This is a genomic window from Actinophytocola sp., assembly GCF_050699935.1.
GTDB lineage: Bacteria > Actinomycetota > Actinomycetes > Mycobacteriales > Pseudonocardiaceae > Actinophytocola.
In genome coordinates, this window is sequence record NZ_JBOHGB010000034.1 from 1 (window position 1) to 52212 (window position 52212).

48 protein-coding genes are annotated in these 52212 nt (G+C 72.0%); 17 read left to right on the forward strand and 31 right to left on the reverse strand.

The features are described 5' to 3' along the window. The coding region (locus ACRDTB_RS14015; protein ID WP_431430647.1) for an MMPL family transporter at positions 1-833 on the forward strand (833 nt) is incomplete at its 5' end. Positions 834-983: 150 nt separating this feature from the next. On the opposite strand, the gene pafA is transcribed toward ACRDTB_RS14015, so the two are convergent. The 8 genes from pafA to arc all read right to left on the reverse strand — a co-directional run bounded on the left by pafA (position 984) and on the right by arc (position 10133). Next, complete coding sequence (gene pafA, locus ACRDTB_RS14020; protein ID WP_431430648.1) at positions 984-2342, reverse strand: Pup--protein ligase; 1359 nt, start codon at positions 2340-2342, stop codon at positions 984-986. Positions 2343-2434: 92 nt separating this feature from the next. Next, a complete protein-coding gene (prcA, locus tag ACRDTB_RS14025) occupies positions 2435-3220 on the reverse strand; it encodes a proteasome subunit alpha (RefSeq protein WP_431430649.1) in 786 nt (261 codons plus the stop codon). A gap of 75 nt (positions 3221-3295) precedes the next feature. Beyond that, positions 3296-4177 (reverse strand): proteasome subunit beta, encoded by an 882-nt coding sequence (prcB, locus tag ACRDTB_RS14030; RefSeq protein WP_431430651.1) that lies wholly within the window; start codon positions 4175-4177, stop codon positions 3296-3298. Between the two features lie 49 nt (positions 4178-4226). Further along, complete coding sequence (locus tag ACRDTB_RS14035; RefSeq protein ID WP_331077889.1) at positions 4227-4421, reverse strand: ubiquitin-like protein Pup; 195 nt, start codon at positions 4419-4421, stop codon at positions 4227-4229. A 100-nt stretch (positions 4422-4521) separates the two neighbouring features. Further along, positions 4522-5802 (reverse strand): flavin monoamine oxidase family protein, encoded by a 1281-nt coding sequence (locus ACRDTB_RS14040; RefSeq protein WP_431430653.1) that lies wholly within the window; start codon positions 5800-5802, stop codon positions 4522-4524. A gap of 32 nt (positions 5803-5834) precedes the next feature. Next, the gene (gene dop, locus ACRDTB_RS14045) at positions 5835-7343 is read right to left on the reverse strand and encodes a depupylase/deamidase Dop (RefSeq protein ID WP_431430654.1); all 1509 of its coding nucleotides are present in this window, start codon (positions 7341-7343) and stop codon (positions 5835-5837) included. A 24-nt stretch (positions 7344-7367) separates the two neighbouring features. Next, the gene (locus ACRDTB_RS14050) at positions 7368-8306 is read right to left on the reverse strand and encodes an aldo/keto reductase (protein WP_431430655.1); all 939 of its coding nucleotides are present in this window, start codon (positions 8304-8306) and stop codon (positions 7368-7370) included. 9 nt (positions 8307-8315) lie between these two features. Further along, positions 8316-10133, reverse strand: coding sequence for a proteasome ATPase (arc, locus tag ACRDTB_RS14055; protein ID WP_431430657.1), 1818 nt, complete (start codon positions 10131-10133; stop codon positions 8316-8318). Between the two features lie 517 nt (positions 10134-10650). On the opposite strand from arc, the gene ACRDTB_RS14060 reads away from it, so the two are divergent. The 4 genes from ACRDTB_RS14060 (at position 10651) to ACRDTB_RS14075 (ending at position 13015) form a co-directional block, all read left to right on the forward strand. Beyond that, a complete protein-coding gene (locus ACRDTB_RS14060; protein ID WP_431430658.1) occupies positions 10651-11082 on the forward strand; it encodes a hypothetical protein in 432 nt (143 codons plus the stop codon). 157 nt (positions 11083-11239) lie between these two features. Further along, on the forward strand, positions 11240-11890 hold the full coding sequence (locus ACRDTB_RS14065) for a hypothetical protein (protein ID WP_431430659.1): 651 nt from the start codon (positions 11240-11242) through the stop codon (positions 11888-11890). A gap of 32 nt (positions 11891-11922) precedes the next feature. Continuing rightward, positions 11923-12387: a hypothetical protein gene (locus ACRDTB_RS14070; RefSeq protein WP_431430660.1), complete on the forward strand. Its 465-nt coding sequence runs from the start codon at positions 11923-11925 to the stop codon at positions 12385-12387. Between the two features lie 10 nt (positions 12388-12397). Continuing rightward, entirely contained in the window at positions 12398-13015 is a 618-nt protein-coding gene (locus ACRDTB_RS14075) for a hypothetical protein (protein WP_431430661.1), read from the forward strand. A gap of 4 nt (positions 13016-13019) precedes the next feature. On the opposite strand, the gene ACRDTB_RS14080 is transcribed toward ACRDTB_RS14075, so the two are convergent. Then, positions 13020-13883, reverse strand: a complete 864-nt coding sequence (locus ACRDTB_RS14080; protein WP_431430662.1) for a tRNA (adenine-N1)-methyltransferase — start codon at positions 13881-13883, stop codon at positions 13020-13022. A 116-nt stretch (positions 13884-13999) separates the two neighbouring features. On the opposite strand from ACRDTB_RS14080, the gene ACRDTB_RS14085 reads away from it, so the two are divergent. Continuing rightward, positions 14000-14770 (forward strand): hypothetical protein, encoded by a 771-nt coding sequence (locus ACRDTB_RS14085; protein ID WP_431430663.1) that lies wholly within the window; start codon positions 14000-14002, stop codon positions 14768-14770. A 40-nt stretch (positions 14771-14810) separates the two neighbouring features. On the opposite strand, the gene ACRDTB_RS14090 is transcribed toward ACRDTB_RS14085, so the two are convergent. Continuing rightward, a complete protein-coding gene (locus ACRDTB_RS14090; RefSeq protein WP_431430664.1) occupies positions 14811-15932 on the reverse strand; it encodes a site-2 protease family protein in 1122 nt (373 codons plus the stop codon). Between the two features lie 121 nt (positions 15933-16053). Between ACRDTB_RS14090 and ACRDTB_RS14095 the strand changes: the two genes are divergently transcribed. Beyond that, on the forward strand, positions 16054-16932 hold the full coding sequence (locus ACRDTB_RS14095) for a RecB family exonuclease (protein ID WP_431430665.1): 879 nt from the start codon (positions 16054-16056) through the stop codon (positions 16930-16932). 60 nt (positions 16933-16992) lie between these two features. Then, positions 16993-17772 carry a thioesterase family protein gene (locus ACRDTB_RS14100; RefSeq protein ID WP_431430666.1) on the forward strand — a complete coding sequence of 260 codons (780 nt, stop codon included), beginning with the start codon at positions 16993-16995 and terminating at the stop codon, positions 17770-17772. On the opposite strand, the gene hisG is transcribed toward ACRDTB_RS14100, so the two are convergent. Further along, on the reverse strand, positions 17769-18614 hold the full coding sequence (gene hisG / locus ACRDTB_RS14105; protein WP_431430667.1) for an ATP phosphoribosyltransferase: 846 nt from the start codon (positions 18612-18614) through the stop codon (positions 17769-17771). The genes ACRDTB_RS14100 and hisG overlap by 4 nt on opposite strands. Before the next feature lie 32 nt (positions 18615-18646). Continuing rightward, entirely contained in the window at positions 18647-18910 is a 264-nt protein-coding gene (locus ACRDTB_RS14110) for a phosphoribosyl-ATP diphosphatase (RefSeq protein ID WP_431430668.1), read from the reverse strand. 99 nt (positions 18911-19009) lie between these two features. Between ACRDTB_RS14110 and ACRDTB_RS14115 the strand changes: the two genes are divergently transcribed. Then, positions 19010-19279 (forward strand): type II toxin-antitoxin system Phd/YefM family antitoxin, encoded by a 270-nt coding sequence (locus ACRDTB_RS14115; RefSeq protein ID WP_431430669.1) that lies wholly within the window; start codon positions 19010-19012, stop codon positions 19277-19279. 22 nt (positions 19280-19301) lie between these two features. Here the strand turns inward: ACRDTB_RS14115 and ACRDTB_RS14120 are convergent, their stop codons facing one another. Further along, a complete protein-coding gene (locus ACRDTB_RS14120; RefSeq protein ID WP_431430671.1) occupies positions 19302-19973 on the reverse strand; it encodes an HAD family hydrolase in 672 nt (223 codons plus the stop codon). After that, positions 19970-23533: a methionine synthase gene (metH, locus tag ACRDTB_RS14125; RefSeq protein ID WP_431430673.1), complete on the reverse strand. Its 3564-nt coding sequence runs from the start codon at positions 23531-23533 to the stop codon at positions 19970-19972. The genes ACRDTB_RS14120 and metH overlap by 4 nt, the downstream gene beginning before the upstream one ends. Before the next feature lie 136 nt (positions 23534-23669). Between metH and ACRDTB_RS14130 the strand changes: the two genes are divergently transcribed. The 3 genes from ACRDTB_RS14130 to ACRDTB_RS14140 are packed head-to-tail and all read left to right on the forward strand — an operon-like array spanning position 23670 to position 26076. Next, complete coding sequence (locus ACRDTB_RS14130) at positions 23670-24509, forward strand: PAC2 family protein (RefSeq protein WP_431430698.1); 840 nt, start codon at positions 23670-23672, stop codon at positions 24507-24509. Between the two features lie 22 nt (positions 24510-24531). Beyond that, on the forward strand, positions 24532-25662 hold the full coding sequence (locus tag ACRDTB_RS14135; protein ID WP_431430674.1) for an MFS transporter: 1131 nt from the start codon (positions 24532-24534) through the stop codon (positions 25660-25662). A 12-nt stretch (positions 25663-25674) separates the two neighbouring features. Next, the gene (locus ACRDTB_RS14140) at positions 25675-26076 is read left to right on the forward strand and encodes a VOC family protein (RefSeq protein ID WP_431430675.1); all 402 of its coding nucleotides are present in this window, start codon (positions 25675-25677) and stop codon (positions 26074-26076) included. On the opposite strand, the gene ACRDTB_RS14145 is transcribed toward ACRDTB_RS14140, so the two are convergent. Next, on the reverse strand, positions 26067-26804 hold the full coding sequence (locus tag ACRDTB_RS14145; RefSeq protein WP_431430676.1) for a hypothetical protein: 738 nt from the start codon (positions 26802-26804) through the stop codon (positions 26067-26069). The two genes, ACRDTB_RS14140 and ACRDTB_RS14145, sit on opposite strands and share 10 nt — an antisense overlap. A gap of 20 nt (positions 26805-26824) precedes the next feature. Continuing rightward, positions 26825-28063: a cysteine--1-D-myo-inosityl 2-amino-2-deoxy-alpha-D-glucopyranoside ligase gene (mshC, locus tag ACRDTB_RS14150; protein ID WP_431430677.1), complete on the reverse strand. Its 1239-nt coding sequence runs from the start codon at positions 28061-28063 to the stop codon at positions 26825-26827. 101 nt (positions 28064-28164) lie between these two features. Between mshC and ACRDTB_RS14155 the strand changes: the two genes are divergently transcribed. Both ACRDTB_RS14155 and ACRDTB_RS14160 read left to right on the forward strand, forming a co-directional pair. Further along, a complete protein-coding gene (locus ACRDTB_RS14155; protein WP_431430678.1) occupies positions 28165-29331 on the forward strand; it encodes a S8 family serine peptidase in 1167 nt (388 codons plus the stop codon). A gap of 110 nt (positions 29332-29441) precedes the next feature. Continuing rightward, positions 29442-29687, forward strand: a complete 246-nt coding sequence (locus tag ACRDTB_RS14160; protein WP_431430679.1) for a hypothetical protein — start codon at positions 29442-29444, stop codon at positions 29685-29687. 21 nt (positions 29688-29708) lie between these two features. Here the strand turns inward: ACRDTB_RS14160 and ACRDTB_RS14165 are convergent, their stop codons facing one another. After that, a complete protein-coding gene (locus ACRDTB_RS14165; protein ID WP_431430680.1) occupies positions 29709-30698 on the reverse strand; it encodes an aldo/keto reductase in 990 nt (329 codons plus the stop codon). Positions 30699-30763: 65 nt separating this feature from the next. Between ACRDTB_RS14165 and ACRDTB_RS14170 the strand changes: the two genes are divergently transcribed. After that, complete coding sequence (locus ACRDTB_RS14170; protein ID WP_431430681.1) at positions 30764-31513, forward strand: DUF427 domain-containing protein; 750 nt, start codon at positions 30764-30766, stop codon at positions 31511-31513. 3 nt (positions 31514-31516) lie between these two features. On the opposite strand, the gene ACRDTB_RS14175 is transcribed toward ACRDTB_RS14170, so the two are convergent. The 5 genes from ACRDTB_RS14175 to ACRDTB_RS14195 all read right to left on the reverse strand — a co-directional run bounded on the left by ACRDTB_RS14175 (position 31517) and on the right by ACRDTB_RS14195 (position 38173). Beyond that, positions 31517-32356 (reverse strand): peptidoglycan-binding protein, encoded by an 840-nt coding sequence (locus ACRDTB_RS14175; RefSeq protein WP_431430682.1) that lies wholly within the window; start codon positions 32354-32356, stop codon positions 31517-31519. A 69-nt stretch (positions 32357-32425) separates the two neighbouring features. After that, complete coding sequence (gene hrpA / locus ACRDTB_RS14180; RefSeq protein WP_431430683.1) at positions 32426-36325, reverse strand: ATP-dependent RNA helicase HrpA; 3900 nt, start codon at positions 36323-36325, stop codon at positions 32426-32428. A 41-nt stretch (positions 36326-36366) separates the two neighbouring features. Next, on the reverse strand, positions 36367-36990 hold the full coding sequence (locus ACRDTB_RS14185) for an L-threonylcarbamoyladenylate synthase (RefSeq protein WP_431430684.1): 624 nt from the start codon (positions 36988-36990) through the stop codon (positions 36367-36369). 9 nt (positions 36991-36999) lie between these two features. Further along, entirely contained in the window at positions 37000-37386 is a 387-nt protein-coding gene (locus ACRDTB_RS14190) for a DUF3037 domain-containing protein (RefSeq protein WP_431430685.1), read from the reverse strand. After that, a complete protein-coding gene (locus tag ACRDTB_RS14195) occupies positions 37370-38173 on the reverse strand; it encodes a HipA family kinase (protein ID WP_431430699.1) in 804 nt (267 codons plus the stop codon). Before ACRDTB_RS14195 ends, ACRDTB_RS14190 begins: the two co-directional genes overlap by 17 nt. Positions 38174-38367: 194 nt before the next feature. On the opposite strand from ACRDTB_RS14195, the gene ACRDTB_RS14200 reads away from it, so the two are divergent. Then, the gene (locus tag ACRDTB_RS14200) at positions 38368-39747 is read left to right on the forward strand and encodes an MFS transporter (protein ID WP_431430700.1); all 1380 of its coding nucleotides are present in this window, start codon (positions 38368-38370) and stop codon (positions 39745-39747) included. A gap of 28 nt (positions 39748-39775) precedes the next feature. Beyond that, entirely contained in the window at positions 39776-40357 is a 582-nt protein-coding gene (locus ACRDTB_RS14205) for a TetR family transcriptional regulator (protein WP_431430686.1), read from the forward strand. Positions 40358-40528: 171 nt separating this feature from the next. Here ACRDTB_RS14205 and ACRDTB_RS14210 read toward each other — a convergent pair whose 3' ends face one another. The 9 genes from ACRDTB_RS14210 to ACRDTB_RS14250 all read right to left on the reverse strand — a co-directional run bounded on the left by ACRDTB_RS14210 (position 40529) and on the right by ACRDTB_RS14250 (position 52032). Further along, positions 40529-42964, reverse strand: a complete 2436-nt coding sequence (locus ACRDTB_RS14210; RefSeq protein ID WP_431430688.1) for an FAD-dependent oxidoreductase — start codon at positions 42962-42964, stop codon at positions 40529-40531. Beyond that, the gene (locus ACRDTB_RS14215) at positions 42961-43824 is read right to left on the reverse strand and encodes a ferredoxin (protein ID WP_431430690.1); all 864 of its coding nucleotides are present in this window, start codon (positions 43822-43824) and stop codon (positions 42961-42963) included. Before ACRDTB_RS14215 ends, ACRDTB_RS14210 begins: the two co-directional genes overlap by 4 nt. Next, the gene (locus ACRDTB_RS14220; protein WP_431430691.1) at positions 43821-44501 is read right to left on the reverse strand and encodes a DUF4142 domain-containing protein; all 681 of its coding nucleotides are present in this window, start codon (positions 44499-44501) and stop codon (positions 43821-43823) included. The genes ACRDTB_RS14215 and ACRDTB_RS14220 overlap by 4 nt, the downstream gene beginning before the upstream one ends. A gap of 61 nt (positions 44502-44562) precedes the next feature. After that, positions 44563-44748: a hypothetical protein gene (locus ACRDTB_RS14225; RefSeq protein ID WP_431430692.1), complete on the reverse strand. Its 186-nt coding sequence runs from the start codon at positions 44746-44748 to the stop codon at positions 44563-44565. A 431-nt stretch (positions 44749-45179) separates the two neighbouring features. Beyond that, positions 45180-46073: a hypothetical protein gene (locus ACRDTB_RS14230; RefSeq protein ID WP_431430693.1), complete on the reverse strand. Its 894-nt coding sequence runs from the start codon at positions 46071-46073 to the stop codon at positions 45180-45182. A 351-nt stretch (positions 46074-46424) separates the two neighbouring features. Further along, complete coding sequence (locus ACRDTB_RS14235; RefSeq protein WP_431430694.1) at positions 46425-47000, reverse strand: copper resistance CopC family protein; 576 nt, start codon at positions 46998-47000, stop codon at positions 46425-46427. Positions 47001-47226: 226 nt separating this feature from the next. Beyond that, entirely contained in the window at positions 47227-48594 is a 1368-nt protein-coding gene (locus tag ACRDTB_RS14240; RefSeq protein WP_431430695.1) for an MmgE/PrpD family protein, read from the reverse strand. Then, positions 48591-49979, reverse strand: a complete 1389-nt coding sequence (locus tag ACRDTB_RS14245; RefSeq protein ID WP_431430696.1) for an MmgE/PrpD family protein — start codon at positions 49977-49979, stop codon at positions 48591-48593. Before ACRDTB_RS14245 ends, ACRDTB_RS14240 begins: the two co-directional genes overlap by 4 nt. Beyond that, positions 49972-52032, reverse strand: coding sequence for an acetate--CoA ligase family protein (locus ACRDTB_RS14250; protein WP_431430697.1), 2061 nt, complete (start codon positions 52030-52032; stop codon positions 49972-49974). The genes ACRDTB_RS14245 and ACRDTB_RS14250 overlap by 8 nt, the downstream gene beginning before the upstream one ends. Positions 52033-52212: the final 180 nt, after the last annotated feature.

The window sequence follows — 52212 nt, forward strand, 5'->3', positions numbered from 1 at the left end:
CCGCCACGTTCGCCGACGGCCGCCCCGCCGGCCCCGGCGACCCGGCGATGGCGGCCGAGTCGGGCCCGCAGCGGCTCACCGTGCTGACCGAACACGACGCGCACTCCGCGGCGGGCCAGGACCTCGTGGCGACGATTCGCGCCGTGCCGACCGGCGACGCGGACGTCCTCGTCGGCGGCGAGGCCGCGCGGCTGGTCGACAGCAAGGACGCGATCGCGAGCCGGCTGCCGGTGGCCGGTGGGCTCATCGCGATCAGCACGTTCCTGCTGCTGTTCCTGTTCACCGGCAGCCTGCTGCAGCCCGTGCGAGCGCTGCTGTTCAACGTGCTCGGCCTGTCCGCCACGCTCGGCACGATGGTGCTGATCTTCCAGGAGGGCTGGCTGGCATCGTGGCTCGGCTTCACGCCGCTGCCGCTCGACACGAGCATGCTGGTGCTGTTGTTCTGCATCGTGTTCGGGCTGTCGATGGACTACGAGGTGTTCGTGCTCAGCCGGATCAAGGAGATGCACGACCTGGGCGCCACGCCGCGCGACGCGGTGACCCGTGGGCTGTCCCGGACCGGCCGGCTGATCACGATGGCCGCGGTGCTGCTCGCCGTGAGCCTGCTGGCGTTCGGCACGAGCGGGGTCAGCTTCATCCAGATGTTCGGCATCGGCTCGGGGCTCGCGATCCTCATCGACGCCACGCTGATCCGCGGGGTCCTGGTGCCGGTCGGCATGCGGGTGCTCGGCCGGGGCGCGTGGTGGGCACCGGCGTTCCTGCGGCGGGTGCACGGCCGGGTCGGGCTGAGGGAGGGCGGCGCCGAACCGGAGCGGGAGCTGACGAAGGTCTAGCGGCTCCCCGACGCCGCGCCCGGAAGGCCGATGCTCCGGGCGCGGCGTTCTCCCATGTCCGCGCCCGGAGACACTCTGTCCAATCGAGACACTCTGTCCAATCGAGACAATCCGGCACCACCACCGGGCGAACAGCGCCGAAGGACGGGCTCAGAGGGAGGCGATCAGGCGTTCCACGCGCTCGTCGACCGCTCGGAACGGGTCCTTGCACAGGACCGTGCGCTGGGCCTGGTCGTTCAGCTTCAGGTGCACCCAGTCGACCGTGAAGTCGCGGCCCGCCTGCTGTGCCGCCGCGATGAAGTCGCCGCGCAGCTTGGCTCGGGTGGTCTGCGGCGGGGTGTCCTTCGCGGCCTCGATCTCGCCGTCCTCGGTCACCCGGGCCACGAGATCCTTGCGCTGCAACAGATCGAAGATGCCGCGCCCCCGGCGGATGTCGTGGTACGCCAGGTCCAGCTGCGCGATCCGCGGGCTCGACAGCTCCAGGCCGTGCTTCGCGCGGTACCGCTCGACCAGCCGGTGCTTCACGGCCCAGTCGATCTCGCGGTCGATGCGGGTCAGGTCCTGCTGCTCCACCGCGTCCAGCGTGCGACCCCACAGCTCGATGACGCGGTCGGCGACCGGGTCTGGCGAGCGCTTGGCGACGTGCTCGACCGCGCGGGCGTAGTACTCGCGCTGGATGTCCAGCGCCGACGCCTCGCGACCGCCCGCCAGCCGGACCAGCCGGCGGCCGGTCAGGTCGTGGCTGATCTCGCGGATCGCGCGGATCGGGTTGTCCAGGCTGAAGTCCCGGAACTGGACGCCGTCTTCGATCATCTCGAGCACCAGGTTCGCGCTGCCGACCTTCAGCAGCGTCGTGGCCTCGGCCATGTTCGAGTCGCCGACGATCACGTGCAGGCGGCGGTAGCGCTCGGCGTCGGCGTGCGGCTCGTCGCGGGTGTTGATGATCGGACGCGACCGGGTGGTCGCCGAGGAGACTCCCTCCCAGATGTGCTCGGCACGCTGCGAGAGGCAGTACACCGCGCCACGCGGGGTCTGCAGAACCTTGCCGGCTCCGCAGACCAGCTGACGGGTGACCAGGAACGGCAGCAGCACGTCGGCGATCCGGGAGAACTCCCCCGCCCGCGTCACCAGGTAGTTCTCGTGGCAGCCGTAGGAGTTGCCGGCCGAGTCGGTGTTGTTCTTGAACAGGAAGATGTCGCCGCCGATGCCCTCGTCGGCGAGCCGGCGCTCGGCGTCGACGAGCAGGTCCTCGAGGATCCGCTCACCCGCCTTGTCGTGCGTGACCAGCTGCACGAGGTCGTCGCACTCCGCGGTGGCGTACTCGGGGTGCGAGCCGACATCGAGGTAGAGGCGTGAGCCGTTGCGCAGGAACACGTTCGACGACCGGCCCCAGGACACCACCCGCCGAAACAGGTACCGCGCGACCTCGTCCGGGCTCAGCCTGCGCTGCCCGTGAAACGTACAGGTCACGCCGAACTCGGTTTCGATACCGAAGATCCGCCGCTGCATCCTCTTAGCCTAGGCGTTGCGAGCCCGACGGTGCTCGGGCCGCCCGAGCTGAGATGAACGCGTCATCGACCGGGACTCTCCGTGCACGATGATCAGCTCTTGTCCGAGTCGCCCTTGGCGTCGTCCCCGGACGCGGAGTCCGCCGGCCCGCTCTCGGGCTTCTCGTCCGGCGTCTTGTCGGGCTCCTCGCCGGACGGGAGCACCGCGGCGAGCGCGGCACCCTCGATGCGCCGGAACGCCCGCCGCGGGCGGGACCGCTCCAGGACCGCGATCTCGACCTTGCGGATGCCGTTGTCGCCGTTGCCGGTGGTGCCCGAGGACAGCGCGCTCATCGCGAACGCGACCGCGTCCTGCAACGACATGCCCTCCTGGTAGGCGTCCTTCATCGTGTTCAGGATCGGCTCGGTCTGGCCGCCCATCACCAGGTAGTGCGGCTCGTCGACGATCGAGCCGTCGTAGGTCAGCCGGTAGAGCTGGTCGGTCTCCGGCGTGGCACCCACCTCGGCCACGCAGATCTCCACCTCGAACGGCTTGAGCTGGTCGGTGAAGATCGACGCGAGCGTCTGGGCGTAGACGTTGGCGAGCTGTCGGGCCGACACGTCCTGCGGGTCGTTGGCGTAGCCCCACAGGTCGACGTGCCGGATGCCGCCGCGGCGCAGGCTCTCGTACTCGGAGAACCGGCCCGCGGCCGCGAACCCGATGCGGTGGTAGATCTCGGAGACCTTGTGCAGGGTGTTCGACGGGTTCTCGGCCACGAACAGCACACCGCCGGAGTACTTGAGCGCGACCACACTGCGGCCCCGCGCGATGCCCTTGCGGGCGTACTCCGAGCGGTCCCGCATCAACTGCTCGGGCGAGGCGTACAGCGGCATGGTCACGGCGGTGGCTCCTCGTGGGTTCGAAGTGTCTCGGTGGAAATGTCTCGGTGGAAACGTCTCGGTCGGTGGTTCGGATCAGCCGCGGGGGTGGCTGGCGCGGTCTGTCACGACGGTCTCGGCCACCGCGGCGGCCTCCTCGTCGGGCACGTGGACCGCGCCGTCGGTGCCGGTGATCGTGATGATGCTCGGGTAGATCTTGCGGGCCAGGTCGGGGCCGCCGGTGGCCGAGTCGTCGTCCGCGGCGTCGTACAGCGCCTCCACCGCGTGCCGGACGGCCGTCTGCACGTCGCTGCCCGGGTCGTAGAGCTTCTTGAGCGCCGAGCGAGCGAACAGCGAGCCGGAGCCGACCGAGTGGAAGCCCGCCCGCTCCTCGTACCGGCCGCCGACCACGTCGAACGACACGATCCGCCCGGCCGTGGACGGGTCGTCGGCCGCCGTGTCGAAGCCGACGAACAGCGGCAGCACCGCGAGGCCCGCCATGGCCACCTCGAGGTTGCCGCGGACCAGCGTGGCCAGCTTGTTCGTCTTGCCGTCCAGGGACAGCGAGACGCCCTCGATCTTCTCGTAGTGGGACAGCTCCAGCGCGTAGAGCCGGACCAGGTCGAGCGCGAGGCCCGCGGTGCCGGCGACGCCGACCGCGGAGTAGTCGTCGGCGACGAACACCTTCTCCATGTCGCGCTGGGAGATCAGGTTGCCCGAGGTCGCCCGGCGGTCACCCGCGATGAGCACGCCGCCGTCGAAGGTGACCGCGACGATCGTCGTGCCGTGCGGCGGGGCGGGGGTCAGGTCCGCGGCGTTCCGGCGCGCCTGGACGGGCTCGTTCTGGTGCCACGCGTGCCCCGGCAGCAGATGGGGCGCCTGCGCACGCAGGAAGTCGGTGAACGAGGACGTTTCGGCCGTCAGGTAGGCAGCCGGAAGTGATGCGCCGGCCGTGGCGCGGGACGGAGTGTGTTCCATGCCTGCTTTCGTTCCTGGTTACGAGACCGACGGGGGTGCCGGGACGAAACTACTCGCCACCCTTTTGGACATACGCGCGGACGAAGTCCTCGGCATTCTCCTCGAGCACGTCATCGATCTCGTCGAGGATGGTGTCGACGTCCTCGCCGAGCTTCTCTCGGCGCTCCTGACCGGCCGGGGCGCCACCGTCGACATCCTCGTCGCCGTCACCGCCGCCTTGCCGCTGCGTCTGCTCCTGGGCCATTTCGCCTCCCGGATAGTGTCTGCCTACCAGGCTACCGACCGGGACCGACATAGTCGCGGACCATCCGAGCGATGATCGCGATTCGCTCTCGGTGAACGGGTCACATCTCCGCGAGCGTCTCCCGAGCCGCGCGCTCCCCGCCGCGGACCGCGCCCTCCATGTTGTTCGGCCAGCCGCTGCGTTCCGCACCGGCGAAGCGGACCAGGCCGTGCGGCCGGGCGAGGACGGGACCGAGCCGGCACACCTCGCCGGGCGCGAACGCCACGTCGCAGCCGAGGACGTGCTCCTGTTCCGCCCAACGGAACACCTGTGCCGACCGCAGCAGCTCCGGCCGAGTGCGGAAGGCAACCGCCAGGTCCGCGAGCAGCACGTCGTCCGGCATCGCCCCGGCCACCGCCGGCACGAAGCCGGTGACCCGGTCACCGCGGCGCCAGGCGCCCCACAACACGTCGCCGCCGACGACCGTGCGGTGCCGGACCGGATGCCCCGCGGGCAGCGTCGCGACCGCCTTGGTGCCCGCGCCGACGCGCAGCCCGGACAGCGCACGCTGGCCGGCCGGCAGCGGTGGATCGAAGTCGACGGTCGCGAGCCGGCTGACCGGCACCGCGACGACAGCCCGCCGGGCCCGGTACGTCCGGTCGACGGTGTAGACCGTGACGCCGTCGAGGCCGCCGTCCTGCGCGACACCCGACACGAACGAGTCGAGCCGCACCGCACCGCCGAGCGCGGCCGCCAGCCGGACCGCGACCTCCTGGGCGCCCTGCGCGATCCGCCACTGGAAGGTCGTGTGCAGGCTGCGCAGTGGGCCGCCGGCCAGGCGCGCCAGCCACAGCAGGTGCAGCAGCGACACCGTGTCCGGCGACGCGCACACCAGCGCGCCCAGGACCCGTTCGACCAGGTACCTGCTGTCCGCGCCGAGGTCGAGCTCGTCGAGCCAGTCGGCCACCGACCAGGCGTCGAGCTCGTCCGCCCAGCGGGCCCGCCACGGCGCGTCCGGATGGATGCCGTGGCCGTCGCGCGCCGCTCGGGCATGCACGCGGAGCAGGTCACGCCAGACGCGCACCGGGGGCAGCCGGCCGCCGGTCTCGCCGCAGGGCAGGCGCCACAGCACCGGTGCGCCGAGCATGCCCGCCGGTTCGAGGTCGAGGCCGAGCTCGCCGACGAGCCGCCGCATGCCGCGGTGCGCCCAGCCGACCCACTCCCCGCCGAAGTCGGTGACACCGCCGTCCACCGTGCGGGACCGGGTACGACCGCCGACCTCGTCGCGGGCCTCGAGGACCAGCACGTCCCGGCCCGCGCGGCGCAGCACGCTCGCCGCCGTCAGCCCGGCCAGGCCGGCGCCGACGACCACCACGTCCCAGGTTCGGGTGGCCCCACCCATGGGACAGTCGTATCAGACCGCGCGGCCGCCCGTCAGCGCCGGGAACCGCCGGTCAGCGCGTCGACCAGCTCCTCGGCCGTCGCCGATGCCTCCAGCAGCTCGCCGACGTGCGCCTTGGTGCCGCGCAGCGGCTCCAGCGTCGGGATTCGGACGAGCGACTCGCGGCCGAGGTCGAAGATAACCGAGTCCCACGAGGCCGCGGCGATCGCGGTCGGGTAGCGCTCCAGGCAGCGACCGCGGAAGAACGCCCGCGTGTCCAGCGGCGGGGTGGTGATTGCCGAGGTCACCTCCTCCTCGGTGACCAGGCGCTTCATCGAGCCGCGGGTGACCAGGCGGTTGTAGAGGCCGTTGGCCATCCGGACGTCGGAGTACTGCAGGTCGACCAGGTGCAGGCGGGGCGCGGACCAGCCGAGGGCGTCCCGCGCGCGGTAACCCTCCAGCAGCCGCAGCTTCGCCGGCCAGTCGAGCCGGTCGGCGCACTCCATCGGGTCGCGGGCCAGCGCGTCGAGAATCTCGCCCCACGTGCTGAGCACGTTCATGGAGACCGCGTCCTGCTCGGTGCGGTCCAGGTTCTCGGAGACGAGCTCGTGATAGGCCTGCTGGATGTCCAGGCCGGTGAACTTGCGCCCGTCGGTCAGCTCGACGGTCGCCTTCAGGCTCGGGTCGTGGCTCAGGGTGTGCACCGCGCGGACCGGGTCGGCCAGCTTGAGGTGGTCGAAGCGCAGGCCGCTCTCGATCATGTCGAGGACCAGCGCGGTGGTGCCGACCTTGAGGTACGTGGACGTCTCCGCGAGGTTCGCGTCGCCGATGATCACGTGCAGGCGGCGGTACTTGTCGGCGTCGGCGTGCGGCTCGTCGCGGGTGTTGATGATGCCGCGCTTGAGGGTCGTCTCGAGGCCCACCTCGACCTCGATGTAGTCGGCGCGCTGGGACAGCTGGAAGCCGGCCTCCTCGCCGGCCACGCCGAGGCCGACCCGGCCGGAGCCGCAGACGACCTGGCGGGAGGCGAAGAACGGGGTGAGGCCGGCGATCACCGCGGTGAACGGGGTGCTGCGGGCCATCAGGTAGTTCTCGTGGGTCCCGTAGCTCGCGCCCTTGCCGTCCACGTTGTTCTTGTAGAGCTGCAGGCGCGGCTGGCCCGGCACGGTGGCCGCGCGCATGGCGGCCTCCTCCATGACCCGCTCCCCCGCCTTGTCCCAGACGACGGCGTCGCGGGCGTTGGTGACCTCGGGCGCGGAGTACTCCGGGTGCGCGTGGTCGACGTAGAGGCGGGCCCCGTTGGTGAGGATGACGTTGGCCGCGCCCAGGTCCTCCACCTCGGGGTCGGCGGGCGGCATGCCGGGCGCGCCGAGGTCGAAGCCGCGCGCGTCACGCAGCGGCGACTCGACCTCGTAGTCCCACCTCGCGCGCCGCGCCCGCGGGATGTCCGCGGCGGCGGCGTAGGCCAGCACGACCTGGGTGGAGGTCAGTACCGGGTTGGCGGTGGCATCTCCGGGTACGGCGATGCCGTACTCGACCTCGGTGCCCATGATCCGGCGCATGTCCCCAGCCTACGGGGATCCGGATCAGGACCAGGCAAGGGCGGCCCGATCCCGCCAGTAGGTCTCCGGCTCGACGGCCAGCTCCCCGAGGTCCCCCGCCTCGGGCACCCGCAGCGCCGCGAGGTTGCTCCGCAGCTGCCCCGGACCCGCCGGGCCGAGCAGCACCGTGTCCGCCCACGGCCGCGCCAGCACGGCGGCGAGCGCCACGGCGTCCGGGCCCACCCCGTGCGCGGCGGCCAGCCCGGCGACCCGGGCCGGTGGCGAGACCGCGAGCCGGCCGTTCGCCAGCGCCTCCTTGACCAGCACGTGCGCGCCAGCCGCGTGTGCCTCGGCGAGTGCCTCCCCCACGGACGGCTCCAGCACGTTCCACGTCGACTGGACGGCCGTGAACACCGGTGACCCGTGCCGCTCCAGGGCGAGGGCCCTCCGTACGGTCTCCGCCTGCCGCGGGCCCGACGTGGAGAAGCCGACGCGGACGGGCAGCGCCGTGAGCGCGTCCTGCAGGGCGAGGTCGTCGAACAGCGGGCTGTCCGCGGTGAGCGAGTGCACCTGGTACAGCGACAGCGCCGGGCCGAGCAGCGCCGAGGTCTGCGCCCACTGCGCGGTGAACCGGGCCAGCGAGTGCTCCTTCACCTCGTGCACCGGCGCGTCGAGCCGCCAGTCGCCCACGTACGCGTAACCCCACTTGCTGGACACGGTCAGGCCGGCCGGTTCCCGCGCGGCGAGCCAGTCGGCCAGGAACTCCTCCGCACGGCCATACGAACGGGCCACGTCGACCCAGCGCACGCCAGCCGCGTACGCGTCGTCGAGCACCCGCCAGGACGCCGCGCGCATCGCGTCGACAGAGCGGTCCGCCGGCAGCTCGCCGCGGCCGACGTTGATGTAGGCCGGACGGCCGAGGGCGGCGAGTCCCAGCCCAAGCCGGCTGGTGCCCGCCGCCCTCTGCGTCGTGCGGCCTGCCATGCGGCGAAACTACAGGTACTGGCCCGTGTTCGTCGCCGTGTCGATCGCCCGGCCGGACTCCTGGTTCTTGCCGGTGACGAGCGTGCGGATGTAGACGATCCGCTCGCCCTTCTTGCCGGAGATCCGCGCCCAGTCGTCCGGGTTGGTGGTGTTGGGCAGGTCCTCGTTCTCCGCGAACTCGTCGACGATCGCGTCCAGCAGGTGCTGTACGCGCAGGCCGGGCTGCTTGGTCTCCAGCACCGACTTGATCGCCGCCTTCTTCGCCCGGTCCACGATGTTCTGGATCATGGCGCCGGAGTTGAAGTCGCGGAAGTAGAGCACCTCCTTGTCGCCGTTGGCGTAGGTCACCTCGAGGAACCGGTTATCCTCGGTCTCCTCGTACATCCGCTCGACCGTGTGCTGGATCATCGCCTCGATGCACGCCTTGGGATCGCCGCCGAACTCGGCGAGGTCCTCGGCGTGGATCGGCAGCCGCTCGGTCAGGTACTTGGAGAAGATGTCCTTCGCCGCCTCCGCGTCCGGCCGCTCGATCTTGATCTTGACGTCGAGCCGGCCCGGGCGCAGGATCGCCGGGTCGATCATGTCCTCGCGGTTGGAGGCACCGATCACGATCACGTTCTCGAGGCCCTCGACACCGTCGATCTCACTGAGCAACTGAGGCACGATCGTGGTCTCCACATCCGAGGACACACCGCTTCCTCGGGTGCGGAAGATCGAGTCCATCTCGTCGAAGAACACGATGACCGGGGTTCCCTCCGACGCCTTCTCCCGCGCACGCTGGAAGATCAGCCGGATGTGCCGCTCGGTCTCGCCCACGAACTTGTTCAGCAGCTCCGGGCCCTTGATGTTGAGGAAGTACGACTTCGCCTCGGACGCGTTGCCGTCGCCCCGGATGGCCGCCACCTGCTTGGCCAGCGAGTTGGCCACCGCCTTCGCGATGAGCGTCTTGCCACAGCCCGGCGGGCCGTACAGCAGGACGCCCTTCGGCGGCCGCAGCTCGTACTCGTGGAACAGCTCGGCATGCAGGAACGGCAGCTCGACCGCGTCGCGGATCTGCTCGATCTGCCGGAACAGGCCGCCGATCGACGCGTAGTCGACGTCCGGCACCTCCTCCAGCACCAGGTCCTCGACCTCGGCCTTGGGCACCCGCTCGTAGGCATAGCCCGACTTCGTATCGACCAGCAGCGAGTCGCCCGGCTTGAGCGTGGCATCCCGCAGCGGATCGGCCAGCCACACCACGCGCTCCTCGTCGGCGTGCCCGACGACCAGCGCACGCTGTGGCAGCGCGTCCTGCTCCGCCTCGGCGAGCAGCTCGCGCAGCGTCGACACCTCGCCGATACGCTCGAACTCACCCGCCTCGACGATCGTCAGCGCCTCGTTCAACCGCACCGACTGGCCTCGGCGTAACTGGTCCACCTCGACCGCGGGCGACGCCGCGACCCGCATCTTTCGGCCCGCGGTGAACACGTCGACGGTGCCGTCCTCGTGCCCCGCCAGGAACACGCCGTACCCGCTGGGCGGCTGGGCCAGTCGATCCACTTCCTCGCGCAGGGCGAGCAGCTGGCTGCGCGCCTCGCGCAGCGTCTCCACTAGCTTGGCGTTGCGCTCGGTCAGCTGGCTGACCCGCTCCGAGGCCTCGGCGAGCCGTTGCTCGAGCAGCCGGGCATGCCGAGGCGAGTCCGTCAGCTTCCGGCGCAGCAGCGCTACTTCCTCCTCGAGGAACCGGATCTGGGCGGTCTCCGACGGCTCATGCCCGGAGCCCGGCTCAAGTCCAGCGCCGTGCTCGTCGGCCTCCTCAGGCCGACCACCGGGACGATCGTGCTGCATGTCGGCACCTCCTCCCGCTAAATTCTCTTACCGACCACGGTACCGGTGCATACCGACAAGAAAAGAGCATCCACATCTCGGAACTGTCGCGTCACTTCGCGGAAACCGACGTGGCCGCCGGTAGATTGCGCCATCTCAGCGAGTGATGGAACCACCCACCCGCTACGGTGCGTCAGGTACGACGCTCACCCAGACGAGGCAGACGTCCACACCAGACTTGGCGCCGAGACCGCCACGATGAAGGAGATGTTCGATGTCGCAACCGCCGCAGCAGCCAGGCCCCTGGGGAGGGCAGCCGGGCTATGGAGGCCAGCCCGGCCCTGGTCAGCCGCCTGGTGGCTATCCGCAGCAGGGTGGTTACCCGCAGCAGGGAGGCTACCCGCCGCAGGGCGGTTTCCCCCAGTCCGGACCGCAGCCGCAGCAACCCGGAGCGTTCGGCCAACCGGCGCAATATGGACAGTCCGCGCCATACGGCCAGCCGGGTGGTTACGGTTACGGTCCGCAAAAAAAGAGCAAGATGCCGTGGATTCTGGCCGGCGGCGGCGCGGTCGTGGTGGCGGTCGCGGTCGTGCTCATCTTCGTGCTGACGAGCGGGTCGAGCGGCAGTCCGCAAGACCTTGCCGAGTCGGCGGTCGAGGCCCTCAACAACAAGGACGCCCAGACTCTCGACGATCTTGCCTGTGAGTCGGCCAAGTCCGGCTCGGTCGACGCCGGCGACTTCGAAGGGCAGCTCCCCGGTGGTGTGGAGATCAAGTTCGAGCTCGGCTCGGTCGAGGAGAGCGGCAGCGAGGCTCGTGCAGACGTCAAGATCTCGTTCAGCGGCGACCTGCCGGAGGGGCTGCCGGAGAGCTCGCTGAACACGACGGCGGACCTGGTCATGGCGGACGAGAGCGGCTGGTGCCTCAAGGACTTCCAGCCCGCGGGCGGTGGAGGCGGATCGGGGCCGTGAGCTGACGCCGCGCCGCTCGATGACGGTCGCCGCCGGGCCCAGCCCGGCGGCGATCACGCTTTTCGGGGCCATACGATGGTTTCCGGGGGAACGGGTCGTTCGACGGCTCCGTCTAGCTTTTGTGTTGGCAACACGTCTCGAAGGAGTCCGGGCCCACATGACCTATCCACCGCAGCAGCCGGGTCCCTACGGGCAGGACCCGTACGGCCAACAACCGCCCCCGCAGACCCCGCCCTACGGCGGCCAATCCTCCTACCAGGGCCTCGGCAGCTACGGCCCGCCTCCACCGCCGCCGCCGCCCAAGAAGCGCAACACCGGCATGATCATCGCGATCGTGCTGATCGTGCTGCTCGTCCTCGGTGGCGGCGGCGTCGCGATCTACGTGCTGACCAAGGAAGACAAGACCACCACCGCGGACTCCGACCAGACCTCCGACCAGACCTCCGCGCCGACCTCCGGGGACAAGCCGCCCGACGATCAGAACGGCGCGACCAACTCCCCCGACGACGTGCGCGACGCGTACATGCAGGCGTACGAGAACAAGAGTTTCCGCGACGTCGTGGACAGCGCCTGCGCGGCCTACAAGAGCCAGTACGGCACGGACACCTCCAGCCTGGAGCAGACCCTGGCGCCGTACGAGATCACCGCCACGGCGAGCGGCGAGCCGAAGGTCAACGGCAACACGGCGACGGCTGACATCGACCTCGAGCTGTCCCAGGCCGGCACCACCGAGCGGCCGACCATCTTCATCAAGATCGTCGAGGAGGACGGCGAGTGGCGCTTCTGCGGTGAGGGGGAGGCCGCCTGATCACCGACCGGCCACTCCTGCGGCGGGCCGGCATGATCGCCGTCCTGCTGCTGGCCGCGTCGCTGGTGCTCGGTGTCCTCGGCCTCGGCGTGTACCTCCTGTTCTTCCGGCCCGATCCCGATCCCGAGGCCGGGGAGCCGCGACCGGGACCAACCGCACCGGCGGACCCGACCGCGCCGGAGGGCACCGACTCGCGGCCGGGCGGCGGTACGGACTCGACGGCCGAACCGGGCCGGGTGAGCACCGATGAGCTGGAGTCGACCGCACGTGACTACGTTGACGCGGTGAACGGCCGGGACGAGGCCGCGGCGACCGACCTGACCTGCGAACGCGAGAACGCGGGCACGCTGTTCTCGGTCACCGAGGGCCGCGAGGTCCGGCTGGTCGAGGTCGAGGTGCTGGAAGGAGCCGTCGGAACCGCGCAGCTGCGGGTCGGCGACGGCGAGACCGCGTTGTTGTTGGAGAACCGGGAGGACCGCTGGTGCGTGGCGATCTGAGGGCGACGTCATGAACGACGACTTACCGCCGGGGAAGCCGGACGAGACACCGGACGAGACATCATCCGAGACACCGGACGAGACACCGCCCGAGGCTCGGGACGAGACACCGCAGGACAAGGCAGGGCGGCGGACGTCGCTCATGATCGTCGCCGCGGCGGTGGTCGTGCTCGCGGCCATCGGCGTCGGGATCTACCTGGTGGCGGCGTCCGGCGACGAGGACGTCGCGGGCAACCCGTCGCAGCCGACGATCACCGGGACCCCGCCGCCCGACACGCCCTCCTCGACACCCCCGCCGTCCGAGCCGCCCGCCTCGCGGCCGACCTCAGCGGCGGCCCCGCCCCCGCCGGCCAACGAGAACGTGGCGGCCGCCCGCGAGACCGCCGAGCAGGCCACGACCGCGATCAACACGCGAGACGTCGACACGATGAGGAAGCTGAGCTGCGACCCGAGCACGGTCGGCTCGGTCGACAGCTTCCCGCCCCGGGCAACCGCCCGGCTGGCGGAGAACCCCCAGATCACCGGCGACAAGGCGACCGCGCAGATCGAGCTGTCGATCGCGGGCAGCGAGCCGACGGTCGTGCCGGTGCCGATGGAGCGGCGCGACGGCCGGTGGTGCGTGCTGTGACGGATCAGGCGCGCTGAGCCCGGCGCTGCGGCCGGGGCGTCACGACGCCCTCGGCCAGGCGCCGGGCGGTCAGCACGAACGCCGTGTGCGCCACCATGCGATGCTCGGGCCGTACGGCCAGACCGACCACGTGCCACGGGCGCATCAGCGTCTCCCAGGCCTGCGGCTCGGTCCAGCACTGCCGCTCGCGCAGCCCCTCGGTGACCTTGGACAGCTGGGTCGTCGTCGCGACGTAGACCACGAGCACGCCACCGGGGATCACGCTGCGCGCCGCGACGGGCAGCATCTCCCACGGCGCGAGCATGTCCAGGATCATCCGGTCCGCCTCACCGGACTCACCGGACTCGCCGGAACCGTCGGCGCCGTGCTCGGCGAGGTCGCGCACCCGCAGGTCCCAGTTGTCCGGCCGCTCGCCGAAGAACGCGGTCACGTTCCGCTCGGCGTGCTCGGCGTGGTCGGCGCGGACCTCGTAGGAGGTCACCCGGCCCTCGGGTCCGACGGCCCGTAGCAATGAGCACGTCAGCGCACCGGAGCCGGCGCCGGCCTCGAGCACGCGGGCACCGGGGAAGATGTCGCCCCACATGATGATCTGGCTGGCGTCCTTGGGGTAGATCACCTGCGCGCCGCGCGGCATCGACAGCACGTAGTCGGCCAGCAGCGGGCGCAGCGCGAGGTAGGCCGTACCGCCGGCCGACGTGACCAGCGAGCCCTCCGGCTTGCCGATGACCTCGTCGTGGGACACCGCGCCGCGGTGCGTGTGGTACTGCCCGCCCGGGGTCAGCACGAGGGTGTAGTGCCTGCCCTTCGGATCGGTGAGCTGCACCCGATCCCCCACCCGGAACGGCCCGCTCGCCCTGACCTCCGCCACCCTGCTCCCTTCGACCGAGTCCGGTTGATCGTCGCAGACAACACGAAGGTGCCCGTACGGCGGTGCTCCAACGGATAGCCTCACGTCGTCCAGCGCACCCGACCGTCGGGGGAGCCATGTCCTACCCGCCGCAACCGCCCGGTCCGCCGCCCGGGCCGTTCGATCCGCAGCAGCCACGAGGTCCGTACCCGCAAGACCCCTACCAGCAGCCGCCGGGGATGCCCGGTGGCTTCCCGCCTGGTCCGCACGGGGGCTTCCCAGCCGGTCCGCACGGGGGCTTCCCGGCCGGTCCGCCGCCGGCAAAGCCGAGGAAGGGTCTGATCGCCAGCCTGATCATCGTGGCGATCCTCGTCGTCGGCGGCGGGGGTGTCGCCGCGTACTTCCTGCTCAACCGCGACGACGACGGCGGTGGCGGGTCGGGCGGCGATGGCGCCGGGGACGCCCGCTCCACGGCCGAGTCCTACGTGCGGGAGTTCGAGAAGGCGCTCAACACCGATCTGGCGGACGTCGACCTCTCGGCGCTGAAGCCGCTAGCCTGCGCCGAGGACTTCACGGAGCTGGAAGGCTCGCTTCGCGACGCGCAGGCGGACGCGGAGGAGAGCGCCGAGTCCTCGCCCGACGTCGAAGAGGTCCGGATCGAGATGAGGGACTACGAGTCCACGTCCGACGGCGGCACGTTCACGCTGGTCCTCATCGAGGTCGAGGACGACAACAACGAGGAGACCAAGAAGATGACGGTCGCCCAGCAGGGCGACGGCTGGCAGGTCTGCGGCCTCTACGCCGGCGAGGAGGACGGCGGCGGTCAGGACGGCGGCAGCGAGGACGGCGGTGGCGAGGACGGCCCGGCGAACAGCGAGGTGCCGCCGAACCCGATCCCGACGACCTGACCTCCGGACCGCCGCGCTTCAGGCGTGTCTCGGCGGTGTCTCAGTGGTGCCCGGTCAGGCCGGCCCGCAGGTCCTCCCGCCGCAGCACGCCCGCCGGCCGGCCGTCGTGGTCGACCACCAGGAACTGCCACGCGGCGGTCTCCTGCACACGCTCGACGATGTCCTCCCCCGGCTCGGAGTCCAGGAGCACGGACTCCGGCCGGATCGGCTCGGCGGCCTGCTCGGCGGGTGCCATCGGGTTCCGCTCAGCCAGCCGCTCCGCGGCGTACGGGTCGAGCAGTCCGGCGGCCACCCCGTCCGCACGAACCAGCACCACACCGCGACCGGCCGCGGCGGCGAGCGCGTCGGCGACCGGGCTCTCCGCGGGCAGCTGCAGGATCGGCCGGGTGAGGTCGGCGAGCACGAGGCCCTCGGGCCAGCTCCGGCGCTGGTCGGCGGCCAGCTCGCCGCGCGCGCCGGACGCGACGAACCATGCGGTCAGCGCGCACACGCCCAGCCGCAGCCAGCGGTCCGGGCTGTCGGTGGCGAGCCCCCACAGCGCCCACAGCATCAGCAGCCCGGCGACCAACCAGCCACCGACCACGGCGGCCCGCGTACCGGTCCCGCGCTCGCCGAACACCGCCCACACGCCGGCCCGAAGCATCCGCCCGCCGTCCAACGGCAGTCCGGGCAACAGGTTGAACACGGCGACCGCGACGTTGGCCACCGCGCACTCGAGAACCAGCAGCCACACCGGCCCCTCGGCCGGCATGAACACCAACACGAACCCGCACAACCCGGCGAGCACGGCCGACACGGCCGGGCCCGCCGCGGCGATCACACCCTCGTGCGCGGGTCTTCGGGGGGTACGGGTGATCTCGGCGAGCCCGCCCAGCAGGAACAGCCGCAACCGCCGGACCGGGATCCCGAGGCGCAGCGCGACGACGCAGTGGCCGAGCTCGTGGGCCAGCACGGACGCGCCGAGCAGGATCGCGAACGCGGCCGCGAGCAGGATCGAGACCACCGCGGTCGCCTCCGGCAGGAACCGGTTGACCAGCGGCGCGTAGAGCACGATGACGGCGACCGAGCCGATCCACCAGGACGGCGAGAGGAGCACGGGCACGCCACGGAACCGGAACAGCAGCAGGCCGCCGTCCCGGTCCGACGTCCAGGTCGTGCTCACCATTGCAGGGTAGTGGTGACGGGTGTGGGGCGGTCGTGATGACCACGCCCCCGATCGGGGGCCTTCGACACGCGAGCCGAAGGCCCCCGGAGTGTCGGTGCCGTCGCCTAGGGTTCGTGCCATGACCGAGATCGCCGCGCTCCCCGCCGCCGCCGACGTCCCGGCGCCGCGGAGACCCGCGCTGTCGCCGTCGCGTGCCGGGGACTTCAAGCAGTGCCCGCTGCTCTACCGGTTCCGTGCGGTCGACCGGCTGCCGGAGACCCCGTCGCCGGCGCAGGTGCGCGGGATCGTGGTGCACGCGGTGCTCGAGGAGCTGTTCGGCCTGCCGGCCGCCGATCGGGTTCCGGACCGGGCGCACGCGCTGCTGGCGCCGGTGTGGCAGCGGCTGCGGGAGGAGCGGCCGGAGCTCGCGGAGCTGTTCGACGACGAGGCGGTCCTGACCGGTTGGCTCGAGTCCGCCGCGAACCTGATCGACGGGTACTTCACGCTGGAGGATCCGCGCCGGCTCGACCCCGAGGCGCGGGAGCTGCTGGTGGAGACCGAGCTGAGCTCGGGCGTGCTGCTGCGCGGGTACATCGACCGGCTCGACGTCGCGCCCACGGGCGAGATCCGGGTGGTCGACTACAAGACGGGCACCGCGCCGCGGGAGATCGGCGAGGCCAAGGCATTGTTCCAGATGAAGTTCTACGCGCTGGCCCTGTGGCGGCTGCGCGGTGTGGTGCCGCGCCAGCTGCGGCTGATGTACCTGGCCGACCGCCAGTCGCTCACCTACACGCCGGACGAGGCGGAGCTGACCCGGTTCGAGCGGACCCTCGACGCGGTGTGGCAGGCGATCCTGCGGGCCGGGAAGACCGGCGACTTCCGGCCGAACAAGAGCCGGCTGTGCGACTGGTGCGCGCATCAGGCACGGTGCCCGGCTTTCGGGGGCACGCCACCGGAGTACCCGGGCTGGCCCGAGCCGGACCCCGGCGAGGAGACCGCGTTGGACCGCGCCGACTGACCGCGTCTGTCTATCCAGGACTGATTCGCCCTCGTGGTGAACGTCGGCTAGCTTCCCGGCATGACCGACGCCTTCTACGAGCCACTCGGCGACGGCCGGTTCGCCTCGACGGTGCACGCCACCGGCCCGTGGTCACCGGGAACCCAGCACGTCGGCCCGCCGAGCGCGCTGCTGGTCCGCGCACTCGAGGCCCTGCCGCCGGCCGCGCCGATGCTGCTGGCCCGCGTCACGGTGGAGATCCTGGGCCCGGTGCCGGTGGCCGAGCTGACCGTGACGGCCGGCGTCGAGCGTCCGGGCCGGGCGGTCGAGCTGGTTGGCGCGGAGCTGTCCGCCGACGGCCGCAGTGTGGCGCGGGCGCGCGCGTGGCGGCACATCCGCTCCGACACCTCAGCGGTGGCGGTCGGCGTGGACGAGCCGCTCCCGCCGCCGGAGGCCGGAGAGCCGATGTACCGCCCGGAGGGCTGGGGCGCCGGCTACCTGGACGCGATGGAGTGGCGGGCACTGGCGGGCCACCTGGGCAAACCGGGCCCGGCGACGGTGTGGGCGCGGCAGGGCGTGGACCTGGTGGCGGGCGAGCGCCCGACCGGCCTGCAGCGACTGTTCGTGGTCGCCGACTCCGGCAACGGGGTGTCGAGCCGGGTGGACCCCCGCGAGTGGCTGTTCATCAACTCGGAGCTGACCGTCCACCTCTACCGCGAACCTGCCGGCGAGTGGATCGCCCTGGACGCCACGACCGCCATCGGCCCGGACGGGGTGGGCGCGGCGTTCACGGTCCTGCACGACGTCGACGGGCCGGTCGGCCGGGGCGCGCAGGCACTGCTCGTCCGCCCGCGACACTAGAGCCGGCAGGCGCGGATGTCGGAGGCCAGCACGGCCTTCGCGCCCAGGGCGGACAGGCGGTCCATCACCAGGTTGGCCTCGTTGCGCGGAACCATGGCCCGCACCGCGACCCAGTCCGGGTCCGCGAGCGGCGCCACGGTCGGTGACTCCAGGCCCGGAGTGATCGTGATCGCGCGATCGAGCAGCGTCTTCGGGCAGTCGTAGTCCAGCATCATGTACTGCTGCGCGAACACCACGCCCTGCAGCCGCACCGCCAGCTGTTCCTTCGCCGGCGAGCCGTCCGCGGCGTCGCCGGCCAGCAGCACGGCCTGCGACTCGCAGATCGGATCGCCGAACGCGACGAGGTTGTGCTGCCGCAGCGTCCGGCCGGACCCGACGACGTCGGCGACCGCGTCGGCCACGCCCAGCTGCACGGAGATCTCGACCGCCCCGTCCAGCCGGATGACCTCCGCGTCGATCCCGCGCGCGCCGAGGTCGGCGGACACCAGCCGCGGGTAGGACGTGGCGAGCCGCTTGCCGGCCAGGTCGTCGACCCGCCACTCGTGGTCCGCGGGCGCGGCGTAGCGGAACGTCGAGGCGCCGAACCCGAGGGAGAGCCGCTCGGTCACCGGCGCGCCGGAGTCCAGCGCCAGGTCGCGCCCGGTGATCCCGAGGTCCAGCTCGCCGGAGCCGACGTAGATCGGGATGTCCTTGGGACGCAGGAAGAAGAACTCCACGTCGTTGACGGGGTCGAGCACGGTGAGGTCCCGCGTCTCGTGCCGGCCGCGATACCCGGCCTCGGCGAGCATCTCGGCGGCCGGTCCGGCCAGCGCACCCTTGTTGGGCACGGCAACCCGCAGCATGGTCACTCCAAATGGGACTTCGGGAAATGGGCTCAGAGGTGCCGGTACACGTCGTCGAGGCTGAGGCCGCGGCCCAGCATCAGCACCTGCACGCGGTACAGCAGCTGGGACACCTCCTCGGCGAGGCGCTCGGTGGACTCGTGTTCGGCGGCGATCCACACCTCGCCGGCCTCCTCGAGCACCTTCTTCCCCTGCGCGTGCACCCCCGCGTCGAGCGCGGCGACGGTGCCGGAGCCCTCGGGCCGCAGCTCGGCCCGCTCGCGGAGTTCGGCGAACAACTCGTCGAACGTCTTCACGGGCCGATCCTTTCATCCCGCCACGAACGCCCGCGAACCGGAGGAGCATCACCGCGTCGAGCGATCATTGCCAGGCTCGCACTCGAATAACCTCAGGTCATGCGCTCGATGACCGCCACTGAGGCGGCGCGAGACTTCGCCGCCCTCCTCGCCGCCGTCGAGACCGGCGAGACGATCGTGGTCACCAGAGACGGCGCCGATCGCCCGCTTCGCACCGAGCGCACGGGTGTCGCGGACCGTATCGCCCAGACCACGGCGGCACGCTCACCCCCGCCCGAAGCCGTTGACGATCTCGAACGCGCGATCGCCGCCGGGCGTGTCCTTCCCACCACCGATACGGCCGCCCGATCGACGAGTTTCCTGGGCTGAGGACCGAGGTCGTGCGGCTGCACTAGCCCATCGCGGTCGTGAGGTCGGTGGCAGCCAGACCCTCCAGGGAGTCGCGGAACACCCGGCGCTCCCCCGGTTCCACCGGCACCTCGCACGGCACCACGACGACCGTGCAGCCGGCGGCAACCGCGGACGCCGTGCCGGTTGGGGAGTCCTCGACGGCCACGCAGGACGCCGGGTCGACGCCGAGGAGGCGGGCCGCCCGCAGGTACGGCTCCGGGTGCGGCTTGTTGTGGCCGTCGACCTCGTCGCCGCACACCGTCACGTCGAACAGCGCGCGGCCGATCGTGTCGAGGGCGATCTCGGTCAGCCCCCGCTCCGTGGACGTCACGAGCGCCATCGGGAAGCCCGCCGCACGGACCCCGGCCAGGGCGTCACGCGCGCCGGGCCGCCACGGCAGCGGGCCGCGCAACACCTCGGCCATCCGCCGGTCGAGCCACGCCGCGCCGTCGGCGAGCCGCTCCGCGCTCGGCTCGGCGATGCCGACCTCGGCGTAGAGCAGGTGCATGGTCGTCTTGACGTTCGTGCCGACCATGGCCTGCCGGGTGGGCAGCGACAACTCACCGCCCAGCTTCTCGGTCAGCTCGTACAGCGGGATGTCCCACAGCTTCTCGGAGTCCAGCAGCGTGCCGTCGAGGTCCCAGAGGACGGCGGCCGGGGTGGCGGGCGTCATGTGTTGAAGTACTTGGCTTCCGGGTGGTGAAGCACGATCGCGTCGGTCGACTGCTCGGGGTGCAGCTGGAACTCCTCGGACAGCTTGACGCCGATCGGCTCCGGGTCGAGCAGGGCGACGATCTTCTCCCGGTCCTCCAGGTTCGGGCAGGCGCCGTACCCGAGCGAGAACCGCGCGCCCCGGTAGCCCAGCCGGAAGAACTCCTCGACGTCGTCGGGGTCCTCCGCCGCGACCGCCGCGCCGGACGCGAACCGCAGCTCCTGGCGGACCCGCAGGTGCCAGTACTCCGCCAGCGCCTCGGTGAGCTGTACGCCCAGCCCGTGCACCTCCAGGTAGTCCCGGTAGGCGTCGGCGGCGAACAGGTCCTGCGCGTACTCGGCGATCGGCTGGCCCATCGTCACGAGCGTGAACCCGACGACGTCGACCTCGCCGGCGTCGAGCGCGAGCGGGCGCGGCCGGAAGAAGTCCGCCAGGCACAGCCGCCTCTCCTTGCGCTGCCGGGGAAAGGTGAACCGGAGGCGCTCGGCCGCGTCCGGCTCCGGCGAGGCGAGCACGACCAGATCGTCGCCGTCGGCCACGCAGGGGAAGTAGCCGTACACGACCCCGGCGTGCGCCAAAACGCCGTCCGTCGTCAGCCGGTCCAGCCAGTACCGCAGCCGCGGCCGGCCGTCGGTCTCCACCAAGTCCTCATAAGACGGTCCGGAGCCGCCGCGCGCGCCGCGCAGCCCCCACTGGCCCAGGAACGTGGCCCGTTCGTCCAACATGGACGCGTACTCCGCGAGTGACACGCCCTTGACGACCTGCCGGCCCCAGAACGGCGGCGCCGGCAGCGGCGCGTCGGTGGCCACGTTCGACCGCGCGGGCAGTGGTTCGTCGGGCTCCGCCGCGGCCCGCCGCGCGGCGATCCGCAGCGACCGCTGGCGGCGTGCCCTGCGTTCGGCGGCCTTGGCCCGCGCCTCCTCGTCGAGCGTGACCGCCCCGCCCCGCTTCGCGGCCATGATCCCGTCCATCAGCCGCAGGCCCTCGAAGGCGTCGCGGGCGTAGCGGACGTCGCCCGGGTACAGGTCCGTGAGGTCGTTCTCCACATAGGACCGGGTGAGCGCGGCGCCGCCGAGCAGCACCGGCCAGCGGGCGGCGACCCCGCGGGAGTTCATCTCCTCCAGGTTCTCCTTCATGATCACCGTGGACTTCACGAGGAGACCGGACATGCCGATCACGTCCGCGCCCTGCTCCGCGGCAGCGTCCAAGATCGTCGTGATCGGCTGCTTGATGCCGAGGTTGACGACGTCGTAGCCGTTGTTGGACAGGATGATGTCGACGAGGTTCTTGCCGATGTCGTGCACGTCGCCCTTCACCGTGGCGAGCACGATGCGGCCCTTGCCGTCATCGTCGGCCTTCACCATGTGTGGCTCGAGGTAGGCCACCGCGGTCTTCATCACCTCGGCCGACTGCAGCACGAACGGCAGCTGCATCTCCCCCGAGCCGAACAGCTCGCCGACGGTCTTCATGCCGGACAGCAGCGTGTCGTTGATGATCTCCAGTGCGGGCCGCTCCGTGAGCGCCGCGGCCAGGTCGTCGTCGAGGCCGTTGCGCTCGCCGTCCACGATCCGCCGCTCCAGCCGCTCGAACAGCGGCAGCGCGGCGAGCTCGGCCGCCCGAGACTCGCGCGCCGAGGTCACGGTCGCGCCCTCGAACAGCTCCATCAACTTCCGCAGCGGGTCGTAGCCCTCGCGGCGGCGGTCGTGGACGAGGTCGAGGGCGACCTTGCGGTGCTCGTCGGGGACCCGCGCCATCGGCACGATCTTCGACGCGTGCACGATCGCGGTGTCGAGCCCGGCCTGCACGCACTCGTGGAGGAACACCGAGTTCAGCACCTGCCGGGCGGCGGCGTTGAGTCCGAAGGAGACGTTCGAGACACCGAGCGTGGTCTTCACGTCCGGGTAGCGCCGCTTGAGCTCACGGATCGCCGCGATCGTCTCGACCGCGTCACGCCGGGTCTCCTCCTGGCCGGTGGAGATCGGGAACGTCAGCGTGTCGACGATGATGTCGTGGACCCGCATGCCCCAGTTGCCGACGAGGTCGTCGATGGTCCGGCTCGCCACCCGAACCTTCCAGTCGGCGGTGCGAGCCTGGCCCTCCTCGTCGATACACATGACCACGACCGCGGCGCCGTGCTCACGCACCAGCTCCATCGTCCGCCGGAACCGCGACCCGGGGCCGTCGCCGTCCTCGTAGTTGACCGAGTTCACCGCGCACCGCCCGCCGAGCCGCTCCAGCCCGGCACGCAGGACGTCCGGCTCGGTGGAGTCGAGCATGATCGGCAACGTGGACGCCGTCGCGAACCGGCCGGCGAGCTCGGCCATGTCCGCCGCGCCGTCGCGGCCCACGTAGTCGACGCACAGGTCGAGCAGGTGCGCGCCGTCGCGGGTCTGCGCGCGGGCGATCTCCACGCAGTCCTCGAACCGGCCCTCGAGCATCGCCTCGCGGAACGCCTTCGAGCCGTTCGCGTTGGTCCGCTCGCCGATCATCAGCACACTCGCGTCCTGCGCGAACGGCACCGGCTGGTACAGCGACGATACGCCGGGCTCGCTCCGCGGCCGCCGGTTCGCCGGTGTGGCGTCGCGTACGGCCTCGACGACCTGGCGGACGTGCTCGCCGGTGGTCCCGCAGCAGCCGCCGACGAGCCGCGTGCCGAACTCGGTCACGAACCCGGCGAGCGCGGAGGCCAGCTCCTCCGGCGTCAGCGGGTAGACGGCACCGTTCGGGCCGAGCTCGGGCAGACCGGCGTTGGGCATGACCGAGACCGGGATGCGGGCGTGCTTGGCCAGGTGCCGCAGGTGCTCGCTCATCTCGGCCGGGCCGGTGGCGCAGTTGAGCCCGATGAGATCGACGCCGAGCGGCTCGAGCGCGGAGAGCGCGGCGCCGATCTCGGTGCCGAGCAACATGCTGCCGGTGGTCTCCACGGTCACCTGGGCGATGATCGGCACCCGCCGGCCCTCGTCGGCCATCGCCCGCCTCGCGCCGAGGATCGCCGACTTCGCCTGCAGGACGTCCTGGCAGGTCTCGACGATCACCGCGTCCACGCCGCCGGCGAGCAGCCCGCGGACCTCGGTGAGGTAGGCGTCGCGCAGCGTGGGGAACGTGACGTGGCCGAGCGTCGGCAGCTTCGTGCCGGGCCCGACCGAGCCGAGCACGAACCGGGGCCGGCCGGGCTCGGCGAACTCGTCGGCGACCTCGCGGGCCAGCCGGGCCCCGGCCTCGGCGAGCTCGAAGATCCGCTCGGCGATGTCGTACTCGGCGAGGTTGGCCAGGTTCGCCCCGAACGTGTTGGTCTCGACGGCGTCCGCGCCGGCCTCCAGGTAGCCCCGGTGCACGGCCCGCACCACGTCCGGGCGGGTCACGTTCAGGATCTCGTTGCAGCCCTCCAGCCCGGCGAAGTCGTCGAGGGAGAGGTCGGCCGCCTGCAGCATGGTCCCCATCGCCCCGTCGGCGACGAGCACCCGGTCGGTCAATGCTGCGAGGAACCCGTCGAGTTGCCCGAAGTCGGCGTCCGCTGGCATGCGACCCAGCCTACGATCCCCCGCCACCCGGCACGGGTCGTAGGCTGGCCCGGTGACCGATCCGGACCAGCAGCCGACGAACCAGCCGCCACCAGAGGAACCCGACGAGCCCGCGGAGGACCTCGTGGAGCCCCTCATGGTCTGCGCCTTCGAAGGCTGGAACGACGCGGGTGACGCGGCAAGCGCCGCCATCGAGCACCTCCAGCTCGCGTGGAAGGCCACCGCGCTGGCCGAGATCGACCCGGACGACTACTACGACTTCCAGGTCACCCGCCCGACCGTCCGCCTGGTGGAAGGGGTGACTCGGCGGGTCGAGTGGCCGACCACCCGGCTGTCCGTGTGCCGCCCGCCCGGCGCGAGCCGCGACGTGGTCCTGGTGCACGGCATCGAGCCGAACATGCGGTGGCGGAGGTTCTGCGACGAGCTGCTCGACCACATCGACCAGCTGGGGGTGACCACGGTGGTGACGCTGGGCGCGCTGCTCGCCGACACCCCGCACACCCGCCCGGTGCCGGTCACCGGGACCGCCTACGATGCCGCGTCGGCCGCCCGGTTCGGGCTGGAGCGCTCCCGCTACGAGGGCCCGACCGGCATCGTCGGCGTGCTGCAGGACGCCTGCGTGCAGGCCGGTGTGCCGGCGATCTCCATCTGGGCCGCGGTACCGCACTACGTCTCCCAGCCGCCGTCGCCGAAGGCCACGCTCGCGCTCCTGCACCGGGTCGAGGAGGTCCTCGACATGGAGGTGCCGCTCGGCCAGCTGCCCGACCAGGCCGAGGAGTGGCAGCAGACGGTCAGCGAGATGGCCGCCGAGGACGAGGACGTACGCAACTACGTGCGGGCGCTGGAGGAGCGCGGCGACGCGGAGACCACGCTGAACGAGACCAGCGGTGACGCGATCGCCGCGGAGTTCGAGCGGTACCTGCGGCGCCGCCGCCCGGGCGGGCCCGGGCGCGGGCCCACCGGTCCCGGCGCCTAGCGGCCGCGGCGCGGGACACTAGGTGATCGACCGCCGCCGCCTCGCGGTAGCGGGCGTGTACGCGGGCGGGTTCCTCGGACCGTTCGGCGGCGGGGTCACCGCGGCCATGCTGCCCGAGCTGGGCGCGGACTTCGACGTGTCGGCACCGGCCGCGTCCGCGACGATCACCGCCTACCTCATCCCGTTCGCGACGCTGATGCTGATCTCCGGCACGCTCGGCGCGCGTTGGGGTCTGCGGCGCAGCGTGCTCGGGGCGTACGTCGTGTCGATCGCCGGCTCGGCGGTGTGCGCGGCGTCGACGACGTTCCCGCTACTGCTCGCCGGCCGGGGCGTGCAGGGCGTGGCGAACGCGTTCACCACGCCGCTGCTGCTCGCCACGATCGCGGCGACGACCCCGCGCGAGCGGCTCGGCCGGGCCCTCGGGCTGTTCGCGTCGCTGCAAGCCGCCGGGCAGACCACGGCACCACTGCTGGGCGGGCTCGCGGCGGAGGCGACCTGGCGCCTCGCGTTCGTCGGCGTCGCCGTGGCCGCCGCGGCGCTCGCGGTGATCGGGCTGCCGCCCTCGGCGCCGAGCCGGGCACGGGAGCCGGCGCGGCTGCGGGCGGCGTGGCGGCCGGACGTGCTGCGGGCGGCGGCGGTGGCGCTCGTCGGCTGGGGCTGCCTCGGCGGGCTGACGTTCCTGGTCGCGTTCCGCTCCGACGACGGGTTCGGCCTGAGCGCGGGCGCACGCGGGCTGCTGCTGACCGCGTTCGGCGTGGTCGGCATGTTGACCGCGCGCCTGGTCGGCCGGCTGTCCGAGCGGACGGGTGCCCGGACGGTGGCGCTCGTCGGCGGGTTGGCCGGCGCGGTGCCGGTCGCCCTGATCGGCGTGGTCCCGTGGCTGCCGGCGCTCACGCTGCTGTGGGCGCTCGCCGGGTTCTTCGCACAGTTCCTGCAGGTCGGGCTGAACGCACTGGCGCTGACCGGGACGGGCTCGAACCCGGCCGGCGCGGTGTCGGTGGTGCAGGCGTTCCGGTTCGTCGGCGCGGCGCTGTCGCCGGTCGCGTTCACGCCGGTCTACCACGTGTCGGCGGTGGCCGGGTTCCTGCTGCCGGCGGCGCTGCTCGCCGTGGTAACGCCGCTGGCACTGCTCACCCGCCGGCCACCGCACTAAGCTCCGGCGGCGATGCCCGGGTTCTCGAAGGTCTCGCACATCTCGTTCTCGGCACGCGACGCTGCCGCGAGCGCGTCGTGGTACCGACGGGTGTTGGGCTTCGAGCCGCTCGACGAGTTCCGCGGCGCGCACTGGGTCTCGGTCCTGGTGATCCACCCGGCGACCCGGCTGATCGTCGAGCTCCAGCAGCACGACGCGAACGCGGGCGAGGAGTTCGACCCGCGGCGGACCGGGTTCGACCACCTCAGCCTCGTGGTCGACAGCCGCGCCGAGCTGGACGAGTGGCTGGCGCACTTCGCGCGGCTGGGCGTGCGGCACTCGCCGATCGCGGACCTGGACGGCCGGTCGCTGCTGTCCTTTCGCGACCCGGACGGAATCCAGCTCGAGCTATACCACCGCCCCGATCACCCCTGACTCGTCAGCGGGACGGCCGCGTCCGCGCGGTGACGGTCCCACGGTTGCCAGATCCGGCGTCGGTCAAGGAACTCGATCAGCTCGTCGAGCGCCTTCTCCGCCGGGACGAACCGCGGCGAGCGTTCCCGGCTCGCGATCACCGCGTCGATGTCGGCCAGCACCGGGTTCATCCACCGGGCGAAGCGCGGGTCGTCGTCCAGGCGCTCCCGGAACACCGGATACGAGACGCACCGCGGCGGGCCGTCCCCGGTGGCCGCTGTGTCGATCATCAGCTCACCGATGGCCTCCTGCGCGCCGCCAAGGATCAGGAACCGGAGGTCACCGGAGGAGTAGTCGCTCAGCACGCCGCGCACCGCCCCGAGGCGTTCGACCAGGTCCCGGTTTCGCCGCCGACTGCCCAGGTCCAGGAAGCGCACCTCCTGCGCCATGATGTGCACGACGCCCAGGTAGCGCGCGATCCGGTACAGGCTCTCGTAGCGCGCGTAGTCCCGGAACCGCTCCGAGTCACGGAACTGCGGGAACTCGTTGAGGTGGGCCACGTTGCCCAGCCTCGTCCGCACGGAACCGGCCGCCTGCAGCAGCGTCTCGCTGTAGCGGCTCGCCCGGTGCCGCAGCCGAGCCCGCCGGTGTGACACGTTCCTGCGGTGCTCGAAATACGCGCCGAGCCCGACCGTGACGACCGCGCCGGCGACCGAGACCGCCGCCGCCAGTATCGAGACGGTGTTCATGATCCGGACCCTATCGGGCCTCAGACGGCGACTCCGAGCAGCGAGTCGACCGCGTCCCGGAGGCGTGCGGGAGCCGAGTGATCACCGCCCTCACCGGCGAGCGCGGCGTCCGCCCAGGCGTCGACCGCCCGCAGGGCCTGCGGGGTGTCGAGGTCGTCGGCCAGGTGGTCGCGCAGGCGGGTGATCGTGTCGGTCGCGTCGGGGCCCGTGTCGCGGGCGAGGGCGGCGCGCCAGCGAGCGAGGCGCGCCTCGGCGTCTGCGAGCACGTCGGCGGTCCACGCGCGGTCGGCGCGGTAGTGGCCGGACAGCAGGCCCAGCCGCACCGCCATCATGTCGACGTGGTCGGCCCGCAGCCGGGACACGAACACGAGGTTCCCGCGCGACTTGGACATCTTCTCGCCGTCCAGGCCGATCATGCCGGCGTGCGCGTAGTGCCGGGCGAACGGGTGCTCGCCGGTCAGCGCCTCGGCGTGCGCGGCGCTGAACTCGTGGTGCGGGAAGATCAGATCGGACCCGCCACCCTGCACGTCGAAGGTCATGCCGAGCCGGTTCAGCGCGATCACGCTGCACTCGACGTGCCAGCCCGGCCGCCCGGCGCCCAGCTCCGACTCCCAGCTCGGCTCGCCCGGCCGCGCGCAGCGCCACAGCAGCGCGTCCAGCGGGTGCCGTTTGCCGGGCCGCTCCGGATCGCCGCCGCGCTCGGCGAAGTACCGCGCCATCGTCGGCTCGTCGTAGTTCGACACCGAGCCGAACCGGCCGGACCCGTTGTGGTCGAAGTAGATGTCCGGGTACCGCTTGTCGTCGGCCCGGTAGGCCACTCCGTCGGCGAGCAGCTTCGCGACCGTCTCGACGATCTCCGGGATCGACTCGACCGCGCCGAGGTAGTCCCGCGGCGGCAGCACCCGCAGCGCCGCCATGTCCTCCCGGAACAGCGCGGTCTCCCGCATGCCGAGCACGACCCAGTCGTCCTGGTCCCGCTCGGCGCGCTCCAGGAGCGGGTCGTCCACGTCGGTCACGTTCTGCACGTAGTGGACCTCGTGTCCGTTATCCAGCCACAGCCGGTGCACGAGGTCGAACGCCAGGTACGTGGCGGCGTGCCCGAGGTGGGTGGCGTCGTACGGCGTGATCCCGCAGACGTACATGGTCGCGGTGGCGCCGGGCGTGGTCGGGCGAATCTCGCCCGTCGCCGTGTCGTGCAGCCGAAGCGGACGCGGCGTGCCGGGGACGCGCGGCACCGGTCGGGATGGCCAGCTCTGCATGAGTTCGACATTAGCGGCAGCCGCGGTGTGAGCCCCGTTACAGCGTGCCCGGAGCCGCCGATTCATCAGCTGGGGCATACGACGAGGAGAGGTGGCCGGCCATGACATCGGCTGCGAGCGGGACGACCGGTAGATACCTGGTGTTGCTGCAGGACGACTGGACCGGCGCACACCGGGAGCTGAACCGGGTCGCGGGCATCCAGGCGGTGGACTCGGCCGAGGCCGGCCTCGCCCAGCCGTTGTGGGACGCGGACGGACTGGTGATGCGCGAGCTCGGTGTGGCGCTGGTGTCCGCGGACCCGGACCAGCTGACCGCGCTCACCGCGGCGGCCGGCGAGCCGGGCCCGATCGCGCTGGTGGAGCCGGAGCGGTTCGTGCACGCGATCGCCGCGCCCGCGCCGGCGGCGCCCGCGGTGGACGAGACGACCTTCACCTGGGGCCTGCAGGCGGTGCGCGCCCCGGACAGCACGGCGACCGGCGCGGGCGTGCGGGTCGCGGTGCTCGACACCGGGCTCGACCTGGCACACCCGGACCTCGCCCGCCGGACCGTCACGTCGAAGTCGTTCGTCCAGGGCGAGGAGGTACAGGACGGCCACGGGCACGGCACGCACTGCGTCGGCACGTCGTGCGGTCCGCGTACACCGGCGACCGGGCCCGGGTACGGCGTCGCGTTCGAGGCGGAGATCCACGCCGGAAAGGTGCTGAGCGACGGCGGCTCGGGCGCGGACGGCGGGATCCTCTCCGGAATCTCGTGGGCGATCGCCAACGGCTGCCGGGTGATCTCGATGTCGCTGGGCGCGGCGACACAGCCGGGCCAGCCGTACTCGCGGTCCTACGAGCGGGTCGCGCGCCGGGCGCTCGCCCGCGGCACGCTGATCGTCGCGGCGGCCGGCAACGAGAGCGAGCGGGCGCAGGGCACCGTCGCGCCGGTCGGGCACCCGGCGAACTGCCCGTCGGTCCTGGCCGTCGGCGCGCTGGACGTGTCGGGCGAGATCGCGGACTTCTCGTGCGGGACGGTCGACGCGATCGGCTCGGTGGACCTGGTCGGGCCGGGCGTGGACGTGCACTCGAGCTGGCCGCTGCCCACGCGGTACCGCCGGATCTCGGGCACGAGCATGGCGACCCCGCACGTGGCCGGCATCGCGGCCCTGATCGCGCAGGCGACCGGCGCGAGCGGCTACGAACTGTGGGCCCGGCTCGCCCAGACGGCCTGCCGGCTGCCGCTGCCGTCGACCGACGTGGGCGCCGGTCTCGTGCAGGCACCGTGAGCGGGAGAGCATGGAAGGACGCCTTCCGGACACTGGAGGTCCGGAAGGACGCCTTCCGGGCGTTGGCGGCCGGCCATGAGTGCCGGGTAGCGGAGGAGCGGAGCGAACCAATGGGCACCGTGAGTGTGCCGGTCATCGTGTCGGTGGCCGACGACCAGCTCGCCGACCTGCCCGCGGTGGTCGACGCGCTTCGCGACGCGGGCCTGCGGCTGGGCGAGGTGCTCATCGCGGCCGGCGTCGTGACCGGGACGGTCGACAGCGACCGAATCTCCTCGCTGTCGGCCGTCCCCGGTGTCGTCGACGTCGAGCGGGAGCGCACGGTCGGCCTGCCGCCGCCGGACTCGCCGGTCCAGTAGCCGCCGGACTCGCCGGTCCGGTCAGGCCAGCGCCGCCGCGATCTCGGCCAGCTGCTCGGCGCGCAGCGGGCCGTGCTCGAGGGCGCCCGCGTTCTCCTCGGCCTGGGCGACGGTGCGGAAACCGGGGATCGGGATGGTCCGCGGGCTGCGCGCCCACACCCAGGCCAGCGCGCCCTGGGCGAGCGTGCGGCCGTCGCTGGTGAGGATGTCACGGACGGCGCCGACGCGGGCCGCCCACTCCGCGGTGGGCACGCCGCCGTCGAAGAACCGCATCCACGCCTGCGGGACGGAGCGGATGTCGGCGCTGCCCGCCGGCTTCCAGGTCGTGGCGCGGGCGAGCAGGCCCATCGCGAGCGGGGCGTGGTCGATGCTCGCGAGGTCGTGCCGCTCGCACATGGCGAGGAGCGATGGCATGTCGTGCAGGACGCTGAGCTCGTGCTGTACCGACACGCAGTGCGCCCCGGCGGCGAACACCTCGGCGCGCTCCGGGTCGTCGGTGCTCAGGCCGTAGCCGCGGATGAGTCCCTCGCGCACCAGCTCCTCGCACGCACCGGCCAGCACGGCGGTGTCCTCAATAGACGGTGCGATGTGGAGCTGGTAGAGGTCGAGGTAGTCGGTGCCGAGCCGCCGAAGCGTGCCCTCCAGGGCCCGGCGCAGGTACGCCGGCGAGGAGTCGTCACCGGTCATCACCTTTCGGTCCGGGTCGAACACGTTGCCCCACTTGCTGGCGATCACCACGGCGTCGCGGCGACCGGCCAGCGCGCGGCCGAGCACCTCCTCGCTGTGGCCGGCGCCGTACACGTCGGCCGTGTCGAAGAACGTCACTCCGAGGTCGACGGCACGGCGCACCGCGCGGATCGACTCGCCGTCGTCGACCTCGCCCCAGCCGATCGGCCGCCCCTCGTTGTCGGTGAACGGACCGCCGATCGTCCAGCAGCCGAAGCCGAGCGCGCTGACCTCGCCGTCGCCCAGCGTCCGCCGGCCCGTCCAGATGTTCGTCTGTGCAGTCATGGACCACATCCTGGGACCTGGAGCGCGCTTCGGGTCCAGACCTGTTTCCGGAGTAGTTTTGTCGTATGGCTGACACACGTGGCAGGGTCAAGGTCGAGACGAGCCCGAAGCGGATCCGCGCCTACTGCGGCGGCCACCTGGTGGCCGACACGTTCCGGCCGGTCCTGGTCTGGGAGATTCCCTACTACCCCACGATCTACGTGCCGCTCGGCGACGTCCGCGCGAAGCTGGAGGCGAACGGCGCCACGGACCACTCCCCCAGCCGCGGCGACGCGACGCTGTACGACCTGGTCGTGGACGGCCGGGTCGTCACGGCGGCGGCGAGCCGCTACCTCGACTCGCCGGTCCCCGAGCTGCGCGACCTCGTGAAGATCCGCTTCGACGCGATGGACGAGTGGCTGGAGGAGGACGAGCCGATCTACGTCCACCCGCGCGACCCGTACAAGCGGGTCGACATCCTGGGCAGCTCCCGGCACGTCGAGGTACGGGTCGACGGCGTGACGGTGGCCGACTCGCACCAGCCGCGGATCCTGTTCGAGACGAGCCTGCCGCCGCGGTACTACGTGCCGCTGTCGGACGTTCGCCTCGACCTGCTGCGACCGTCCGACACGCGAACCCACTGCCCGTACAAGGGAACCGCGTCGTACTGGACGCTGGACACGGGCAAGGGCGTGCACGAGGACGTCGTGTGGATCTACCGCTCGCCGCTGCCGGAGAGCCAGAAGATCACCGGGCTCGCGTGCTTCTACAACGAGAAGGTGGACATCATCCTCGACGGCGAGCCGCGGGAGCGGCCGCGCAGCCCGTTCAGCTGACGGCTACCCTCGCTGGTACTCCTCCCACGTCACCTTCGTGACCTGCGGGCCGTCGTCCGGGCCCCGGTTCGCCAGGCCGTTGCGGCCGAGGTAGTAATCGCCCGCCTGGTGTTGCGCGGCCGGCGACTGGTCGGTGTCGGAGATCGCCACCGCGTGGATGTGGTAGCCCCAGTCGCCCTGCTCCGGGGTCCGCAGCCACGCCGCGAAGCCGACCTCGCGCAGCCGCCGGACCACCGTGGTCCGCGTCGAGGAGGACATGCCCGCCACCGAGATGTCCAGCGCACCGCCGCCGTCGTGGGTGCCGGCCGAGTCGGGGTCGCCGCCCGGGTTGTACGAGCCCTGCGTGATGCCCAGCCGCCGGTTGAGCAGGCGCTCCGCCTCCACCAGCATCGCCTTCGTGCGGGAGTTCATCGTGGCGCCGTGGTAGGTCAGCCTGCTGCCGGGCGTGAGGACCTTCGTCAGCGTGAAGCGGTCCTCGCCCAGGGTCCGTAGCGACGTGCGGCCGGGCAGGCCCGACGCGTCCAGCCCGGTGAAGCCCAGCGACCGCTGCCAGGCCGCGTACGCCTCGATCGTCTTCGTGCCGAAGTGCCCGTCCACATAGGTCGGCGAGAGGAGGTTCTTCGCGTCCAGCGCGCGCTCGACCAGCAGCACGCTGGCCTTCGCGCCCGGTGTCAGTGCCGTGCCCGGCCGGCGCGGGTCGATCTGCGCCGCCTTGATCACCGCCTCCATGTTGGCCGACGCCAGTGCCGGCGCCACCGGAGGACCGGACGCGGCCAGCGCCGGCGCCGACACGGCCGAAGTGCCCACGACCAGCAGGGCGACGCTCACGAGACGAAACCGCATGAGAACTCCTCACCGACCGTGGACAGATTCCGTCGATCTGTCACATGAGAGTTAAGCGCGGTGTGGCCGCTAAGGCAAGAGCTCGTCGATCGCCTTGTAGAGCCGTTTCTCGGACACCGGGTACGCCGTGCCGAGCGTCTGGGCGAAGTAGCTGATCCGCAGCTCCTCGATCATCCACCGCACCCGGCCGTCGTCACCGGGCCTGCCCCGCACCTCGGCGTAGGCCCGCTGGACGTCCCGCACCGCGGCGGTCCAGTCGAGGTCGCGCCGCGGCCGCTCGGGCAGCTTCTCCAGCCGCCGCAGGACGCCCCGCAGGTAACGCTCGACATCGGCCAGCCGGTCGAGCCCGGCATCGGTGACGAAACCCTGGTACACCAAGGCGGACCGCTGCTCGCGCAGGTCGGCGACCGACTCCGCGAACACCGCACTGGTCATCCGGGACAGCTCGGTGTCCACCTCGGCGTCGACCGTCAGCACGCCGCGCACCTTGTCCAGCACGGTGTACATCCCCTCCGCCAGGTCCGCGCGGACCGCCGTGCACAGCGCCTCGAAGTCCGCCTGTGTCCACACCGGACCGCCGTGCGCGGCGATCAGCGCGTCTGCGGCCGCGTTCAGGCAGTCCTCCAGCAGGGCCGGCACGCTGCCGTGCGGGTTCGCCGACAGGGCGAGCTTGGCCGTGTTCGGCAGCCGGCGCACCACCTGCTTCACCGGTGAGGGCACGGTCAGCAGCACCAGCCGGCGAGTCCCGCGCCGCATCTCGCGCGCCTGCTCGTCCGGGTCGTCGAACAGCCGGACCGCCACCGAGGACCCGGTGTCCACCAGTGCCGGGTACGCGGTGACCTGCTGGCCGGCCCGCCGCAGCGACACGCTCCGGGCCAGGTCCCCGAACGTCCACGACGTCAGGCCCTCCCGGGTCAGCCCCTCGGAACCGGCCGCCAGCGACTCCCGCACCCGCGACGCCAGCTCCCGCTTGAGCGCGCCGAGGTCCTTGCCCTCGAGCAACGGCCGGCCCTCGTCGACGACCTGGAAGGTGGCGCGGAGGTGCTGGGGCACCGCCTCGAGCCGCCAGGCGTCCGGCGGCACCACCATCCCGCTGAGCGCACGCAGCTCCGCGGCGACCTGGTCCAGCGACGGCTCCGCGACCGCGGCGAGCCGGTCGCGCACGGCCGCGGCGAAGTCCGGCACCGGCACGAAGTTGCGCCGCAGCGGCTTCGGCAGCGAGCGGATGAGCGCGGTGATCAACTCCGTGCGCATGCCCGGCACCTGCCACGGCAGGCCGTCCGCGCTGACCCTGCCGAGCAGCGGGAGCGGCACCTGCACGGTCACCCCGTCGGTGGCCGTGCCGGGCTCGAACCGGTACTGCAGGCCGAGCCGGATGTCGTTGTGGGCCATGGCATCCGGGTACTCCCGCGGGCTCACGTCGCCGGCCTCGGGGTGCACCAGCATCGCCGGGTCGAACGTCAGCAGTTCCGGCTGCTCGCGGCGGGTCTTCTTCCACCAGGTGTCGAAGTGCCGCCCCGACACCACCTCCTGACCGACCCGCTGGTCGTAGAACTCGAAGAGCGTCTCCTCGTCGACCACGATGTCGCGCCGCCGGGCCTTGTGCTCCAGCTCCTCCGCCTCCGCGAGCAGCTCGGCGTTGCGGCGCAGGAACAGGTGGTTCGACTCCCACTCCCCAGCCGCGAGCGCGTGCCGGATGAACAGCTCGCGCGCCACCGGCGGGTCGATCCGCCCGTAGTTCACCGGGCGGTCCACGACGATCGGCAGGCCCAGCAGCGTCACCCGCTCGGACGCCATGACCGCCGCGCGCCTCTTCTCCCAGCGCGGCTCGCTGTACGTGCGGCGCACGAGGTGCCCGGCGACCGGCTCGATCCAGTCGGGGTCGATGCGGGCCACGACCCGGCCCCACAGCCTGCTGGTCTCCACCAGCTCGGCGGCCATCACCCAACGCGGCTGCTTGCGGAACAACGCCGAGCCGGGGAAGATCGCGAAGCGGGCGTTGCGGGCACCGAGGTAGTCACGGGTCGCCGGATCCTTCATGCCGACGTGCGAGAGCAGCCCGGCGAGCAGCGCCAGGTGGATCTTGGCGGGGTCGGCGGGCGTCTGGTTCGGCGTGACGTCCAGGCCCTTGGCCATCTGCCGCAGCTGGGCGGCCACGTCCTGCCATTCGCGTACCCGCAGGTAGTTGAGGTACTCCGCCCTGCACAGCTTGCGGAACCGGTTCGCGGACAGCTCACGCTTCTGCTCGGTGAGGTACCGCCACAGGTTCAGGTAGGTCAGGAAGTCCGACTCGGGGTCGCGGAACCGGGCGTGCTGCTGGTCGGCCTGTGTCTGCTTGTCGGCCGGCCGCTCCCGCGGGTCCTGGATGGACAGGGCGGCGGCGATGACCACGACCTCGCTGACGCAGCCGTCGCGGTCGGCCGCGAGCACCATCCGGGCCAGGCGCGGATCCACCGGTAGCCGGGCGAGCTTGCGCCCCAACGGGGTCAACTTCGGGTTCGAGTCCTTTGTGGAGGACTCCAGGGCACCGAGCTCGTTCAGCAGGTTCATGCCGTCGGTGATGTGCCGGCGGTCCGGTGGCTCGACGAACGGGAACGCGGCGATGTCGCCGAGGTCGGCGGCCGCCATCTGCAGGATGACCGAGGCGAGGTTGGTGCGCAGGATCTCCGGGTCGGTGAACTCCGGCCGCGCGTCGAAGTCGTCCTCGGCGTAGAGCCGGACGCAGATGCCGTCCGACGTGCGCCCGCAGCGTCCCGCGCGCTGGTTGGCCGACGCCTGCGAGATCGGCTCGATCGGCAGCCGCTGGACCTTCAACCTGTTGCTGTACCGAGAGATGCGCGCGAACCCCGGGTCGACCACGTACTTGATGCCCGGCACCGTCAGCGAGGTCTCCGCGACGTTCGTGGCGAGCACGACGCGGCGACCGCGGTGCGGCTGGAAGACCCGCTTCTGCTCCCCTGTGGACAGTCGGGCGTAGAGCGGCAGGATCTCCGTGTTCGGCCGCTCCTGGGCCACGAGCGCGTCGGCGGTGTCGCGGATCTCCCGCTCGCCGGAGAGGAACACGAGGATGTCGCCCGGCCCCTCCGCGCACAGCTCGTCGACCGCGTCGAGGATCGCCTGCGTCTGGTCGCGGTCCGGGTCGGCGTCCGGGGCTGTGTCGTCGCGGTCCGGGTCCACGATCGGGCGGTAGCGGACCTCGACCGGGTACGTCCGGCCGGAGACCTCGACGATCGGCGCGTCACCGAAGTGCCGGGAGAACCGCTCCGGGTCGATGGTCGCCGAGGTGATGATCACCTTGAGGTCGGGCCGGCGCGGCAGCAGCTGCTTGAGGTAGCCGAGAATGAAGTCGATGTTGAGGCTGCGCTCGTGCGCCTCGTCGATGATCAGCGTGTCGTACTGGCGGAGCTGGCGGTCGGACTGCAGCTCGGCGAGCAGGATGCCGTCGGTCATGAGCTTGACCAGCGTGTCGTCGCCGACGTGGTCGGTGAACCGGATCTTCCACCCGACCGCGCCGCCGAGCGGCACGCCGAGCTCGTCGGAGATCCGCTCGGCGACGGTCCGCGCGGCGATCCGGCGCGGCTGGGTGTGCCCGATCTGCCCGCGCACGCCGCGGCCGAGCTCGAGGCAGATCTTGGGCAGCTGGGTGGTCTTGCCGGAGCCGGTCTCGCCGGCGACGATCACGACCTGGTTCTCCGCGATCGCCTTCCGGATGTCCGCACGCCGCCGGCTGATCGGCAGCTCCTCGGGGTACGTGATCGCCGGGACGGCGGCCCGCCGGCGCTCGACCCGCGCCGCGGCCCGCTCGACCTCCCCGGCGATCTCGGCGATGCGCTGCCGGCGGACGGCCTGGTCGCGGACCTTGCCGAGTCCGTCGAGCCGACGGCGAAGCCGCCGTTCGTCGCGCAGCGTCAGCTCGGGGAGGCGCTTGCGCAGATCGGCCAGGCTGGGGCTCGTCGCGGGCACAGTCATACGTATCAAGAGCCTAACGACCGACGCGACCTGGTTGTTTCTCACCCGAAGGGAGCCGGGTCACCCGCTCCCTCGCGCACGATCACGGGCTCGCTGTCGTTCGAGTAGTCGATCACCGTGGTGGGCTCGGTGCCGCACTCGCCCGAGTCGATCACCGCGTCCACGGCGTGGTCGAGCCGCTCCTTGATCTCCCAGCCCTGCGTCATCGGCTCGTCCTCGCCGGGCAGCAGCAGCGTGCTCGACAGCAGCGGCTCCCCCAGCTCGGCGAGAATCGCCTGCGCCACCACGTGATCCGGGATCCGCACGCCGACGGTCCTCTTCCGCGTGTTCAGCAGCCGGCGCGGAACCTCCTTGGTGGCCGGCAGGATGAACGTGTAACTGCCCGGCGTCGCCGCCTTGATCGCGCGGAACACCGTGTTCGACAGGTACACGAGCTGGCCGAGCTGCGCGAAGTCGTGGCACACCAACGTGAAATGGTGCCGGTCGTCGAGTTGGCGGATCTGCCGGATGCGCTCCATCCCGTCCTTGTTGCCGGCGAGGCAACCGAGCGCGAAGCACGAGTCGGTCGGGTAGGCGATCAGCCCGCCGTCCCGCAGCGTCGCCACCACCTGGCCGATCGCACGCCGCTGCGGGTTGTCCGGATGCACGTCGTAGTACTTCGCCACACAAGGAGCCTAGGCGTGATCGACAGGCGGGAGCACGTGGGTGCGCATCAGGCGATCCAGCTCGACTCGGGGGTCGTCGGTCAGCCCGGTGTGCGTCGGCGAGGTCTGCACGATCGTGCTGCGCGGCGCGGTCAGCCAGCGGAACCGTTGCCCCGGCGAGCTCTCCGCCATCGGGCCGGTGCCGTCACACGCCTGGCACCACGAGCTCAGCGCGTCGCGCAGCACGTCGAGGTCCATGGCCGGGTCCAGGGCGCGCAGCCGCTCGGTGTCGACATGGGTCCGGCAGCGCAGGAACCGCAGCGACGCGCAGTAGACGATCGCGCCGACGTTCATGAACTCGCCGCGCTCCTGCCGCGGGACCACGCGCACCAGCGCGTACTCAAACACGTGCGGCACGGGCCTCCTCCAACACCGGGACCCAGGCGTCCGCCCGGCCCAGCCGGCTCTCGAAGAAGGCACGGTACGCGGCCCGCGCCGCGGCGGGCGAGTCGAACGCCGGATCCGCGGCGAGCCACTCGTCCGGCACCAGCGCGAGGATCTCGTCGAGCACCGCGCCCGTGATCTTCGGCCGCAGCTCGCGGTCGGCGGCGCGGACGTCGCCGGCCACCGGCAGCATCACGTGGTCGGTCGCCTCGTAGCGGTACTCGTCCGCGGGCCGCCAGCCCGGGCCCCAGCGGTGGTGGAAGTACAGCGCGGCGCCGTGATCGATCAGCCAGACCTCCCGGTGCCACAGCAACATGTTCGGGTTGCGCCAGCTCCGGTCGACGTTGAGCACGAGCGCGTCGAACCAGAGCAGCCGCGCGGCGAGGTCGGCGCCCGGGTCGCGCACGCGCGGGGTGAAGTCGAACGAGCCCGGCAGGTAGTCCAGCCCGAGGTTGGTCCCGCCGCTCGCGTTCAGCAGGTCCTGGATCTCCTCGTCCGGCTCGGCCTTCGACAGCTGTGGGTCGAGGTCCACGAGCACGATCTCCGGTACCCGGAACCCGAGCCGCCGCGCCAGCTCGCCGACCACCACCTCGGCCACGAGCGCCTTGAGCCCCTGGCCGGCGCCGCGGAACTTGACCACGTACATGCCGAGGTCGTCCGCCTCGACCAGGCCCGGCAGCGACCCGCCCTCGCGGAACGGCGTCACGTAGCGGGTGGCCACGACCGTGCGCAGCCGGCTGGGGAGAGCCACGCCGCGCATCATGCCGCACCGGTCGCGAGGCCCGCTGGCGCGCTCGCGCGCTGGAGCCTTGGTTGGACAGTGGTCACATCCGATTGACCGAACGTGGTGAACAGCTGTTTACTCCTAGGGTGAACATCGGTTCACGATCCGGGACGCCTCGGTCCCGCCGGCTCATGATCGTGCTGTGTGGCTGCGGTGTCACCGTGTCGTTGATGCATACGCTCGTCGTGCCACTGCTGCCCGAGATCTCCCGGCTGATGGGCCTCTCCCAGGACGCGGCGTCCTGGCTGCTGACCGTCACGATGCTCGCCGGCGCCGTGTGCGCGCCGATGGGCGGCCGCCTCGGTGACATGGTCGGCAAGCGGAAGGTGCTCGCGTTCGCGCTCGCGGTGATGGCCGCCGGCTCGCTGCTCGGCGCGGTGGCCTGGTCGTTCGGCTCGCTGCTCGCTGCCCGGATGCTGCAGGGCGCGGCGTTCGGCGTGCTGCCGCTGGGCATCAGCATCCTCAAGGACGAGCTGCCGCCGGACCGCGTGATGGCCGGGACCGCGACGATGAGCTCCACGCTCGGTGTCGGCGCCGCGGTCGGCATGCCGCTCGCGGGCGTGATCGGGCAGCTGCTGAACTGGCACGCGGTGTTCTGGACCGCCACCGCCGCGTCGCTGCTGATGCTGGTGCTGGTGCTGGTGTTCGTGCCGGAGTCGCCGGTGCGCGCGGGTGGCCGGTTCGACGTCGTCGGTGCGTTCGGGCTCACGGCGGGTCTGGTGGCGCTGCTGCTCCCGATCTCACAGGGCTCGCAGTGGGGTTGGGCGAGCCTGCCGACGATCGCCCTGTTCACCGGTTCGGCCGTGGTGCTGGCGGCGTGGTCGCTGCACCAGCTGCGGGTCCGCTCGCCGCTGGTCGATCTGCGGACCTCGACCCGGCCGGTCGTGCTGCTGACGAACCTCGCCACCACGTTGGTCGGCGTCGGCATGTTCGCGAGCTTCATGCTGACCCCGCTCCAGTTGCAGGCGAGCACGGCCACCGAGTACGGGTTCGGGGTGACCGTGCTGGTCGCGGGCGTCTGCATGATCCCGATGGGGCTCGGGATGCTGATCTTCTCCCACGTGTCGGCGCGGCTGTCCGCACGCCGCGGCGCACACGTGACGCTGCTGACCGGCACGCTGATCATGTTCGTGGCCAACGTGTGCCAGGCGCTGCTGCCGGGCAACCTGGTCCTGCTGATGGGCGTGCTCATGACGGTCTCGATCGGTGCGGCGCTGTGCTTCTCCGCGATGCCGACGCTGATCATGAACTGGGTGCCGATCACCGAGACCGCGTCGGCGAACAGCCTCAACGCGCTGCTGCGCACGATCGGCACGAGCAGCTGCGCGGCGATCGGCGGCACCTTGCTGGCCGCGTACACGATCGACGTGAGCGGCACGCCGGTCGCGTCCTCGACCGGGTTCGCCCTGACCTACTGGATCGCCGCGACGACGTCCCTGGGCGCGGCCGCGCTCGCGATGGCCGTGACGGTCGTGGTCCGCCGCACCGGCACCCAGCTCGCCGAGGTGGCCCCGCTGGACGGCGACACCAGGGTCGACCTGGTCGCGTAGGCGGGCCGTCCTAGTACGCTTCCCCGCCATGGGCACGGACCCGGGCGGTGCCGGCACTGCCGACGCGGACCTGACGGGCGGCGGCCAGACCAGGGACGCCATCATGCGTGCCGCGAGGCGGCGGTTCGCGCAGCGAGGGTTCGCCGAGGTCGGGTTGCGCGACATCGCGCTGGACTGCGGGGTCAGCGCGGCGCTCGTGGTGAAGTACTTCGGCACGAAGGAGCAGCTGTTTGCCGAGGCCGTCTCGTTCGAGGCGGAGGCGCGGGCGCTCTTGGACTGCCCGCTCGACCGGCTCGGTGAGCACCTGGTCCGCACGCTGCTCGAGCAACACGACCGTGCCCACTCCGACCCGTTCCTGCGCGCGGTGCTGGCTGCCTTCCGCCCGAACGGCGCGGAGTTCTCCGCGTCCTTCCAGCGCCACTTCGCCAAGCCCCTGGCCGCGCGCCTGTCCGGCCCGAACGCCCAGCTGCGCGCCGACATGATCTGCGCCCAGCTGATCGGCCTGGGCGCCGTCCGCCTGGCGATCAAGCTGCCCGGCGTGACCGCACTGTCCACCGAGGGGCTCGTGAAGCTGCACGGTCCCCTGCTGCAGGACCTCGTTGACGCCTGACCACCCGGCGCGAGAGCCGACACAGCGATGCGGACACAGCGATGCGCTCGCCGGGGCACGGTGGCGAGCGCATCGCTTCGGGCGGAAAGCTGTTCGGTTAGGGCCGACGGGTCCTGACACTCGGGGTTCTGGGGGCGCCAGGACCCGTCGGGGATCTCGGGTGTCGAAGGGTCAGGGGCGGCGCCGCTGCACCGGACGCAGCCGGCCGTCGCTGCCCACCGGGCCCAGCGGGCCGCGCCGGACGGGCGGGAACTGGTCGTAGGAGTCCTCCGGCCCGTACTGCCGGCTCGCCGGCGGCATGCGGTCGTAGGACACCTCGGGGCCGCGGCCGATCTGGGGGAGCCGGCCGTCGCTGCCCACCGGACCGAAGTTCGGCCGGGCCGGAGGCATGCGGTCGTAGGAGTCGGCCGGGCCGGGCCGTGGGGCCGGTTGCGGACCGACGGGACCGCGCCCGTCCCACGGCTGGACGTTCAGCCGCGGCGGCTCGTAGGCCTGGCCGTGCACCGGTGGCAGCCGGGCGAAGGAGTCGACCGGCCCGGCCTGCGGGAGCCGGCCGTACGAGTCGACCGGACCCGGGGGCTGCCCGTGGCCCGGGTGGCCGCCCGCGGGTGGCATGCGGTTGTAGGACTCCTCGGGCCCGGGCCGGAAGCCGTTCACCGGCCGCGCGCGGCCGTTGGAATCCGCCGGCCCCCGACCGTCCCTGTCCACCGGCGGCATCCGGTCGTACGAGTCATCGGGGCCCATCCGCGGTCCCCGGCCACCGCCGGCCGACCGGAGCCGGTCGTTGATCGGCGGCACAGCTGGCATGCGCTCGTACGAGTCCTCCGGCCCGGGCCGGCCTCCCGGCGCCATGCGGCCGTACGAGTCGGCCGGCCGCATCCGGGCGTTCGACTCGGCGGGCCCGCCGCCGGGCGGCGGCACCACACGGCCGTTGGCCGGTGGGGGCCGCATCCGGGCGTTCGAGTCGCCGGGCCCCATCGGGCGCTCCGTGCCCATCGGCACGAGATCCCCGTTGGCATCGATCCGGCCGATCCGGCCGGTGTTCTCCACCAGCTTCCCGTCGGAGTCGACCAGGACGCCGCTGCGGTCGCGCCGCATCCGCGGGTCCGGGTCCGCGGGCATCATCCGCGCGCTCGACGCGGCGGCGCTGGCCACTGCCGCCGCGGGCTCGATCGGGTCGAGCCAGTCGACGCTGCGGGTCGCCGGCTGCGGGCGACGGGGCTCCCTGGGCGGGATCGAGTGCCGGCCACCCTTCTTCCGCTCGGCCGCCGCGGCGAACCCGCGCTTGGTGCCGGGCTGCCGGGTGCTCGTGGCGGCGGGCCGACGGGTTCCGGTGGACACGGACTCGCGGGCGGCGGCGGGGGCGGCCTGCCGGGTGGGTGCGGCGGGCTGCTGCTCGCGCTCCGGTGCGGGCTGCTCCCCCGGGACCGGGTTCTGCCGGGCCACACTGTCGGTCCACGCCAGCACCGACTTGGGGCAGTCGACACCGACCACGCCCATCAGCCGGCCTCCCTTGGCGTAGCCGACGACCGTGCCGGTGCCGTCGGTCTGGCTGCCCAGCGCGACGACTTCCGGACCCAGCTTCGGCACACCGGCCGCCTGGATGCGCACGCCGTACTGCTCGGTCCAGAACCGCGGCATCGGGGTGAACGGCTTGGCCGCGGAGCGCCCGGCGAGCAGGCTCTCCGCCGCGGCCCGGCCCATCTCGATCGCGTTGAGCCAGTGCTCGATGCGCCGCGGCTCGGTGTCGAACCGGATGTTCGGCCACTGCGCGACGTCACCGGCGGCGACGACGTCCTCCGCCCCGACGACGTGGGTCGTCGCCTCGCACACCACGCCGTTGTCCAGCGGGAGGCCGGATCCGCGCAGCCACGCGGTCGAGGGCACCGTGCCCGTCGCGAGCAGGACGCACCCGGCCAGCATCGTCGAGCCGTCGGACAGCTGCAGCGCGACGCCGTCCTCGCGGGGGGCCCACCGCTTGACCGAGTTCCCGAGCGCGAGGTCCACGCCGTGGTCGGCGTGCATCTTGGTCAGCCAGTTGCCGAGATCGTTGCCGAGCACATTGCCGAGCAGGTTCTTGCCGCGGCCGATGAGCGTGACCTCGCGGCCCATGTGCCGCAGGCTCGAGGCGAGCTCGCAGCCGGTGAACCCGCCGCCGACGACCGCGACCGGCCCGCGGTTCTCGCTGACGACCCGTTCCATGTCGAGCGCGTCCTCGAGCGTGCGCAGGACGAGCACCCGCGGGTCCTCGTAGGGCACCTCGTTCGCCCGGCGCGCCTCGACGCCGGTCGCGATGATCAGGCCGTCGTACTTGAGCTCCTCGTCGCCGGGCAGGCGCAGCGTCCGGCTGCGCGGCAGCAGGTACTGCACGGGGGTGTTCAGCCGCCACTTGGCGTTGACGTTCTGGTATGCCGGCAGCATCAGGTCGGCCGGCCGCATGGTGCCCATGAGCAGTTGCTTGGACAACGCGGGGCGGTGGTAGGGCGGGTTCGGCTCGGCGCCGACGATCACGACGTCACCCTCGTAGCCCAGCTCGCGGAGCCGCTCCGCGGCCCGGAGGCCGCAGAGCCCGGCTCCCACCACGACGATCCGTTCGCGACGGTTCATCGGTTGCGTACCTCCTGCAACTGGATCGCTTGCATGGGGCAGGACCGGGCCGCCGCTTGGGCACCGGCACGCTTCCCGTTCTCCGGATCACGGACGTAGCGCAGCCGCCCGTCCGCCAGGAGCTGGAACAGGTCAGGCGACTCCGCCTGGCAGATGCCGTAGCGCCGGCACCGCTGGTTGTCCACGCTCACCGTGATCTTCCTGCTGCCGTTCCGGTACCCGTTGATCGCGCCGTTGGGGCTGGGCTCGGCGACCTGCGGCGGTGCCGCCTTCGGCGCCGGCGAGAGCAGCCCGGCCTTGATCAACAGGTTGGGCGGCGTCAGCCGAAGGGCCGTGAGGGTGATCGCGGGGGTCAGCACGGTGATGCCGGCGAGCCAGGTGACCCCGAGGTGCCCGTTGGCGATGGCCCCGTACCAGGAGTGGATGACGACCATCGCGATCGCCGGGTACGCCAGCTGGTGGAACCGCAGCCAGCGCCGGTAGTTCACGTAGTTCTTGAGGCTCGTCGCGAGCGTGATCGCGATCATGATCTCGAGCCCGAGGATGCCCAGTCCGTGCCGGAAGAGGCCGCCGAACGGCACGGTGATGCCGCCGAGGGACAGCCCCTGCTCGCGCAGCAGCAGGAACACGACCGCGTGGGTGGCCCCGGTCGCCACGGTCATCGTGGCCAGGATCATGTGGCCAGAGCGGATGGCCTGCAGGCCGGTGAGCCGCCGGATCCAACCGGTCGCGGTGAAGATCCCCCAGCACAGCGTGAAGCACATCAGGACGTAGGCCGCGCGGGCCGACAGCGCCGCCACCTCGCGGATGCCGATGTCGTGTTGCGGCAGCGCGATGTCGATCACGGAGGTCGCGGTCACTTGGCGGCCCCGCGTGCGCTGAGCATCCGTACCCCGACCACGGTGCCGGCCGCGACCACCAGGAAGATCACTCCGCCGAGCAGGAGGTCGCTCTGGGACAGCGCGTTCTCCGGGTAGGTGGTCGTCCGGGCGGCGGCCTCGGCGAACTCGCCGTGATCGGACGAGACGTAGCCGGTCGCCTCGAGCAGGCTCATGTGCTTCATCACGATGTTGTTCGCGTCCGTGGCGAAGTCGCGGATGGTCGAGTTGCTGGTGCCCGCCCGCACCTCGGCGATCAGGTTGAACACGCTGCCGTGCGCGGCGCGCAGCCGGTCGGCGAACGTCCGGTCGAAATCCTCGCCGTTCGACCTGGCCGAGATCTCGGCCATCCAGGCCTGCTGCGAGGACGTCGGCTGGCTCGGCAGCGGGACGCCGTACTTGTCAGCGAGCTCCTTCACGGTCACGTTCAGCGCCGTGTGGTCGGCGAGCATGACCTCGCCGGCGTCCTTGACCTCCTGCTTCGTACCGCGCTCTGTGGCAAGCTTTCCCATCGGGATTTCCCACAGGTTCGCGAACCGAATAACGGTGAGAAACTCGCGATCGAGGTCGTCGACCGTGTCCGAACCCTGGGCGGCGGCCTGGCCGTTCTGGCTGGCGAACGCCACCCCGGCCGCGGGGAACGCCGCCGCCAAGATCACCAGCAGACTCGCTGTCGCCCATCTAATTATTCCGCGTCGCATTCTGTGCCCCAAAAACCTGTCAGAATTCTCTCACGCCTTGCCCGTCGAACTCGATGGACAATTCCGTGATTTGTTCCTTGGAATTCAGGCCGTACTTGCCGTACTCGGACTTGTCGCCTTCACGCAGCTCACAACCACTGAGCAGGGCCGAGGTCAGCAGCGCCAACGCCGCCGTCCCGACCACCCCAGCGTTCCGAACCCGCATCTAGCCACGTCTCCTTCTACGGCACGTACCAGGACGACCAGTGTTTCAACGACGTTGTTGGACTACGGCTCGTCCATCGCCAACGCACTCATATACGTTGGATAACGGTTCCAACGTTCAGGTGATCCTCTTCGAGTTCGCGTGACGTGGATCACATGAATCGGTTGAACCGTCCAGCCTCGTCGCCCGTAGCACTGTTGACGAGGTCTGCGTACGGCCCGATCTCCGCGACCGGCGCAGGCCCGCTGCTCTGCGGGGTACCCCGTTCCGGGCCGGGTGGGCAAGCCGGACGCGGGGTTGTGGCCGGCGAGCTCGCCTGGGTGCGCGCACACCGGCGGCGGTGCGGAGCCGCGCCGGCACCTCGTCGAGACGGTGTGGCGCAGCCGGCTCGGCGCTGCTCACCGGCCGGGAGTCCTGACGGCCTCCCCCGGTCACGGGTCCCAGCGGGCGCCGTAGGCGAGGCCGGGGACGAGGGTGCGGAACACCAGGTGCAGCTCGCCGGCCTGGTCGGTCGTGCGGAGCTCACCGGTGCGGTCGGGCTCGACGAGGTCGCGGTCGAGGGCGCCGGCGAGCAGCCAGATCCGCCGCGGCGGGCAGGTTCGGTCGAACCGCAGCCGCAGGTCGAACAGGTCGCACGGGTGGTCGGGGGTTCGGACGACGTGCGGCGGGCCGACCTCGGGAAGGCGGTAGCCGACCGCGAACTCGTGCTCCTGGCCCCGCACGAGGGCCTTCGGCAGCTCCACCACGCCACGTCGCGCTCGCATGGCCCCGTAGAGAACCTTGGCCTCCGCGGTGACGGGGACGTCGACCGACGCCAGGCCGTCCCGCTCGGCGACGATCCGGTGCAGCTCCACGACCGCCGGGCGGGCCCGGTCGAACACGGCGATCACCCGCAGCTCCGCCGTGCGCCAGCCGGTCGCGGACGACGTCGCCGGCACCGGCCGCGGCACCGCGACCGGGCGGACCGTGGCGAGCTGGGCCAGGTGGTCGATCCCCGCGTCGATCCGCCGCCGCGCGGTCCGCGGATCCCGGCTGAGCTGGCGAGCCGTCCAGCCGACCCGGTCCTGGTAGAAGGGCAGCCGAGCGTCGGGCGCGATCGCGAACGCGGCGAGCACCGCCATCCGCAGGTCGGCGGGCAGGTCGCCGGCGAGATTCTCCAGCCGCCGCGCGACCTTCTGCCGGATCACCGCCGGCCCGTCGTCGTCACGCACGTCGCAGACCGCCCGTAACGCGGACCCGATCCGCTCCCCGATGTGGCTCGCCAGCAGGCCACGCCCCTTGCGCAGCGTCTTCAACTCACTGACCAGGTCCGCCAGCGCAACCATCCGGCCCCTTCCACCGCCGTCTCCTCGGGAGACCGACCCGATGGACAGCCTTGCCCCCTGACCTGGACTGCGGCTGGACCGAACCTTGACCGCGGCTCGAGCCGCGACCGGTCCGTCGGCCGCGGCCACGCACACGGTGACCGCACCGTCCTTTGCGGACTGAAGTCCTCGGCCGCGGAAAGCGCTGCGGCGTGCCCGATCCAGGTCGCGAATGAATTCGAGCGGTTCACGGACGTCGGGAGAATTCCACCGCGTCGTCGGGATCGGTCGGCACGACCGCAGAGTAGCGGGCCGGCTATCGGCGCGACCGCTTTTCGCAATCACGGGCCGGTTCCGACGGAATGCCGAAGATTACGACTCGCCGAGTGAGCGACTTTCGCGCCACAGGACCAGGGACACGACCACGGCGAGGACGAACAGGCCGGCCACGAGCGCCCACACCCAGGCCGGGATGCCACCGGTGTGGAAGTCGTCGGCCTGAGGCGGCATGGCCGAACGCGGCAGCGCCGAGCCGCCCGGCACGCCGAGGCCGGCCTCGTCCGAGTCGAAGCCCGAGCCGGCGGCCACGTCCGAGATGGGCCTGGTCAGCGAGAACGTCACCGAACCGCGGACGGCGTCACCATCGGCTGCGGTGACCGTGTAGCTGATGGTGCACTGCCCCGCCCCGCCGGCCGGAGTGACCGGCACGGTCAGCGTGCGGCCGGTCGCCGCGATGTCCCCGACCGTCCACACGGAACCCGCGCCGCTCACCCGCACCGCGGCCCGCCGATGATCGATGGGCTCGCTGAACGTCAGGGTGAGCCGGTTCGGCGCGGAATCGACACGGGCACCTGCCGCGGGGTTGCTGGCCGTCAGTTCCGTGTGCGCCCACGCGCTCGGCGTCGCCCCCAATACCATGACAAGGGCGAGCAATACCGGAACAATCACGCGTTTCATGGTGAGTAGTCGTCCATCACAATCCGGGAGGGAAACAGCCGCCGCGGAAAGTTACATCATCCACATCGCTCCGGCGCGAGGGGGATGGCCGAAGGAATGCACCAGGGACGAAGACGCCGGCTACGAAGAGTCGTGACCTGCGCACCCGGCAGGTGACGAGCCGTCGCGGGGGGTTGTTCGCACGGTGGCCGGCTCACGGTTCGTGCGCGCGATGACGTCAGGTACGCGCTCGCACTCGGGTGTCCTCGCCGAGTGCCGCCAGGGCGCCGGACTCGTCGAACGCCCAGACGTTCGCCGCGATGCGCGCCGCCCGGTCCGCGCCGACGACCGGGCTCGCGAGACCGAGGAACTTCCGTTCCAGGTCGCGGTCGCTGACCGGGTTGTCGGGCTCGCCGTACGGGTGGTCGACCTGGACACTTCGTTCACCGTGGACAGTGCGGAACGTGAGGCGCGCGCGACGCTCGGCGGGGTAGGCACGGATGCAGTCCGCGGCCTCGCGTACCTCGACCAGGTCCACCAACCTGCGCACGTCCGGGTCGTCCCGGAACTCGGACTCGAAGTGGGCCACGCCCGGTCTGCCGTGCGTGAGCGTCACCGCCACCGCGTAGGGAATGCTCATCTGCGCATCGAGCAGCCCGCCGATCGCCTTGGCGTCGTGACGTGCCGCGACGTCGTAGGTCTCCACCGTGACCGAACGGACCGACGACGTGTCGACCGCGCCGTCGTCCGCCAGTGCCAGCACGGCGTCGATCGGCCCGTGCAGGTGGCGGCAGCACGGGTAGGGCTTGACGTAGGTCCGCAGCATCCGCCACCGCGTCCCGAGGTCACGCAGGAGGTCGTCGGCGCGGACCTCGCCGCCGGCGAACGCCCGGAGGTAGCCGTTGGCGCCCTCGAGCACCGTGGCCGGCCCGGTCAGGCCACGCGCCGCCAGCTCCGCGCAGACGATCCCGTCCCGCGCAGCCTTCCCCGCGTGCAGGCGTTTCACCTCCGACCCGGCGGCGAGGAACTCGAACAGGCCGCCCGCGTGCGACCCGGCCAGCCCGAGCGCGCTCGCCATGGTCATCGCGTCCGTCTCGAGCAGCGTGGCCACGCTCGCGGCGGCCCCGAACACGCCCGCGAGCGGTGTGTTGTGGAATCCCCGGCGCCAGGTGGCGGGGTGGCCGACGGCGGCGATGCGGCAGGAGAGCTCGAAGCCCACCGCGGTGGCCAGCAGGATCCGGTCCGGATCGGACATTCGCGCCTGACCGACGGCCAGGATGGCGGCCAGGTTGGGGGCTCCGGGGTGGAAGGAGCCCGGGGAGTAGCCGTCGTCGACCTCCATACCGTGGGCGGCGGTGCCGTTGGCCAGCGCCGCACTCGCCGGCCCGAGCTCCAGCGAGGTGCCGAGAACGGTTGCCGGCCCGCGGTCCGACGTCTCGCCCAGGTACTGCTGGACGATCCGCGCAGACGATGACGTGGAGCCGAGCAGGGTGGCCCCGACGTAGTCCAGGAGAACCCGCTTCGCGTGGTGGACGACCTCCGCGGGCAGGTCCTCGTACCGCAGTCCGGCGGCCCAGCCCGCCAGCTCCTCGGTCACCCTCGTCACCGCGTCACCTCCACACTCGACTGTCCGAAGTAGAGCGAGTCGAGCAGGGCGAACATCGAGCGGTCGGCCCGACGGTCCGGCAGCGACCGCACCGCGTCGTGCAGCACGTGCGCCCGCTCCCGGTCGAGTCCCAGCGCACCGAGACACCCCTCGACCTTGGCCAGGAGATCCCGCCAGCGAAGGGGTTCCTCCGGCGCGCCGGGGACGGCGCGGACGACCACCTCCTCCGTCGAGCCGTCGGCGCGCACCGCGACGACTCGCACGGGGGTCATCGCGGTCTCGCCCACCGGTTGGTCCCGCACCACGTCCACCGTGTCGGCCCGTGCGTCGATCGCCGGGTCCGTCAGCGCGCCGCCGAGCATCGTGCGCAGGTCGACCGAGCCGCGCTCGAGCACGGCGGCGCACAGCCACGGGATGGAGAACTGGGCGTCGACGAGCGGATGTCCGCGACGGCGCCACGGCCGCGCGACGATCTCGTGCCCGCGGCCGGCCGGGACGTGCACGCGCAGCCGGCTGACCTCGTCCACCGCGACCGTCTGGAGCAGCCGCGCGGTGCCGGATATCGCCGCGTGGGCGTAGCGGCACGCGGGGTAGGGCTTGAGCGACAGCTCGGTGACCTGCCATGCGGACGACGACGTCAGTCGCGCCAGTGCCGCGTCCTGGTCGGACACCACCGCCGCGATTCCGAACGGGCCGCCGAACCACTCCGGTGACGCGGCGACGCCGGCGTCGGCCAGGAACGCGGCCGTGACCCCGTGCCGGCAGGCGAACCCGGGCTGGCACCGCTTGATCACGGTGCCCTCGGCGACGGCCTGCCGCGTCGTCGGGGCCAGCGACACCGGCAGCGCGAGCGACAACGCGGCGTGGACTCCGGCGTGGTCGAGGCCGAGCACGCGCGCCACGGCCGCCGCCGCGCCCAGCGCGCCGAGCCCGGCCGTCCGGACGACGCCGCGTTGCTCCCCCACGGCGAGCGCGAGGCGACACAGCAGCTCCACACCGGCGACCACGCCCTCGAGGACCCGCTCGCCGCCCGCGCCGCTGGACCGGGCAGCCGCGAGGGCGGCCGGCACGACGACCGATCCGGCGTGCACCACGGCGCCGTCGTGAACGTCGTCGAAGTCCCAGGCGTGCATCAGGATGGACAGCACCATCGCGGCGTCGGCCGGGCCGAGTCCCGCCACCGTGTCCGCCCCGCCCAGTCGCAGCGATGCCCCGACGGCGGGCTCGACCCCGGGCGCCAGCCGACCGACCGTCGCGACGCCGAGCGAGTCCATGACCAGCCGCAGCGCCGCGTCCCGGGTACGGTCGTCGAGGTCTCGCCACCGGACCTCGGCGGCCCGGTGTACCACGCTGTCCACGGCCTCGGCCAGTGGGGTCCTAGGCATCCGTCGCGGTTTCCTCGGGTTCGCGGGCGCGCATGAGCGCGGATATCGCGCGACACGCCCGATCCGGTGCCTCCATCACGTACACCCCGGCCTCCCGGTACACCTGCATGGCCATCGGTGCGAGGTGGTTCGCGCCGTATCGGGAGACGTAGATTGGGATGTCGACCCGGCCGAGCAGGGACACGAGCTTGCGGGCGAGGCGCTCGGCGTGCGGGTCGGCGTTGGTGGTGAACTGGATCAGCACCGCGTCGAACGCTCCGCTCGTCGCGATGACCTCCACGGCCGTCTCGAAGTTCTCCGCCTTGCCGAGCAGCTGGTAGCTCACGTCGAGCGGGTTGCGGATGGCCGCGTACTCGGGCAACGCCGCGGTCAGCACGGACCGGACCTCGTCGGGGAGCTCGGGGAGCTCGATCCCCTCCTCATCGCAGATGTCCGCGATGATCGTGCAGGCACCACCGGAGAACGTGATGCCCGCGAGACGGCGGCCCCGCGGCCGCGGCGATCCCGTGGACAGCGCGATCGCGTCCTCCAGCACCAGCAACGATGGCACGCTCACCACGCCGGCCGCGCGAAGCACGGCCTCGCGCATCTCGATGTCTCCCACCATCGCGCCGGTGTGGCTGAGCACCGCGTCCCGGCCCTTGCGGGAGCGTGCCATGCAGTAGGCGAACATCGACCGCCCGGCCTTGCTCATCCGCCGGCCCGCCTCGATGAACCTCGGCCCGTCCTTGATGTCCTCCAGCACGAGGCCGACGGTGGACGTCGCGTCGTCGTCGACGAGCCAGTCGAGGTAGTCGGCGATCACCACGTCGGCCTCGTTGCCCGCGTGGATCCAGTACGACAGCCCGATAGACGAGCCGTTCAGGCGCGACGCCAGGCAACTGCCCAACGCCCCGGAACTGGTCAGCAGGGCCGCGGCGCCGGACCGTGCGGGCCGCTCCGCCATGCTGGAGATCGAGGCCATCAGCCGGTCGTGCGGGGCGACGACGCCCATGCTGTTGGGACCGACGAGCGGAATTCCGGCGTCGGCGAGCGTCGTGGCCAGCGCGTCCTGGACGGCCCGGCCCGCCGCGCCGGTCTCGGCGAAGTCCGCGCTGTGCACGATGACGCCGCCGACGCGCATGTCCGCCGCCTGCCGCGCGATCTCGAGAACATGCCGGCTGGGCACGGCGACGCACACCAGGTCCGGCGAGCCGGACAGCTCGGCGAGGCTGCGTGCCCGGGTGTCCCCGTCGATCTGGCCGCCCGTCGGATGGACCGCGTCGAGCCGGCCGGGAAAGCCGTGCTCGTGCAGGTACCGGAACAGCTTCGCGCCCGCCTTGTCCTTGTCGTCGGAGACACCGACGACGGCGACATGGGCTGGGCGGAGCATGCGGTCCAGCCCGGGGCGCGGTCGCCGGCCGGTCACCGTCTCGCCGTCGCAGACGAACCGGGCGTCGACCACCGTGGCCCCTTGGCCGGCCTCGCCCACCATGACGGGGTTGAGGTCGACCTCGATGATGTCCTGGCTCTCGGTCACCAGGCGGGAGAGCGCGACGGCGGTCCGCACGAGCGCATCGACGTCGCGGGGCGGCTCGCCGCGGAAGCCCTCAAGCAGCGGCCAGCAGCGCAGCCGCTGGAGCATCCGCAGCGCCTGCTCCTTGTCCACCGGTGCCATCGCCGTGTAGAGGTCGCGGTGGAGCTCCGTGCGGGTACCGCCGTGCCCGACGACGAGCGCGACGCCGAGCCGCGGGTGGCGCCGGGCGCCGACGAGGATCTCCAAGCCCTCGACCTGTTCCTGGAGCATGAACGGCGCCGCCTCCGGCCCTAGCCGCGAGGTCAGCTCCGCCACGGCGGCGATCACCGCTCGCGGATCCGCCAGGCCGAGCACGACACCGCCGCTGTCGCTCTTGTGCACCAGGCCGGACGCCTTCAGGACGACCGGGGTCCGCAGCGACGTCATCGCCTCGCGGATCTCCCCGTCGGTACGAACGGTCACGGCGCGCGCCGAACCGATCCCAGCCGCCGCAAGGCGTTGCTGGGTGTCATGCTGACTCAACACGAACTGGGCCACGGTTTATCACGCACCATTCATGCTCGCGGCGAACTCCGGCTTCCGGCTACGGCAGGTGTGTGGCGAGTCCGTGGGTGAGGGCTTGGGTGTAGGCGTGGTGGGCGATGGCGATGTCGTGGGAGCCGATGCCTTCGCTGCGGAGGAGGATGGTTTCGTGTGGGTTGGTGCGGCCGGGTGTGT

Excerpts from the sequence above, each read along its gene's own strand:
- pafA (WP_431430648.1), bottom strand. The coding sequence starts at position 2,342 with ATGCAGCGGCGGATCTTCGGTATCGAAACCGAGTTCGGCGTGACCTGT.
- prcB (WP_431430651.1), bottom strand. The coding sequence starts at position 4,177 with ATGGAACACACTCCGTCCCGCGCCACGGCCGGCGCATCACTTCCGGCT.
- ACRDTB_RS14035 (WP_331077889.1), bottom strand. The coding sequence starts at position 4,421 with ATGGCCCAGGAGCAGACGCAGCGGCAAGGCGGCGGTGACGGCGACGAG.
- ACRDTB_RS14040 (WP_431430653.1), bottom strand. The coding sequence starts at position 5,802 with ATGGGTGGGGCCACCCGAACCTGGGACGTGGTGGTCGTCGGCGCCGGC.
- dop (WP_431430654.1), bottom strand. The coding sequence starts at position 7,343 with ATGCGCCGGATCATGGGCACCGAGGTCGAGTACGGCATCGCCGTACCC.
- ACRDTB_RS14050 (WP_431430655.1), bottom strand. The coding sequence starts at position 8,306 with ATGGCAGGCCGCACGACGCAGAGGGCGGCGGGCACCAGCCGGCTTGGG.
- arc (WP_431430657.1), bottom strand. The coding sequence starts at position 10,133 with ATGCAGCACGATCGTCCCGGTGGTCGGCCTGAGGAGGCCGACGAGCAC.
- ACRDTB_RS14060 (WP_431430658.1), top strand. The coding sequence starts at position 10,651 with ATGCCGTGGATTCTGGCCGGCGGCGGCGCGGTCGTGGTGGCGGTCGCG.
- ACRDTB_RS14065 (WP_431430659.1), top strand. The coding sequence starts at position 11,240 with ATGACCTATCCACCGCAGCAGCCGGGTCCCTACGGGCAGGACCCGTAC.
- ACRDTB_RS14070 (WP_431430660.1), top strand. The coding sequence starts at position 11,923 with ATGATCGCCGTCCTGCTGCTGGCCGCGTCGCTGGTGCTCGGTGTCCTC.
- ACRDTB_RS14075 (WP_431430661.1), top strand. The coding sequence starts at position 12,398 with ATGAACGACGACTTACCGCCGGGGAAGCCGGACGAGACACCGGACGAG.
- ACRDTB_RS14085 (WP_431430663.1), top strand. The coding sequence starts at position 14,000 with ATGTCCTACCCGCCGCAACCGCCCGGTCCGCCGCCCGGGCCGTTCGAT.
- ACRDTB_RS14095 (WP_431430665.1), top strand. The coding sequence starts at position 16,054 with ATGACCGAGATCGCCGCGCTCCCCGCCGCCGCCGACGTCCCGGCGCCG.
- ACRDTB_RS14100 (WP_431430666.1), top strand. The coding sequence starts at position 16,993 with ATGACCGACGCCTTCTACGAGCCACTCGGCGACGGCCGGTTCGCCTCG.
- hisG (WP_431430667.1), bottom strand. The coding sequence starts at position 18,614 with ATGCTGCGGGTTGCCGTGCCCAACAAGGGTGCGCTGGCCGGACCGGCC.
- ACRDTB_RS14115 (WP_431430669.1), top strand. The coding sequence starts at position 19,010 with ATGCGCTCGATGACCGCCACTGAGGCGGCGCGAGACTTCGCCGCCCTC.
- ACRDTB_RS14120 (WP_431430671.1), bottom strand. The coding sequence starts at position 19,973 with ATGACGCCCGCCACCCCGGCCGCCGTCCTCTGGGACCTCGACGGCACG.
- metH (WP_431430673.1), bottom strand. The coding sequence starts at position 23,533 with ATGCCAGCGGACGCCGACTTCGGGCAACTCGACGGGTTCCTCGCAGCA.
- ACRDTB_RS14130 (WP_431430698.1), top strand. The coding sequence starts at position 23,670 with ATGGTCTGCGCCTTCGAAGGCTGGAACGACGCGGGTGACGCGGCAAGC.
- ACRDTB_RS14140 (WP_431430675.1), top strand. The coding sequence starts at position 25,675 with ATGCCCGGGTTCTCGAAGGTCTCGCACATCTCGTTCTCGGCACGCGAC.
- ACRDTB_RS14145 (WP_431430676.1), bottom strand. The coding sequence starts at position 26,804 with ATGAACACCGTCTCGATACTGGCGGCGGCGGTCTCGGTCGCCGGCGCG.
- mshC (WP_431430677.1), bottom strand. The coding sequence starts at position 28,063 with ATGCAGAGCTGGCCATCCCGACCGGTGCCGCGCGTCCCCGGCACGCCG.
- ACRDTB_RS14155 (WP_431430678.1), top strand. The coding sequence starts at position 28,165 with ATGACATCGGCTGCGAGCGGGACGACCGGTAGATACCTGGTGTTGCTG.
- ACRDTB_RS14160 (WP_431430679.1), top strand. The coding sequence starts at position 29,442 with ATGGGCACCGTGAGTGTGCCGGTCATCGTGTCGGTGGCCGACGACCAG.
- ACRDTB_RS14165 (WP_431430680.1), bottom strand. The coding sequence starts at position 30,698 with ATGACTGCACAGACGAACATCTGGACGGGCCGGCGGACGCTGGGCGAC.
- ACRDTB_RS14170 (WP_431430681.1), top strand. The coding sequence starts at position 30,764 with ATGGCTGACACACGTGGCAGGGTCAAGGTCGAGACGAGCCCGAAGCGG.
- ACRDTB_RS14175 (WP_431430682.1), bottom strand. The coding sequence starts at position 32,356 with ATGCGGTTTCGTCTCGTGAGCGTCGCCCTGCTGGTCGTGGGCACTTCG.
- hrpA (WP_431430683.1), bottom strand. The coding sequence starts at position 36,325 with ATGACTGTGCCCGCGACGAGCCCCAGCCTGGCCGATCTGCGCAAGCGC.
- ACRDTB_RS14195 (WP_431430699.1), bottom strand. The coding sequence starts at position 38,173 with ATGCGCGGCGTGGCTCTCCCCAGCCGGCTGCGCACGGTCGTGGCCACC.
- ACRDTB_RS14200 (WP_431430700.1), top strand. The coding sequence starts at position 38,368 with ATGCATACGCTCGTCGTGCCACTGCTGCCCGAGATCTCCCGGCTGATG.
- ACRDTB_RS14205 (WP_431430686.1), top strand. The coding sequence starts at position 39,776 with ATGGGCACGGACCCGGGCGGTGCCGGCACTGCCGACGCGGACCTGACG.
- ACRDTB_RS14210 (WP_431430688.1), bottom strand. The coding sequence starts at position 42,964 with ATGAACCGTCGCGAACGGATCGTCGTGGTGGGAGCCGGGCTCTGCGGC.
- ACRDTB_RS14225 (WP_431430692.1), bottom strand. The coding sequence starts at position 44,748 with ATGCGGGTTCGGAACGCTGGGGTGGTCGGGACGGCGGCGTTGGCGCTG.
- ACRDTB_RS14230 (WP_431430693.1), bottom strand. The coding sequence starts at position 46,073 with ATGGTTGCGCTGGCGGACCTGGTCAGTGAGTTGAAGACGCTGCGCAAG.
- ACRDTB_RS14245 (WP_431430696.1), bottom strand. The coding sequence starts at position 49,979 with ATGCCTAGGACCCCACTGGCCGAGGCCGTGGACAGCGTGGTACACCGG.